The sequence below is a fragment of the Bacillus sp. T3 genome, assembly GCF_033449965.1.
In the GTDB taxonomy this organism is placed as follows: domain Bacteria; phylum Bacillota; class Bacilli; order Bacillales; family Cytobacillaceae; genus Bacillus_BU.
Map to the genome: position 1 here is coordinate 115,344 of NZ_CP137761.1, position 57,671 is coordinate 173,014.

The following is a 57,671-nucleotide window of genomic DNA, read 5'->3' on the forward strand; positions in this document are numbered from 1 at the left end:
TAAGGTAAATTGGCCACAACCATAATATCCTTAACATCAGTAAACTTTTCCTCAATCACCGTCTTCACATCAGCCTTTAAGACATCAGAATGGATAATCTCCACATTAGAATAGGGTGAAAGGGTTTCATTCAAAATTGGTAGCAGTCGTTGATCAATCTCAAATGCGACTACTTTTTTACTGCGGCGAGCTAAATGTTCCGTTAATGCTCCAATTCCTGGCCCAATTTCAATTGTTCCTGTATCTTCCGAAATATTAGCATGATCAACAATTCTTGTTAAGATATTAGGGTCAATCAAGAAGTTTTGGCCAAGACTTTTTTTAAATGAAAATCCGTACTTTTCAAGAATAGCTCTCGTTCGTATCGGTGTCGCGATATCTTTATTCATTTTTTTCCTCCTGTCTAATGGTGGCAAGCGCTGCACTAAATTCTGCACGACTTATCTGAAACATCATCAAGCGTTTATGTAGTTGTTTTCCATTTGTATAACCTATCTTTAGAATTTTGCCGAGCCTTTCTCTTCGTTCCTTTGCACCTAAGCCACCAATTAACCCTGCGTCAATTAAGTCCTCCTGCGGTATCTGTTCCCTAATCGTTTCACTCATTTCGTGTGCTTCATGGAGAGCATTTATGATAGCCTGCGGAGACGCGTGTTCAACACCAAGTCCTCTCCCCTTATTTTTGAGTGCATCTTCTTTAGCTAAAAAAGCATGCTTACAGCCTGGTACTCTCTGTGTTATTGTATTTCGAATCTTTTCCCTGGAAAATCAGGATCGGTTAATACTATGACACCTCGTGTTTTCTGGGCCAATTTTATTTTTTCAATTGTCTCCTCATTTATGGCAGATCCATTTGTTTCGATTGTATCTGCATCTACAGCACGTCTAATCGCAGTGGTATCATCTTTCCCTTCCACCACAATGACCTCTTTAATTTTCATATAGCCATATCCTCCATCACGTTAATTCCAAACACCCATCTTATTTAAGATCATTCCTTAATCATTATGTATAAATTAATGTCATTCATTTTTTGAGATACTTGTATCAAAATGTAATGTTATTGTCTCTAAATGTACCAATAGATTAATAAAAAAAGGAGTATCCTCTTTATTTTAATGAAAAAATGAGAAAAAGCAAAATGCAGAGGAATGTCTCCCTCTGCACTTAACCTACTATAAAATTCTGATTTTGACTTTACGAACACCCCAACGATAGGCTTCTGCTTGTGTCGGGATAAAGATATCTATCTTGTACCCCTTTATCGCTGAACCAGTATCAGCAGCAATCGCATAGCCATAGCCTTCAACATACACCTTAGTCCCTAGCGGAATAATACTAGGATCCACTGCAATGACCTTTGCATTTGGATTAGTTCTTAAATTTATTCCTATTTTTGTAGTACCTGGAACAACCATTACACGAAGCTGTGTAGGCGGTAGACGTCACATACATTTCACGACCAGAACCTGCACCACGCGAAATTTGTTGAGCCAGCGACATGGTCCCTACAGAAACTACCTTGTCTATTTTATTCTTAAGCATCGTTTCATTGATTAAATTTCGAACGATTTCCTTGCCATTCTCATAGACAATTTCATATGTCCGTTTAGCAAGGCCCTCTTGCCCTTCTTGTACAGTTTGCTCTTTTCCTTGTTCAAGGTTAGCATCCTGTTTCGTTACGACTGCGAATCCAACTGGTTCTTCCACTACATCGGTGACTTTTTCAACCCTAATGACGTTAATCACCCCATTGTTAGTAAGTGATTGTTCCGGCTTAGGCTCAACTCTGTCTAGTTGATTAAGTTTGATTCCTTGTTGTACTAAAAAGTCAGCGACCGTAGTCGAAGTGGACCAAAGCTTCTGCTCCTTTCCGCCATCAATAAATGTGACCGAAAGAGCCAATTTTACGTTTACCTTTAAGTTGTTTCTTAGCTTAGTCTTGGGCCTGGGAAGTACCTCATCATGTTCTTGTAATGCTATTTTCTGCTCTTTTAACAATTGTGCAACTGTTGTGGCTGTTGTCCAAACCGTTTTCTTCTCGCCATCTGTGACAAGTTGAACCTGTTTTGCTGGTTTATATACAACTCTTAAATTGTTTTTAACCTTTGTGTTTACCGAGGGAAACACAAAATCCTTTGAGTGAAGCGAGACATTTAGATCATTAAAAATTCCCTCAACGGTATTCGCATGGGTCTTAATGATTTTTTCTTGACCGTCGATTGTTAATGCTACAGTTTTCTTACTCGTTTCATACAGGATACCACCTGTTGCTGCAACAAAAACTATGAAACTTGCAATTAAAACGGTCCATCTCCTCTTCCTCGAAAGGTTTGAAAACAGGTTTTTCATGTTTTTGAGTACGATGAAAAACGCCTCCTTTTCTCGAGAGAATTATATAGACTATCTTGCCGACTGTCAACTGATGCACTTTTCCCTGACGTAAACCTATTATGCTAAAAGTCAAGAGGAAAAGTAAAGAGATTAATATCGACATGGTTATCCTATGAATAGTTGGAGGCGTGTAGAACTTGTAAGATTTATTAAAAATTAGGACAATCTTCTAGAATATTCGACAAGATTCACTATCATTTAATGTCGAATATTTTTTTTGCATTTTCTGTTGTAATCCTACAAATATCTTCAAAAGATTCGCCCTTAATGTCGGCAATTTGTTCTGCGACTAACTTCACATAGCTTGGTTCATTTCGTTTACCACGGTAAGGATGCGGAGTAAGATACGGACAATCTGTTTCAATTAATAGTCGATCTAACGGTACCACTTCTGCTACCTTTTTAGGCTGTTTCGCGTTTTTAAACGTGACAGGCCCACCTAAGGAAATGTAGAAGTTCATTTTAATACACTCAAGGGCTGTTTCCGGGCTGCCGCTAAAACAATGCATGATACCTCCAACCTCTTCTGCCCGTTCTTCTTTCAAGATTTCCATAATATCGGCTGTTGCATCACGATTATGAATAATAATCGGTAGCTTTACCTTTTTAGCAAGTTGAATTTGTTTCCTGAACACTTCCTTTTGAATATCCTTTGGAGATTTATCCCAATAATAATCAAGTCCCATTTCTCCTAGTGCAACGACTTTAGGATGACTAGATAACTGTTCAATCCATGCTAAATCGGCTTCTGTCATATCAATTGCATCAACAGGATGCCAGCCCACGCTTGCATAAAGGAATTCATACGTTTCCACGAGTTCAATCGCTTTTGTAATCGTAGGGGTGTCAAATCCGACGACGACCATCTTTTTGACACCCTCCTGCAAGGCGCGCTCGATTACCTCTGTTAAATCTTCTTTATATTGATCCGCATTTAAGTGCACATGTGTATCGAAAAGCATGTCTAATTACTCCCCTTATATTAAATTCATCTATAGTTTAACGTTTATGTCCGTAAAAGCAAAATCAGTCTAAGCTCGACAAAATGTTACACGTGAAACATTGTTAAAAAAGCTCCAGCTTTTGGCTGGAGCTTTTTGAGAGTTTATTTTACTTTTGAGCCATTTGGTAGACTTTGATCAACGGTTGCTAGCGATAGCTGCCCATCTTGGCTACCTGCTAATATCATCCCCTGTGAAAGCTGACCACGCAGTTTAACAGGCTTAAGATTTGTCACACAAATAACCTTGCGCCCCACTAACTCCTCAGGCTTATAGTATTGAGCAATTCCAGAAACAACTTGGCGCTTTTCATAGCCTAAATCCAATTGCAGCTTTAATAACTTATCTGCTTTTGGGATTGCCTCACACTCAATTACTTCTGCCACACGCAAATCAACCTTCATAAAATCTTCAATCGAAATTTCCTCGACCTCTGGTTTTTCTAAAACCTCTGCTTTCGGTTCCTCCTCTTCCTTTTTCGAAGCAGGTGGTGCCATTTGTGCTTTAATATAAGCTACTTCCTCTTCAATATCAAGACGTGGGAAAATCGGCTCGCCTTTTGTAACCTTTGTTCCTACTGGAATTTGCCCGAAACGTTCAATGCTTGCCCAGCTCGTTAATTCTTCAGCATTTACCCCTAATTGGGCAAAAATTTTATCCGGTGCCTGTGTTAAAAATGGTTTTAGTAAAATGGCTACACGACGTAATGATTCAGCAAGATGAGCCATTACATTCGCTAATTCAGGCTTTGTTGCTTCCTCTTTCGCTAACACCCATGGTTGCGTCTCATCAATGTATTTATTCGTACGACTTACAACTTGCCAAATAGAGGTTAAGGCTACTGAAAACTCCATCCGCTCCATCGCATCCTCATATTTGCGGACTGCTTCTTGATTTACCTGTAAAAGCTGTTGATCAAATTCTCCATTTGCTCCTACATAGGCTGGAATTTCACCATCAAAATATTTATTAATCATGGCAACTGTACGATTTAATAGGTTACCAAGATCATTGGCTAAATCAAAATTAATTCGGTCAACAAAACCTTCTGGTGTAAAGACTCCATCCGCTCCAAATGGGACTTCACGGAGTAAATAATAACGTAGTGAATCTAGCCCATAACGATCAATTAATGTGACAGGATCAACCACATTTCCTTTAGATTTTGACATTTTTCCATCCTTCATTAATAACCAACCATGAGCGAAAACTTTTTTCGGTAGTGGAAGTTCCAAGGCCATTAACATAATCGGCCAGTAAATTGTATGGAAACGAACAATTTCTTTTCCTACTAAATGAACATTTGCTGGCCAGTAGTTTAAATATTTCGCATCATTTTCTGCGCCATAACCTAATGCAGTAATGTAGTTAGATAAAGCGTCAATCCAAACATAAATTACATGTTTTGGATTCCCAGGTACCTTAATACCCCAGTCAAAAGTCGTCCTTGATACAGCTAAATCCTCCAACCCTGGTTTAATAAAATTATTAATCATTTCATTTTTTCGTGACTCTGGTTGGATAAATTCAGGATTTTCTTCATAATAAGCGAGTAAGCGATCAGCATACTTGCTTACTTTAAAGAAATAGGATTCTTCTTTCACCTTTTGAACTGGCCGTCCGCAATCCGGACAATTTCCTTCTACTAATTGAAGTTCAGTATAGTATGACTCACAAGGAGTACAATACCAGCCTTCATACTCACCTAAGTAAATATCGCCCTGCTCAAGAAGCTGCGCAAAAATCTTCTGAACAACTTGCTTATGCCGATCCTCAGTTGTCCTTATAAAATCATCATAAGAAATATCAAGCTTTTTCCACAAATCTTGAATTCCAGCCACAATTTCATCGACATAAGCCTGTGGAGTTACACCCTTTTCTTCGGCCTTTTCCTGAATTTTTTGGCCATGCTCATCCGTTCCTGTTAGATACATTACATCATAGCCACGCATCCGCTTATATCGGGCCATTGCATCACCTGCTACCGTTGTATATGCATGTCCTATATGTAGATTTCCGCTTGGATAATAAATCGGAGTTGTAAGGTAAAACGTATTTAATTTTTCCTCCATTTGAATATTCCTCCCATTAGAACCCCTCTTACTAATAAAAAGGGCTAATTTTATTTAAAAAAGCTTTATAAATAGAATGATTTCTTCAGTCAGCTTAACCTCTTATATCATCAAAATATACCTAAAAATGCAAATTTGTGCAACAACACGTTTTACTATAAAAAATAAGGCAGAGTTTAAGTGCTAAGTTGAATTTTAAGGGTCTATTATTTGGAGTGGAAATCAACAGATAAATTTTACAGAGACAAAAAGAAAAAAGAAAAATTTGAACGATGAGGACTTTTGGGGGATTTTGTCGAAAAATAATACGAAATATTATATTATACTAGGGGAATAATCAACTGCATTCCGAGTGAAATTTTATTAGTAAAACGAAACATTTTCACAATTTCATTGATATATCAACGTTTTAAACGGGAGGTAAAAATTACTATTAATTCGGAAATAAAAATAATTGACGTTTATGGGAATGGCTGGTATTATTAAACTATAATAGAAAAATGTCGAATAATGACGAATCAAAACTATAATAGAGAGAACTACAGGAGATTTGAGAGGAGATTAATTAAATGAAATCTACAGGTATTGTACGTAAGGTTGATGAGCTTGGTCGTGTTGTTATTCCAATCGAGCTAAGAAGAACACTTGGAATTGCAGAGAAAGATGCACTTGAGATTTACGTTGACGACGAAAGAATTATTTTAAAAAAATATAAACCAAATATGACTTGCCAAGTGACTGGTGAAGTATCAGATGATAACGTAACACTAGCTGACGGAAAATTAATCCTTAGCCGTGAAGGTGCAGAACAACTAGTTGACGAAATTAAATCTGCTTTTAATTTAAATAAATAAATCTTTTAATACCAAAAAGGCTGAATCAAATTCAGCCTTTTTTTATTTATTCTCAATATGATAGTTTTGATAAACTTCCCTTTTAGCAAGCTCTCTGTCCACCGCTGTTTGCTTAATTGCCTCTTTTGAACTTAAATTTTTTTCCGCAATATAATATTCAACATGCTGGGATATGGTCATTTCCGTCCACCACTGCTCTGTCTGAGATTCACTATCCTGGTTAGAGCCCTCTACGACAATGCAAAATTCCCCTCTAATCTCATCTTTGTAAGCCCAATCGATTACCTCTTCAATTGTTCCACGGATAAATTCCTCAAATTTTTTGGTTAACTCCCTACATAAAACAATTTCCCGATTTCCAAATGCCTCAAGCATTAAATTTAATGTTTCCTTTAACCGATGTGGTGATTCATATAATAAAAGCGTGGCCTTTTCAGTAGCTAATTTTTCAAGTTCCTTACGTTTCTCTTTTTTTTGACGATCTAAAAACCCATAAAAGTAGAAGGGTTGTGTTACTAGTCCAGAAGCAATTAAGGCAGTCAAAGCAGCATTAGCACCGGGAAGCGGAACTACCTTTAATTGCTCTGCTACTGCTTCACGTACTAGTTCATAGCCCAGGGTCAGAAATCGTCGGCATTCCGGCATCACTAACCAACGCAACGGTTTCCCCATCCCGCAAACGACCTAATAGCTTTTCACCACTCACCTTTTTATTATGTTCATGATAACTGATCACTTGAGTCTCAATTTCAAAATAATTACAGAGTTTCATCGTATTTCTTGTATCTTCGGCAGCAATGACATTTGCTTCTTTTAAAATACGAATTGCTCGAAAACTCATGTCCTCCAGATTTCCAATCGGTGTCGGTACTAGATATAAAATACCTCCGTGATGATCATGACTAAAGCTTTTTTGTTGCCACATAACACTCACCTGCCTCTTTCATTAAAAACTGTTCCTTTTTTTTCCGAGACCACTGCTTGAATTCATATTCTGCTTTCAACGCATCGCTCTTATTCTCAAATATCCTTTTGTATAAAAGGACAACGGGCCCTCTGCCTTTTGTATACTTTGCGCCCTTGCCATTATTATGCATGGCAATGCGCCGTTCGATATTATTTGTATATCCCCCATAAAAACTTCCATCCCGACATTGTAATACATAAAAATAATGCCTATTCTCCATATAAAATCTCTTTAACCTCTGATGTATATTGTTGATCATTCCCATAAACAAATAAAGGCGGCAAAATCTTCAAATCTGGCTGACCATCTTTTATTGCCTCTATTAATAGAGTATTTGCATCCTTTCCAATCTTGGGATGGACAAACTGAATTCTTTTTGGCTCTAAACGATATTTCCGCATTAACGTAATAATTTCTAATAATCGACCTGGTCGGTGGACAAAGGCTACCTTCCCACCCTGCCTGACAAGCTGACTGGATACACGCACTGTATCCTCTAAAGTGCAGAGAATTTCATGACGAGCAATCGCTAAATGCTCATTTTCATTGATTTCATCCTTATTCGGAGTAGCAAAGTAGGGAGGGTTACAAGTAATACTATCAAATTTCCCATGACCAAGAAGTTTCGGCATCTCCTTAATATCACCATGAATCATGTGTATGCGAGAATCAAGCTGATTGTATTCAATGCTACGGGTTGCCATATCATATAATCGTTCTTGAATCTCAACACCTGTGATTTGACCTTTTGTCCTCGTACTTAACAAAAGTGGAATAATACCATTACCACTACATAAATCAAGGATATTTCCCTTTTGAATCGGCACATAAACGAATTTTGCCAACAACACAGCATCAAGTGAAAATGCAAAAACAGATGGACTTTGAATAATCCGCAGGTCCTCTGCTAATAAATAATCTAATCGTTCATCGTCCTTTAACATAACCATGGAATTGTGTTCCTCCTGTGAAGTGATGTACACATTCTCTTACTTTTACCGAAAAAACAGCCTTCCTAGAAGAGTAGGAAGGCTACTGACTATTTCTTATTTAAAAAGGATAAGCAGAATAGACAATCCCCTTCTTTTCTCGGACTACCATAATGGATATTACAAATATGGAAACCTTCCTGATAAAGTCGAGCAAGATTATCATAGCCTTCTCCAATATCGAAACTTGTTCGGTCTGATGAATCAGGCTGAGATGCATTTTTCTTCGTAGGTCTCTTCTGCTGTACTTCTTTTTTTGCGGTTAACTCAAACCGCTTTCTTAATAGGTCATTTTCCAACTTTAGCGAATTATTTTCTTCCAAGATTTCCGCCAGGTGCTGCTTTAGTTCGCCAAGCTTGGTATACAATTGACCAATTTGTTCTTCCATATTAATGACTGAATCAAAGATTTCCTTTTTGTCCACGCATTCCACCTCATCAATCTGTGGATTGTATCGAAACGGCGCCCTCTTTCAAAATCTCATCCAGTGTATATTCAAGCACACGCCCTTGATCACTGTATTCTACTTGAAGTACGCGTTCTAATATATTTAAGCCGACAACCTTCCCAATTCCATGGGGTGTTTCAATCTTTTCTCCTAAATCAGGCAACTGCTCTTTCGCTGTTTCGTACTCATCATTTTCATATTTTAAGCAGCACATTAAGCGTCCACACAACCCTGAGATCTTCGTTGGATTTAATGATAGGTTTTGATCCTTTGCCATTTTAATTGAAACAGGATCAAAATCTCCTAGAAAAGTTGAGCAGCATAGCATTCTTCCGCATGGACCAATTCCACCGAGCATCTTGGCCTCATCCCGAACTCCAATTTGGCGTAGCTCAATTCTCGTTCGAAAAATAGCTGCTAAATCTTTAACCAGCTCCCGAAAATCGACTCTACCATCTGCAGTAAAATAGAAAATCACTTTATTGCGATCATAAGTGTATTCTACATCGACTAGCTTCATATCTAGCTGGTGTTCATTTACTTTCGCACCGCAAATTTCATACGCTTCCTTTGCTGCCTGTTTATTCTCTTCAACAATCAACTTATCCTTTTGATCTGCAAGTCTTAAAACTTTTTTAAGTGGTAGAACCACATCCTGTTCCTCAACTTGCTTACGGCCAGTTACAACTTTTCCGTACTCCACACCACGGACCGTTTCCACAATGACAAATTCATCCTTTTGAATTTGTAGTTCACCGGGATCAAAGTAATATATTTTCCCCGCTTTTTTAAAGCGAACTCCTACTACATCATACAAATGAAGATCCCTCCTGCAATTTTAACACAAGTTGTTCCATTAACAGCTGATGATTCATATTAGCATTCAGCATTCTTTTTGATTCTAAGATGGAAGTCATTTGTTCGGCCAAGCTTCGTCCTGATGAATGTAATGCGTATTGCTTTAATTGAACCAACTCTTTTTGAAAAACAACCTGGTCCTCTTTTCCGAGCTGTATATATAGTAAATCCTTATAAATAAGTAATAATAGATCAAGACCACGATCCAATTGTTCTTTATCTTTAAAGTGCTCAAACCATTTGTCTTGAAGATGGACTAACGCTTCAAGAGAATTCTTTTTAAGCACTTCATATAATTTTAACACTATCTTTTGTGCTTGTGCAAACCAATCATTCTGGTTTAGCTCTAAAGCTTCCTCAATATTATTGGTTAATTGCGCCAATAGTGGAGCCTCAGCTGGTTCAATCCCCTCTGCTATGAATGCTGCGATTAAATGTTTAGGAGATAATGGTGCGAACGTTAATATTTGGCATCTAGATAATATGGTCGGAAGGATCTTTTGAACCTGTTCTGTGATTAAAATGGCATAGGTCTGTTGATTAGGTTCCTCAAGAAATTTTAATAGACTATTAGCTGCATTTACTGTAATCCGATCAGCATGAACGATCATATAAATTTTTTTCTTTGATTCAACCCCAGTTTTTGAAAATTCCTCCTGTAGATCAAGGATTTGTTGTTTTTTAATTGATAGACCATCTGGCTCGATTAAATGGAAGTCCGGATGGTTACCTGTTTCAATTCGCTTACAGTTTACACATTGATTACACGGAAGGTAGCCTTCTAATGGCTCATGGCAAAAAAGGCTTTTTGCCAATATTAAACCAACTTCCTTCTTTCCAGTCCCTCTCATTCCTTCAAAAAGATAGGCGTGGGAGACTCGATTTCTTGTAATACTATTTTTCAACATTTTTAAAACAGTCTGTTGTACCTCTTCTAATTGAGTCCAATTTCTCGCCAACCCCATCACTCTCTATCCTTATTTATTAACGTGTAAGATTGCTTTAATTTGAGTTAGTGCTGCCGAGTATACCTCATCTACCGGCTTAGAAGCATCGACCACTTGAATTCTATCGGAAAACCTTTCAACTAACTGCAGATAGCCTTCCCGCACTCTCTGATGGAAATCGATTGTTTCTAAATCCAACCGATTCACTTCTCGTCCCTTATGTTGATTGATTCGACGCAAACCTAATTCTGGTTCGATATCAAAATAAAGCGTTAATACAGGCATCATATCCTCGATTGCAAACTGATTAATACTGAACACTTCATCCACTCCCAAACCACGTGCAAAGCCCTGATAAGCTAAAGAACTATCGATAAATCGATCACAAATGATGATTGCACCTTGTTCTAATGCCGGCTTCACTTTTTCAACTAAATGCTGCCTTCTTGCAGCAGCATATAACAAAGCTTCGGTTCGTGGGTCCATCGCTGTATTTTCCCTTGCCAATATAACATGACGAATTTGTTCAGCTATATCAATTCCACCTGGTTCCCTTGTTTGTACTACATTATAGCCGTACTGTTCCAGCTGAATAGCCAGCATTTGAATAATCGTTGTCTTACCAGCCCCTTCAGGACCTTCAATCGTAATAAATAAACCTTTATCTATCATTATGACGAAACCTCCAATATATGTAAAACCATTAAAAAGTAAAAAGATAGCCTTCTTTTAGCGACTCTCCGCCTTGAAACCTTGTCCCTTTTTCAAGTAACCAGTTAATATATTTAATATCTTCTTCTGTAATCTTTTCCCGGGATATAATAATGGAACACCTGGTGGATAGGGAACGATCATTTCCGCACTTATTTTTCCAATCGACTCTGAAAGGGAGCGTCTTGTTCGGCTCAGTTTTTCCATTTCTTTAAAACTCAATTCTAGTATCGATGTGCCCCGCTTTTGAATCAGAATGTTGTTATATTGAAAATTCTCTTGTACCAAATCATTTGGCATTTCAAGGGTTTTTATTAGCTCAATTACTTCATTAAAAGCGTAGGTTGCTTCTGCCTTTAGCAGGGGAACAACTAACAGGAGATTGGATGGATCGGCCATCTCAGCAAAAATACCGAGCTCCTCCATATGCAATTGTAACTCAAACCCGCTCCAGCCTCGAGTTGATTGAATCGTTATTTTTAATAAATCACCAAAATCATTTTTATATGGTAACACCTTTAGACCTGGTATTTCAGATAACTCTTTGCGAAATTTCTCTATTTGACTTTGAAGCTTATTTAAATCCCTTTGATTAAAAGTCCCTAGATAGCTTCGGGCAAGATCTAAAGAAGCCATAATTAGGTAGGATGGACTGCTAGACTGTAACATATGTAAGTATGTTTCTACTCTTTTTAATGAAATAATTGAGCTATTAAAGTGCAAATAAGAACCCATCGTCATAGCTGGCAATGTTTTATGTGCAGATTGTACTACTACATCTGCCCCCAATGTCAGTGCAGAGGCAGGGAAAGGCTCTCCTGCAATAAAATGGGCACCGTGTGCCTCGTCTACTAAAACAGGGATCTTCTTCTCATGTGCTATCTCAATAATCCTATCAAGTTGGAACACCATCCCATAGTAATTGGGGTAGGTAACAATCAGTGCTTTTGCCTGTGGATATTTTGTTATAGCAGTCTGTACAGCCTCAACCGACAATCCTGTAGCAACATGCCAATCATCATTATATTCAGGATTTATGAAAACTGGTTTGGCATGGGTTAATTGAAGTGCATGTAATATTGATTTATGACAGTTTCTTTGTACTAGAACTGTGTCTCCCTCTTTTATAGCGGCCATAACCATCGCTAAATTCCCAACCGTTGTCCCATTCACAAGGAAAAAGCTTTTCTTAACACGATAAAGTTCTGCCAAAAGTTGCTCAGACTCTAGAATAACACCTTCTGGTGAATGGAGATCATCCAAATCCGTTAATTCTGTTACATCAAGCTTTAACATATCAAGGTTAATTGAACGTGCAGCTTCAGGAATCACATGACCATTTTTATGGCCTGGTACATGAAATGAAATAGAGTTTTTATTTTTATGTGCTATAAGTTTATCAAATAATGGAGTTTTATATTGTTGGTTCATATCATCACCACTGCTTATCATTTGTTTATTTTCATATAATGTTTCTATTAATGGTCTCATTTATTTTAACAAAACCAACAGGATTAAACACTCCTTTCATGACTGAATGAAGTATTCATCCTTGTTCTTGTGAATACTCATCATTACTAAAATTTGTTCCAATAAAAAAAAGCGCTCTTATTGAGCACTTAAAAATTTTATGAGTAAATTTCTGGCTTTGTAGCCTTTTTTAATTGATGGATAAAATATTTATATTTAGGGTCATCCGTTTCTGTCTTAATTAAATCACTTTCACAATCTGTGCATATAAAGGATGTGTAAAGATGGATCCCTTTTAATTTTTTTTCCTCACAAACAACACAAGTTTCCTCTAAATGTTGTGAACTCATATTCCCACCTCCATACACCTATTCTGTCCGTGTTGATTTATTTGTATACAATATTATGAATATTCAACTCGCTAATGGCTGCATTTTATTGTATGATTTTTCTTCTGGTTGGGTGTATGTCTAGTCAATTCTTTTTTTAAAAAGCTGTTTTAAATATGTCTGTTGATTTCCGTTCTAGGTGCTCCCTTTCCGCGGGGAGTCCGGGAGCCTCCTCGGCGCCATAGCGCCTGCGGGGTCTCCCGTGACACCTTCTCCCGCAGGAGTCTCGCACCTTCCACTCCAATCAACAACTTATTCAAAAATCAACACCGTTTTTTAACACACTTTTAAAAAGTAAAAAAACAGCCTAAACGGCTGTTTTTTATCTTGTGCCCGGCAACGTCCTACTCTCACAGGGGGAGAGCCCCCAACTACCATTGGCGCTGAGAAGCTTAACTTCCGTGTTCGGTATGGGAACGGGTGTGACCTTCTCGCTATCGCCACCAGACTATTTAACTGAGAAAATTCATTCTCTCAAAACTAGATAATGTAGAAGAAGAAAAACTTTTTTTGGTTAAGTCCTCGATCGATTAGTATCAGTCAGCTCCACATGTCGCCACGCTTCCACCTCTGACCTATCAACCTGATCATCTTTCAGGGATCTTACTAGCTTGCGCTATGGGAAATCTCATCTTGAGGGGGGCTTCATGCTTAGATGCTTTCAGCACTTATCCCGTCCGCACATAGCTACCCAGCTATGCCTTTGGCAAGACAACTGGTACACCAGCGGTGCGTCCATCCCGGTCCTCTCGTACTAAGGACAGCTCCTCTCAAATTTCCTGCGCCCACGACGGATAGGGACCGAACTGTCTCACGACGTTCTGAACCCAGCTCGCGTACCGCTTTAATGGGCGAACAGCCCAACCCTTGGGACCGACTACAGCCCCAGGATGCGATGAGCCGACATCGAGGTGCCAAACCTCCCCGTCGATGTGGACTCTTGGGGGAGATAAGCCTGTTATCCCATGGGTAGCTTTTATCCGTTGAGCGATGGCCCTTCCATGCGGAACCACCGGATCACTAAGCCCGACTTTCGTCCCTGCTCGACTTGTAGGTCTCGCAGTCAAGCTCCCTTGTGCCTTTACACTCTACGAATGATTTCCAACCATTCTGAGGGAACCTTTGGGCGCCTCCGTTACTTTTTAGGAGGCGACCGCCCCAGTCAAACTGCCCACCTGACACTGTCTCCTACCCCGATCAGGGGTATGGGTTAGAATTTCAATACAGCCAGGGTAGTATCCCACCGATGCCTCCACCGAAGCTGGCGCTCCGGCTTCTACGGCTCCTACCTATCCTGTACAAGCTGTACCAAAATTCAATATCAGGCTACAGTAAAGCTCCACGGGGTCTTTCCGTCCTGTCGCGGGTAACCTGCATCTTCACAGGTACTATAATTTCACCGAGTCTCTCGTTGAGACAGTGCCCAGATCGTTACGCCTTTCGTGCGGGTCGGAACTTACCCGACAAGGAATTTCGCTACCTTAGGACCGTTATAGTTACGGCCGCCGTTTACTGGGGCTTCGGTTCAAAGCTTCGCTTGCGCTAACCTCTCCCCTTAACCTTCCAGCACCGGGCAGGCGTCAGCCCCTATACTTCGCCTTGCGGCTTTGCAGAGACCTGTGTTTTTGCTAAACAGTCGCCTGGGCCTATTCACTGCGGCTCTTCTAGGCTTTAACACCCAAAAGAGCACCCCTTCTCCCGAAGTTACGGGGTCATTTTGCCGAGTTCCTTAACGAGAGTTCTCTCGCTCACCTTAGGATTCTCTCCTCGACTACCTGTGTCGGTTTGCGGTACGGGCACCTTTTATCTCGCTAGAGGCTTTTCTTGGCAGTGTGGAATCAGGAACTTCGGTACTATATTTCCCTCGGCATCACAGCTCAGCCTTCTCGAAAATGGGATTTGCCTCATTTTCAGCCTAACTGCTTACACGCACATATCCAGCAGTGCGCTTACCCTATCCTCCTGCGTCCCCCCGTTGCTCAAACGATAATGAGGTGGTACAGGAATATCAACCTGTTATCCATCGCCTACGCCTTTCGGCCTCGGCTTAGGTCCCGACTAACCCTGAGCGGACGAGCCTTCCTCAGGAAACCTTAGTCATTCGGTGGATGGGATTCTCACCCATCTTTCGCTACTCATACCGGCATTCTCACTTCTAAGCGCTCCACCAGTCCTTACGGTCTAGCTTCAACGCCCTTAGAACGCTCTCCTACCACTGACATCGTAGATGTCAATCCACAGCTTCGGTGATACGTTTAGCCCCGGTACATTTTCGGCGCAGAGTCACTCGACCAGTGAGCTATTACGCACTCTTTAAATGGTGGCTGCTTCTAAGCCAACATCCTGGTTGTCTAAGCAACTCCACATCCTTTTCCACTTAACGTATACTTTGGGACCTTAGCTGGTGGTCTGGGCTGTTTCCCTTTTGACTACGGATCTTATCACTCGCAGTCTGACTCCCACGGATAAGTCTTTGGCATTCGGAGTTTGTCTGAATTCGGTAACCCGATGAGGGCCCCTAGTCCAAACAGTGCTCTACCTCCAAGACTCTTACTACGTGAGGCTAGCCCTAAAGCTATTTCGGAGAGAACCAGCTATCTCCAAGTTCGATTGGAATTTCTCCGCTACCCACACCTCATCCCCGCACTTTTCAACGTGCGTGGGTTCGGGCCTCCAGTTGGTGTTACCCAACCTTCACCCTGGACATGGGTAGATCACCTGGTTTCGGGTCTACGACCACATACTCATACGCCCTATTCAGACTCGCTTTCGCTGCGGCTCCGTCTTCTCAACTTAACCTTGCATGTAATCGTAACTCGCCGGTTCATTCTACAAAAGGCACGCCATCACCCATTAACGGGCTCTGACTACTTGTAGGCACACGGTTTCAGGATCTCTTTCACTCCCCTTCCAGGGTGCTTTTCACCTTTCCCTCACGGTACTGGTTCACTATCGGTCACTAGGGAGTATTTAGCCTTGGGAGATGGTCCTCCCTGCTTCCGACCGGATTTCACGTGTCTAGGCCGTACTCAGGATCCACTCAGGAGGGAACGAAGTTTCAACTACAGGGTTTTTACCTTCTTTGACGGACCTTTCCAGATCTCTTCATTTACCCCGTTCCTTTGTAACTCCATGTTGAGTGTCCTACAACCCCAAGAGGCAAGCCTCTTGGTTTGGGCTATGTCCCGTTTCGCTCGCCGCTACTCAGGGAATCGCGTTTGCTTTCTCTTCCTCCTGGGTACTTAGATGTTTCAGTTCCCCGGGTGTGCCTTCAATACCCTATGTATTCAGGTAAAGATACTACTCCATTACGAGTAGTGGGTTCCCCCATTCGGAAATCTCCGGATCAAAGCTTACTTACAGCTCCCCGAAGCATATCGGTGTTAGTACCGTCCTTCATCGGCTCCTAGTGCCAAGGCATCCACCGTGCGCCCTTTCTAACTTAACCTAAAGGTTAATTCTCTTATTATTAAGAGAGAAAAAACTAATGTGGTGTTTCTTGTTTTCTTCTTCTTACGATTATCTAGTTTTCAAGGAACAAAAAATAACGACATGGTGCAATCGTTATGATTGGTGGAGTCTAGGGGGATCGAACCCCTGACCTCCTGCGTGCAAGGCAGGCGCTCTCCCAGCTGAGCTAAGACCCCGTTATGGGTTATGGTGGGCCTAAATGGACTCGAACCATCGACCTCACGCTTATCAGGCGTGCGCTCTAACCAGCTGAGCTATAGGCCCATATATAACGGATAAATATTAAACTTTTGAGAAATTGCTCTCTCAAAACTAAACAAACCAAACAGTCAACAGTACAGACCAGAAGGTCTGCATTCCGATTGTCTTTACGACAATATCCTTAGAAAGGAGGTGATCCAGCCGCACCTTCCGATACGGCTACCTTGTTACGACTTCACCCCAATCATCTGTCCCACCTTAGGCGGCTGGCTCCTTACGGTTACCCCACCGACTTCGGGTGTTACAAACTCTCGTGGTGTGACGGGCGGTGTGTACAAGGCCCGGGAACGTATTCACCGCGGCATGCTGATCCGCGATTACTAGCGATTCCAGCTTCATGTAGGCGAGTTGCAGCCTACAATCCGAACTGAGAATGGTTTTATGGGATTGGCTCGACCTCGCGGTTTCGCGACCCTTTGTACCATCCATTGTAGCACGTGTGTAGCCCAGGTCATAAGGGGCATGATGATTTGACGTCATCCCCACCTTCCTCCGGTTTGTCACCGGCAGTCACCTTAGAGTGCCCAACTAAATGCTGGCAACTAAGATCAAGGGTTGCGCTCGTTGCGGGACTTAACCCAACATCTCACGACACGAGCTGACGACAACCATGCACCACCTGTCACTCTGTCCCCCGAAGGGGAACGTCCTATCTCTAGGAGTGTCAGAGGATGTCAAGACCTGGTAAGGTTCTTCGCGTTGCTTCGAATTAAACCACATGCTCCACCGCTTGTGCGGGCCCCCGTCAATTCCTTTGAGTTTCAGCCTTGCGGCCGTACTCCCCAGGCGGAGTGCTTAATGCGTTTGCTGCAGCACTAAAGGGCGGAAACCCTCTAACACTTAGCACTCATCGTTTACGGCGTGGACTACCAGGGTATCTAATCCTGTTCGCTCCCCACGCTTTCGCGCCTCAGCGTCAGTTACAGACCAAAGAGCCGCCTTCGCCACTGGTGTTCCTCCACATCTCTACGCATTTCACCGCTACACGTGGAATTCCGCTCTTCTCTTCTGCACTCAAGTTCCCCAGTTTCCAATGACCCTCCCCGGTCAGCCAGGGGCTTTCACATCAGACTTAAGGAACCGCCTGCGCGCGCTTTACGCCCAATAATTCCGGACAACGCTTGCCACCTACGTATTACCGCGGCTGCTGGCACGTAGTTAGCCGTGGCTTTCTGGTTAGGTACCGTCAAGGTACCGGCAGTTACTCCGGTACTTGTTCTTCCCTAACAACAGAGCTTTACGACCCGAAGGCCTTCTTCGCTCACGCGGCGTTGCTCCGTCAGACTTTCGTCCATTGCGGAAGATTCCCTACTGCTGCCTCCCGTAGGAGTCTGGGCCGTGTCTCAGTCCCAGTGTGGCCGATCACCCTCTCAGGTCGGCTACGCATCGTCGCCTTGGTGAGCCGTTACCTCACCAACTAGCTAATGCGCCGCGGGCCCATCTGTAAGTGACAGCCGAAACCGTCTTTCAGCTTTCCCTCATGAGAGGGAAAGGATTATCCGGTATTAGCTCCGGCTTCCCGAAGTTATCCCAGTCTTACAGGCAGGTTGCCCACGTGTTACTCACCCGTCCGCCGCTGATATCAGGGAGCAAGCTCCCATCAATCCGCTCGACTTGCATGTATTAGGCACGCCGCCAGCGTTCGTCCTGAGCCAGGATCAAACTCTCCAAGAAAGTTGATTTAGCTCAAAAATGTTACGTTGGCTAGTGTATTATAACCGAAGTTATAAGCACTAAAATTTATTATTGTTGACGTTTGTTTGTTTAGTTTTCAAAGAACAATATTTTCTTTATCGCTCAGAAGCGACTTTATTAATATAACATTTTCGCATCGAAGTGTCAAACACTTTTTTGAAAATATTATTTGTCGTTCATGACGACGTTTTTTATAATATCACGGGATTATTTATTCGTCAACAAATAAATAAAAAAATCCGCCATAACGTGACGGATAAATTATAACACTTATATAATCCATGTCTGAACCGCAACGAGTGCCATTAAGCCCGGAATCCCTAGAAACCCGGAAATGGCTGTAGTAATAAAATTAATCGGAACATTAATTCCATATTGGTTTCCAAAGGTGTTTAAAAAAAACAGAAACATCGCTCCAATTAAAAGCTTAATAACTCCTTGTCCAATATATCGAATTGGTTTAACGGGTGCACCAATAAATAGTAGTAACAGAACTAACCCTACAATGAGAGAGATAATAACAACTGGTTCCAAATAAAAATAACCCCCTACCATAATGTCTTTTACTAGAAGGATATGTACAAGTATCCTAAAAAAGACCATGGTAGAAGGTTTGAAAAATTTATTTCCTTATTGAAATATTTCTGTGTTTCGCTTCTCTTATTAAAAAGAAATATTTTATTTCAGCTAGCTTCGTTTCACTAATAATTTCTTCTGACGGGTCTAAGCATTTTTCAATAAGTGCTTTCTGATTGCTCCAATCGCTTCGAGCAGCAGAAAGCTGATCTAAAAGTTTTTCATCGAATTCTTTTCGAAGACGACCTTTTCTTTGGAAAAACATGAAAATTCCCCCGTGTTTCTAAACTTCTCTTCTTCCTTCTAATGCTTTTGAAAGGGTCACTTCATCCGCATACTCCAAATCACCGCCAACAGGTAAGCCATGTGCAATTCGAGTAATTCTAATACCTGATGGCTTTAATAAGCGAGAGATATACATTGCGGTTGCTTCTCCCTCGATATTAGGGTTCGTAGCAAGTATAACCTCCTCAACGGTTTCATCTTGGAGTCTTTTCAGTAATTCAGGTATTTTAATATCCTCTGGACCAATCCCATCCATTGGTGATATAGCACCATGTAAAACATGATACAAACCGGAAAACTCTCTCATTTTTTCCATTGCAATAACATCTTTTGGATCCTGAACAACACAAATGACCGAACGGTCTCTTCGCTGATCCTCACATATATAACATGGATCTTGATCTGTTATATGACCACAAACAGAACAATAGGTTAGATTTCTTTTAGCATTTACTAAAGCTTTTGCAAAATCTAATACAATATCTTCCTTCATACTTAATACAAAAAACGCCAGTCTTGAAGCCGTTTTGGGGCCAATCCCCGGCAATTTCATAAAGCTGTCAATCAGCTTAGAAATCGGTTCAGGATAATGCATATCTTCTCATTCCTTCTAGAACAATCCAGGAAGGTTCATTCCTTTTGTAAATTGTCCCATTGTGTTGTTTACTAAGTCTTCAGCCTTTTTTAATGCATCGTTTGTTGCAGCTAGCACTAAGTCCTGAAGCATTTCGATATCATCTGGATCCACTGCTTCTGGTTTAATATTAACTTCCACCACTTCTTTATGACCAGTCACAATTACAGTAACGACTCCACCTGCAGTACCTTCGATTCTTTTTCTCCAAGTTCTTCTTGAGCCTTGGCCATTTGTTTTTGCATTTTTTGCATTTGTTTCATCATTCCTTGCATGTTTCCACCGCGCATCATAAATAAAAAACCTCCAATTAATTTAATTTGCTTTATTCTTTAATTTCTACCAATTCCTCACCAAAAAGCCGTTTAGCCTCAGCAATTAATGGATCTTCCGTTTTTTCATTTGACCCATTTTCGGAATCATGGTTTTGACTTGATAAGAAGCTTTCTCGTATATTATGCCATTGATCCTCAGGTACGCCTAGAAATTGCATTCTTTTCCCAAGTAATTCTTCCATGATCTGAGACACTGTTTCGATAAAACGATTGTTATCCATCGCCATTTGACAATGAATTTCATATTTGAACTTAATTATAAACGTATGTTCAGAAGCTGCTACAGGTTCAGCATCGTTTAGTAGGGCAGCCTGTGAGCGCATTTGTCTTTGAGACAACTGGGCAAGCATTTCACCCCACTTACTTTTAATCAAATTTAAATTTGGTTTTGTAGCACTTTTAAGGATTTCATTTATTTTTCCAACTGGGGCTTGAAATCCTTTCCTTGAGCTCCGTTGAGCTGGTTGAGGTGTAGCTGTTGCTTGTTGCTCTATTTGAATACCGGTTGTACTTAAAGTCTTAATTTTTTCTTCTAACTGCTCAATTTTGGTTATCAGCTTATCAATCGTTGGGGATGAAGCAGCTTCTACTAAGTTAGGAGTTTGCTGCAAATGGCAAAGCTTTACGATTGCAACCTCTAAAAAAATTCGTGGATGGTTCGTCCAACGCATCTCCTGTTGAGTTTTATTCAACAATTCAATCAAATCGTAAATACGATTTTGATCAATTTCGTTAGCAATTTGTTTAAAATCCTCATCTGCCATTGCTTTTTCCATTGATTCTTCTAATAATGGAGCCGTTTTATACAATAGCATGTCACGATAATAAAATATAAAATCTTCAATGAATCGTGATGGATCCTTCCCATTTGCCAATAAACTGTCCAACGACTCTAAACCAGCTGCAGTGTCTTGATCTAACATCGCTCTAGCCAACCGATTTAAGAAATCTTGTGATACGGAGCCGGTGACAGTCAATGCATCTTCAAGCGTAAGTCTGTCCTGACTGAACGAAATTGCCTGGTCGAGCAAGCTTAAGGCATCTCTCATTCCACCTTCTGCAGCCTTGGCAATTACATGGAGCGCCTGTTCCTCATAATCAACACCCGTTTCATTGACGATTAGTTTCATTCTGCCGACGATAGACTTTGCTGTAATTCGCTTAAAATCAAAACGTTGACACCTTGAAATAATCGTTAATGGAATTTTATGCGGTTCGGTTGTAGCTAAAATGAAAATAACGTGCTTAGGTGGTTCTTCCAGTGTTTTTAATAATGCATTAAAAGCACCGATGGTTAACATATGTACTTCGTCGACAATATAGACTTTATACTTTACAGAGCTCGGGGCATACTTTACTTTATCACGAATATCGCGAATTTCTTCGACACCATTATTGGATGCAGCATCAATTTCGATCACATCAGGAATCGAGCCATCGGTAATTCCTTTGCAGGATGCGCATTCATTACATGGTTCACTAATCGGAGCTCTTTCGCAATTGACTGCCTTAGCTAAAATTTTTGCAGCACTTGTTTTCCCTGTTCCACGAGGTCCAGAAAAAAGATAAGCATGGGAAATTTTTTGCTGTAGCAGGGCGTTCTGTAAAGTTTTCGTTACATGCTCTTGTCCTACTACATCAATAAATGTTTGCGGACGCCAAACACGATATAAAGCTTGATAACTCACTGACATCGCCCCTTTCCATCAAGTTCAAGGCACAAAAAATAAGCACCCTGCCCAATCTTAATAAACATCTTCTCTATTATAACTTATCCATTTTGGATTTTACAAAACGAATAAGGACAAAAACAAAAAACTCATCTCAAATTTGAGATGAGTTTGGCGTTCGGTATGTATACCGTGCACCCTCCTTCGACTGACGACCATAAGCGTTACTTAAGCAGTTAGCTCGGCCCAGGCAACCCTGCGGCACATGGGAGCTTCCACTTAATGCTGCTTCCTTCCAGGACCTGACATGGTTCATGGATTCCCATTGCGCAGGACCCGGGCGTCAACGCCACTTACTTAAGGCAGACCCTACAGTCAGCCAGCCTCAGTGAGGGGATTCAGCCTCGCTAGAGCGGATTGCGAGTACAGGGCACCGCTACCTCCCCGCTTAGCACGGTAATTAGAAGTATACTAGGATTCGACGGAAAATGCAACGTGTATCAATTGTTAATTAATGTAAGCCCTCTGTTTCAACGGTTTTGAGCTTCTTCTCTGCCTTTTTCCGCTCCCGAATCCCTTTAAAAAAATCCGTCAACAGCTCACCACATTCTTTTTCTAGTACACCAGACACGACTTTACTACGATGATTAAAGCGTTCATCCTCAGGGAGATTCATAAATGTCCCCGCACATCCACCCTTTGGATCACTTGCACCATAAACAACTCGCTCAATCCGCGACAATATTACCGCTCCAGCACACATCGGGCATGGCTCTAAGGTTACATATAAGGTGGCGTGTTCCAGTCTCCATGTCCCAAGCTTCTTGCACGCCTGATCAATTGCCAGGAGCTCCGCATGAGCCAGGGCATTTTGATTGGTTTCACGCAAATTATGGGCTCGAGCGATGATTTCTCCATTTAGAACAACGATGGCACCAATAGGGACTTCGTTTTTTCCTTCCGCTTTTTTGGCTTCGTTAATGGCTTCAAGCATATAGGACTCATCTTGGTTTATGTGATTGTTCATAGCGACCTCTTTTTTACTCATCGTTTTTTCCCATTTTACACGAAGGGCAGTTTCAATGCACCTTTATGGTTAGCTCAAGTCCGAATAACAAACTTGTGAACGTTTAAATATTTACGAGGCATCATTTATTTATTTTTCCAATCATAAAATGATAATATTTATTGCCTTTTTAAGGAGGATTATCATGCAAATTCATGTGGTACAGCCTAATCAATCCTTGTTTGGAATCGCTCAAGCGTATAATACAACTGTTACCGATATCGTTGAGGCCAACGATATCCCTAACCCGAATCGTCTGGTTGGAGGCCAGGCTCTAGTCATACCGATTATCGGCAGCTTTTATTGGGTGCAAGCCGGGATAGTCTATGGTCAATTGGGCGAAAATTCAAGATTAACTATCAGCAATTAGCTACCCTAAACAGAATTCCTGCAAATTATCCGCTCTCTGTGGGAATGAGACTATATATTCCACCTCGTCCTAAGCGGAATGGTGAAATTAATGCTTATGTTGAACCACGAGGAACAACGGTTGCTCCTGCATTGGAGGCAAGCGCACGTGACGCTGCACCTTATTTAACCTATCTGGCTCCGTTTAGTTTTCAAGCCTTGCGCGATGGAAGTCTGAAAGAGCCACTCTTAAATAATTTCCCAGCTATTGCGAGAGCCAATAATAATACGTTAATGATGGTAGTCACGAATCAAGAAAATGACCAATTTAACGCTGAATTAGGGCATATTCTCCTTACTAATATCGAAATTCAAAATCGCTTTCTTAATAATATAGTCACAACAGCTAAAAAATATGGATTTAGGGATATCCATTTCGATTTTGAGTTCCTACTTCCAACAGATCGCGAAGCCTATAATCGCTTTTTACGGAAAGCGCGCGATCGCTTTAAACAGGAGGGCTGGCTTATTTCGACTGCCTTGGCACCTAAAACGAGTGCCACCCAAAAGGGAGAATGGTATGAAGCTCATGATTACCAGGCCCATGGTGAGATCGTTGACTTTGTTGTCATTATGACGTACGAGTGGGGCTATAGCGGTGGACCAGCAATGGCGGTTTCACCTATTGATCAGGTCAGACGAGTATTGACTTATGCTTTAACGGAAATGCCTGGACAAAAGATTATGATGGGTCAAAACTTATATGGCTATGATTGGACTTTACCATTTGTTCAAGGGAGTGTCGCTCGAGCGATTAGCCCCCAGCAAGGGATTGCGCTGGCCGCGGAACATAATGTGTCAATACAATACGATACGAAGGCGCAAGCCCCTCACTTTAATTATCGAGATAACCAAGGGCGGGAACATGAAGTCTGGTTTGAGGATGCCCGTTCAATACAGGCAAAGTTTGATTTGATTAAAGAGCTAAATCTGAGAGGTATTAGCTATTGGAAGCTCGGCCTTGCCTTCCCACAAAACTGGCTTCTCATCCTCGAAAACTTCAATGTGGTAAAACGGTAGAACATATTTCAGAGAAATAAGATAGCAATATATTGGCTTTATATAAGGATTTGTTTACTCTATTTCGATATTTTGCACAGTGTTGATTGGAGCGGAAGGTGCGAGACTCCTGCGGGAGAAGGTGGCACGGGAGACCCCGTAGGCGCTTTAGCGCCGAGGAGGCTCCCGGACTCCCCGCGGAAAGGGAGCACCTGGAGCGGAAATCAACACTCAAGTTAAACACTGCCTTTTATCAAAAAATACATATAATATCCTAGTTCGATTCCAGGTTGTTGTGTGGTACAATATCCTTTGCGTCATTTTCAATTAAGTTATATTGAAATAATTAATAAAGGTACCGATAGAGAGATAAAATGAGGAGGACAACGATGGAGGGAACGCCTTTTATCACTGTAGAAGGTCCGATTGGTGTAGGGAAAACCTCTCTTGCTAAAGCAATATCTGACCATTTTCAGTTTACCCTGTTAAAAGAAATAGTTGACGAAAACCCCTTCCTAGGGAAATTTTATGAAAACATCGAAGAATGGAGCTTTCAAACGGAGATGTTCTTCCTTTGTAATCGCTATAAGCAATTAGGAGACATCAATGGATATTATTTATCAAATAATCAACCGGTTGTAGCCGATTATCATATATTTAAAAACCTAATCTTTGCAGAGCGTACATTAAATAAGATTGAGTATCAGAAATACTATCAAATCTATCAAATTTTAACGGCAGATATGCCCAAACCAAATGTAATTATTTATTTGAACGCCAGCCTTGATACACTACTCGATCGGATTCAATTAAGAGGGCGTTCTGTTGAAAAGAATATTAGTCCACTTTACTTAGAGCAATTATCCATTGATTATGAAAATGCCATGCTTGCCTTTGAAAAGAACCATCCTGAGATCCCAGTATTGAGGTTTAATGGAGATAATCTTGATTTTGTTAAACACAAGCAGGACTTACACTTAATTCTCGAAACCCTCTCTTACCATGTTGACAAAAGGAGCCCACAACCATGAATCTTCGCATGAAATATCAAATTCCTACGAATGCTGTAATTACGATAGCCGGTACAGTCGGTGTAGGGAAATCTACGATGACCCATGCCTTAGCAGATGCATTAGAATTTAGAACATCATTAGAGAGTGTTGACTCTAACCCTTATTTAGATAAATTTTATGCTGATTTTAATCGATGGAGCTTCCATCTGCAGGTTTATTTTTTAGCTGAACGCTTTAAGGAGCAAAAAAGAATCTTTGAATATGGTGGTGGCTTTATTCAGGATCGTTCGATTTATGAAGATACAGGGATTTTTGCTAAGATGCATTTTGAAAAAGGAACAATGTCCAAAACGGATTATGAAACCTATACGAATTTATTCGACGCAATGGTGATGACACCTTATTTCCCACATCCTCATTTATTGATTTATTTAGAAGGCTCAATTGATGATATTCTGGAGCGGATTAAAAAACGCGGTCGACTGATGGAACAACAAACACCGGTGGATTATTGGTATGAAATGCATAAACGCTACGAGGATTGGATTAACTCGTTTAATTCTTGCCCAGTTCTCCGTTTAGATATTAAAGATTATGACCTTGCTGAAGATGCTGGCTCAATTGAGCCGATTATTGAGCGTATTTCTTATCATATGAAGCAAACACAATTGTTGATGAGATAGTTAATAGCTTTTAACCAGTATGCAAAAGCGCATACTGGTTTTTTGTATTTCTGGGAAACACGAGCTTTGTTCATAAATTTGTCGAATTTTCTTTATGCAAAGCCAAAAAAACCCGCTACTTAAAAAGTAGCGAGCTTCAATCTCCAATTTATGCACGTTAGCTATTAATTGTCAAAGATGTAAATGGCGGAGGAAGAGGGATTCGAACCCCCGCGCGGTTTAACCCGCCTGTCGGTTTTCAAGACCGATCCCTTCAGCCGGACTTGGGTATTCCTCCGTGACAAGAAATAATATATCATGTCGAAAAAACAAAGTCAACAACATTAATAAAAAAACCGGACGAAAATGTTCGTCCAGTTCTATAAATATAATGTACGCTTTTTATTCTGGCAATATAACCTTATGCTTGCCCATATATGGTTGAAGAGCCTCCGGAATAAGAATGCTGCCATCTTCTTGCTGGTAATTTTCTAAAATAGCCGCAACCGTTCTACCTATTGCAAGCCCAGATCCATTTAACGTATGTACATGCTCCGGCTTCGCCTTAAGATCACGGCGGAAGCGAATGTTTGCACGACGTGCCTGGAAGCCTTCAAAATTACTACAAGAAGAAATTTCACGATACGTATTGTAGCTAGGCAGCCATACTTCAATATCATATTTTTTCGCTGCTGTAAAGCCTAGGTCACCTGTACACATGCTCAAAACACGGTATGGAAGCCCAAGAAGTTGTAAAACCTTTTCAGCATGTCCTGTTAATTTTTCAAGCTCAGCATATGAATCTTCTGGCTTAACAAACTTAACGAGCTCGACTTTATTGAACTGATGCTGACGGATTAATCCACGTGTGTCACGTCCTGCTGAACCAGCCTCGGAGCGGAAGCAAGCACTAAATGCTGCGTAACTGATTGGAAGCTGATCGCCACTAAGAATCTCATCACGATGCAGATTTGTAACCGGAACTTCAGCGGTTGGAATAAGGAAATAATCCTCGCTTTCAATTCGGAATGCATCTTCTTCAAACTTCGGCAGCTGACCTGTTCCAGGTCATGCTTGCACGATTGACCATATATGGTGGTAAAACCTCTTTATAGCCATGCTCATCAACGTGAAGATCTAACATAAAGTTAAGCAAAGCACGCTCTAGTCTTGCTCCTAAGCCTTTATAAAAAACAAAGCGGCTTCCTGTTACCTTTCCAGCACGTTCAAAATCAAGAATGCCAAGATTGTCAGCAAGGTCCCAGTGTGGCTTTGCCTCAAATGGGAATTCACGGATATCTCCCCATGTGCGAATCGGAACGTTGTCATCCTCTGTATCACCAACTGGTACACTTTCATGAGGAATATTTGGAATGCTCATCATCAGTTGTTCCAGCTGTTCTTCCACGACACGAAGCTCTTCATCAAAGGCCTTGATGTTTTCTCCAACTTGCTTCATCTCAGCGATTAGGTGATCGGCATTTTGCTTTTCACGCTTTAGAACCGCAACCTGTTGAGAAACCTCATTCCGCTTGCTTTTTAGCTGCTCACTTTCAACGATCAGATCACGACGCTTTGTATCAAGTTCCTCAAATCTACCTAAATCGGTTAAATCCTCACCACGATGCTGTAGCTTTTGTTTTACACCTTCAAAATCTGCTCTTAATACTTTAATGTCTAACATCTTTTGACCCTCCTTCTTTTTTTAAAAAAGCTTTGTTAAATTAGTCTGTTGATTTCCACTCCAGGCAATCCCTTTCCGCGGGGTGGTCCGGGAGCCTCCTCGGCGCTTAGCGCCTGTGGGGTCTCCCGTGACACGCTACTCCCGCAGGAGTCTCGTACCTTCCGTTCCAATCAACATTTTGCAATAAGTTAGCAATAGCTTTAACATAGCCTTAAAAAAATACAAAAAACTCCCGTCCCTAATACAGGGACGAGAGTTAACTCGCGTTGCCACCCTAGTTGAAAGCAAGAAGCTTTCCACCTCGATAAGATAACGGCTTAGACCGAAAGTATTTACTGATCCCCATATAAGGATGTTCCACACTTTACTCAAGGATGGATTCACAAATATCATTCACTGGTTCTCACCAACCACCAGCTCTCTTTAGAATGAACAATCTGCTACTAGTTCCTCTCAATGCTTTCAATTATAAATTCAAACATAATGTACTATATTTATTTCTAGAACGCAACCAATTTATACAGTTTGTTTTTCTTTTGCCTCTTTTACCATACTAACAAAGTATGCTGTTAAGCGATGGTCATCGGTTAACTCTGGATGGAAGGAGCAGCCTAGAATATGTCCTTCACGTGCTGCCACAATTCGACCATTGTGCTTTGAAATCACTTCGACATTTTCTCCAGCCTCAACGATATGAGGAGCACGGATAAATACTGCAGGGAAGTCGAGTGCTACACCTGTAATATCCAGCTCAGCCTCAAAGCTTTCACGCTGACGACCAAATGAATTACGTTCAACCGTTACATCCATGATGCCAATATGTGGCTCGTCATAACCAATCACTCTTTTAGCTAAAAGAATAAGCCCTGCACAAGTGCCAAATACTGGCTTACCTGAGTGTGCAAACTCTTTTAATTTATCCATAAATTGATATTTATCAATAAGCTTTCGCATCGTCGTACTCTCACCGCCAGGTAAGATTAACCCGTCGATTTCATCCAACTGTTCGACCTTTTTGATTACGATTGCTTCCGCTCCGGATTCTTCCACGGACCGGAATATGCTCTCGTACCGCTCCTTGTAATCCAAGAACCCCTATTTTAACCATTGTTTTTACCCCTTACCAACCGCGATCCTGCATACGAGCACTTGGAGCAATAGTAGAGATTTCAATGCCCTTCATTGCAGTTCCAAGGCCTTTTGAAAGGTTCGCAATTAATTCATAGTCTTGATAGTGTGTAGTAGCTTCAACAATTGCTCTTGCAAATTTAGCTGGGTTTTCTGATTTAAAGATCCCTGAACCAACAAACACGCCATCTGCGCCAAGCTGCATCATTAATGCTGCATCAGCTGGTGTTGCCACGCCGCCTGCTGCAAAGTTAACAACTGGCAACTTACCTAATTTTTTAATTTCAAGTAATACTTCAAAAGGAGCACCTAAAAGCTTTGCTTCAGTCATAAGCTCGTCTTCGTTCATCCCTACAACTTTCTTAACTTGAGCATTTACCTTACGCATATGACGAACTGCTTCAACGATATTTCCTGTTCCAGGTTCACCTTTTGTACGAAGCATAGAAGCACCCTCAGCAATACGACGAGCTGCTTCGCCTAAATCACGGCATCCGCACACAAATGGAACGGTAAAGTCTCTTTTATATAAATGGTACTCTTCATCTGCTGGAGTTAATACTTCACTTTCATCGATGTAGTCAACACCCATTGCTTCAAGCACACGAGCTTCAACAATATGCCCAATACGTGCTTTAGCCATTACTGGAATGGAAACAGCATTTAATACTTCTTCAGTAATTGTTGGGTCTGCCATTCTAGCGACTCCACCAGCTGCACGAATATCAGAAGGTACACGCTCTAAAGCCATAACGGCAACAGCGCCAGCCTCCTCAGCAATTTTTGCCTGCTCTGCATTTACAACGTCCATAATGACGCCGCCTTTTTGCATTTCTGCCATACCACGTTTTACACGATCTGTTCCTGTTTTCACGGAAGTTTCCCCCTAGAAATAAATATTGATTGAATTTTAAGAACAATTAATTCTATCGGATTATTCTTTTTTCCTTAATTTTAAATAAAACAATAAAAAAGGGTTCCTGTCAAGACAAGAACCCTTAAATTTAGAACCAACCTGCTACAGCAGATGACACACTTCCCCATACATCGCCAAAAAAGCCGCCAATTCCACGCATCATTAAAACGAATCCATTTGCTTTTTCAACATTTTCTGCAGCAATGACATCAACTTTAATCGTCTTGTCTCCCTTACCGTATAGGAAACCTAAATCATCGTCAGTTTTAGATTCAATCGTTACATATCCAATTTTATCTCCTTTTTTAACAGGAGCTGTTAATTCACCGTCTTCTGTAAGTTTCTTTTTATCTAACACTAATACTGCTTTATAGTTTTCTTTTTCACCATTCTTTAAAACTAGATTAATAGCATCTTTAGTGTAAATTTTCACTTTGTCTCCCTTACCTTTTACAACAGGAAGAGTTTTTGTACCTTTAACTTGATAGTGCTTAGGAAGAACCTCTTCTTCAGCAAAGTTATTAAAAGCATAATCTAATACTTTTCTTGTTTCAGTGAAGCGAGAGTCCTTTGAGTCTGCTTTCATAACAACAGAGATAAAACGTTGGCCATTTCTTTCAGCTGTTGCTGTAAAACAGTAGCCAGCAAAATCAGTAGAGCCCGTTTTTAGTCCATCTACCCCTTTATATTCAAAAATTAATCCAGGGAGCATCCAGTTGAAGTTAGGATATTCTCTTCCATCTTTTTTGAAATTTAATTTTGGAGTACTAGCTGTTTCGATTACTTCTGGATATTCATTAATTAAGTGAAAAGCAAGCTTCGCTACTGCACGAGCTGACATTACATTTTCATCTTTTGGTCCACCTGCAGGAATATTCCCTAATAAGCTTTCGTTATTAAGTCCTGATGAATTGACAAAATTATAATCATTTAAACCTAATTCTTTTGCTTTTTTATTCATAAGAGCAACGAAGTTCTTTTCTGTTCCTGCAACTGTTTCCGCTAGCGCAACTGTAGCTGCATTCCCAGAAAAAATCGCCATTGCTTGATATAACTCTTTAACTGTATATTCTTCGCCTTGTGTTAAACCAACATTGGAAAGTCCTGGAGCTGCTGATAGCTTATGAACATACTCATTGATCATCACTTTTTGATCCCAAGAAATTTTCTTATCATGGATGGCTTCTAACACCATGTATTCTGTCATCATTTTTGACATACTTGCTACACCAAGAACTGCATCGGGATTTTTTTGGTATAAAACTTTACCAGTCTTTGCATCTAGTAAAATAGCGGCACCCGCGTTAATACCTAGCGGATCACTTGCCGCCTTTGCATTATTTGGAACCATAGTCGCAACAGACGTAAAACATACTACGAACAGGGCAACGAATAACAAAAACTTACGATAATAATTCAACCCGATTTCCTCCAACTCTAAAAAATTAAGTCTGATCTATATTGTGAGAGTGGTAGTCTCTTATTTTCACCTTGACTAGTGTAACACAAAAATAAACGAGAAAAAAGACAGAGAATGCTTGCTCTGTCTTCAAAAAATATTGGAAATTAATTTTATAGGACTTTGTTCATACACAATTTGATTGCAAGATACTTGCACCAATTTTTACTAGTATTTATATGGTTACGATAATGAATAGTTAGGAGCCTCTTTAGTTATTTGAACATCATGTGGATGGCTTTCTCTTAAACCTGCTCCAGTCATTCGAATAAATTGTGAATTCTCTCTTAATTCTTTTAAATCTCTTGTTCCGCAATAGCCCATTCCTGATCGAATACCGCCAACTAATTGGTAAATTGTATCAGATAGTGGTCCTTTATACGGCACTCTTCCTTCAATGCCTTCTGGAACAAATTTCTTATTGTCCTCTTGGAAATATCGGTCCTTAGAGCCTTTTTCCATTGCGCTTACAGAACCCATACCGCGATAGACTTTAAAGCGACGTCCTTGGTAGATTTCAGTTTCACCAGGGCTTTCAGAAGTACCTGCAAGCATACTGCCGAGCATTACTGCATGACCTCCTGAAGCTAGAGCTTTTACAATATCTCCAGAATATTTTATTCCACCATCTGCAATAATTGCTTTACCATGCTTTCTAGCTTCTGTTGCACAATCATATACCGCCGTAATTTGTGGCACACCTACACCAGCTACAACACGGGTAGTACAGATTGAGCCAGGTCCTATTCCAACCTTCACCACATCAACGCCTGCTTCAATCAGTTCTCTTGTAGCAGCACCTGTAGCCACATTACCAGCAATAATGGCTAACTCTGGGTATTGTTTTCTAATCTCTTTTACAGTATTGATTACCCCCGCAGAATGGCCATGAGCGGTATCAACAACGATTACATCGACATTCGCCTTAACAAGAGCTTCAACACGTTTTAACGTATCAGATGTAACTCCAACCGCTGCACCAGCCAATAGACGTCCTTGTTGATCCTTTGCTGAATGTGGGAACTCAATTACTTTTTCAATATCCTTTATCGTAATTAGGCCTTTTAATACTCCTGAATCATCGACAAGTGGAAGTTTTTCAATCTTATATTGCTGTAAGATTTTTTCAGCATCCTCTAAACTCGTACCCACAGGCGCTGTAACAAGGTTTTCCTTTGTCATCACATCAGAGATAAGAATTGAGTAGTCTTGAATAAACCGTAAATCTCTATTCGTTAAAATTCCGACTAACTTTTGCTCGTCCGCGTTGTTTACAATTGGCACACCAGAAATTCTATATTTGCCCATCAAATGTTCAGCATCATAAATTTGTTTTTCTGGAGTTAGGAAAAATGGGTCTGTAATAACACCACTTTCTGATCTTTTAACTTTAAGGACCTGATCTGCCTGTTGTTCAATCGACATATTTTTATGAATAATTCCCAGACCACCTTGACGTGCAATCGCAATTGCCATATCCGCTTCTGTTACTGTATCCATTCCTGCACTGATAATAGGGATATTCAACTTGATTTTTTCCGTTAATTCTACTTGAAGACTTACATCCCGAGGCAGCACTTCCGATTTCGCTGGCACCAGCAAAACATCATCGAACGTTAATCCTTGTTTACTAAATTTAGATTCCCACATTTTTTATATGACCTCCTGGATACGTAAAAATATTATTAGTAGGTTATCAATTGGATAAAATACTGTCAAGGAAGAACTATTATGTTAGATTTTTCAGAAAATTATGTTAGAGGGTGGAATCAATCAAATATCAAGATTTATCTAGCTATTCTTTATTCTTTTCAGCCTCCTTTTCACAGTCTTTTTTAAAGAAATCCTATCAACAGCAAAACATCGATGGAGCAGAACAAAAAAGCTATCAAAATTGTTATCCCTTTATTTATTATTTGGAGCATGGCAAAATCTATTACCAACAAGCTGAGCTTGCACCATTAGTAATTCAACCCATCTTACTGTTTTACGGTTTTGTCCATTTAATTAAAGCCTGTATCCTGACGAAGGATCCTCATTATCCTGAGACTACATCCGTCTTAGCCCATGGAGTTTCTTCACGAAAAAGGAAAAAACAACATTATCGATTTTTAGAGGATGATGTAAAGCTTCAAAAAACAGGATTATTCCCATTTATGTCTGAAAAACTGTTTCACATGAAACAATTGGAAGGCGATAAAGTAATCATGGAAGAACTCCTTGCTCATATTCCGGAGTTAAGTCCACTATTTTTAAAATTAGAAGGAAAGAAAACTTTTGCTAAGGTAAATTTTGAAAAGAATAGCTTTTATCTTTCCAATAAAATATTAGATACATACCATATGACAGAAAATCGGTTTCAGGATTTCTTAACCAGTAAGTTTCAGATTCCTTTTTTGATTTCAAGTGAAACTGATATGATCAAAGTCGATATGAATATTGAACATTCCATTGATAATGGAACGGTTGTTCCGTTCCAATTTAATATTGTAGAAAACCATTATTCGTTTCCGCTTTTAAAAGATAAGCTATTTCATCTGCCTGAAATACTAATTCATTACTTATTACTTTATAATCTTAGTATGATTGCCAGATATGAAACAGAGTGGTGGAGTGAGTTAATCAAAATGATGCCTAATAATGATTATCCTTTTGTTCAATCATTTTTAAATGTGACACAAAAAAAAGGGCCATTTTTAATTTTTGAGTTTTTGACTAACGAGGGGAGAGGTTTGTAAGTGTATTTGCAAACAAAAAAACAGCCAAATCGGCTGTTTTTTATCTTGTGCCCGGCAACGTCCTACTCTCACAGGGGGAGAGCCCCCAACTACCATCGGCGCTGAGAAGCTTAACTTCCGTGTTCGGTATGGGAACGGGTGTGACCTTCTCGCTATCGCCACCAGACAAGTATGAACTTGAGGAATTTCATTCCCTCAAAACTAGATAATGCAGAAGAAGAAAAACGTTTTTTGGTTAAGTCCTCGATCGATTAGTATCAGTCAGCTCCACATGTCGCCACGCTTCCACCTCTGACCTATCAACCTGATCATCTTTCAGGGATCTTACTAGCTTGCGCTATGGGAAATCTCATCTTGAGGGGGGCTTCATGCTTAGATGCTTTCAGCACTTATCCCGTCCGCACATAGCTACCCAGCTATGCCTTTGGCAAGACAACTGGTACACCAGCGGTGCGTCCATCCAGGTCCTCTCGTACTAAGGACAGCTCCTCTCAAATTTCCTGCGCCCACGACGGATAGGGACCGAACTGTCTCACGACGTTCTGAACCCAGCTCGCGTACCGCTTTAATGGGCGAACAGCCCAACCCTTGGGACCGACTACAGCCCCAGGATGCGATGAGCCGACATCGAGGTGCCAAACCTCCCCGTCGATGTGGACTCTTGGGGGAGATAAGCCTGTTATCCCAGGGGTAGCTTTTATCCGTTGAGCGATGGCCCTTCCATGCGGAACCACCGGATCACTAAGCCCGACTTTCGTCCCTGCTCGACTTGTAGGTCTCGCAGTCAAGCTCCCTTGTGCCTTTACACTCTACGAATGATTTCCAACCATTCTGAGGGAACCTTTGGGCGCCTCCGTTACTTTTTAGGAGGCGACCGCCCCAGTCAAACTGCCCACCTGACACTGTCTCCTACCCCGATCAGGGGTATGGGTTAGAATTTCAATACAGCCAGGGTAGTATCCCACCGATGCCTCCACCGAAGCTGGCGCTCCAGGTTTCTACGGCTCCTACCTATCCTGTACAAGCTGTACCAAAATTCAATATCAGGCTACAGTAAAGCTCCACGGGGTCTTTCCGTCCTGTCGCGGGTAACCTGCATCTTCACAGGTACTATAATTTCACCGAGTCTCTCGTTGAGACAGTGCCCAGATCGTTACGCCTTTCGTGCGGGTCGGAACTTACCCGACAAGGAATTTCGCTACCTTAGGACCGTTATAGTTACGGCCGCCGTTTACTGGGGCTTCGGTTCAAAGCTTCGCTTGCGCTAACCTCTCCCCTTAACCTTCCAGCACCGGGCAGGCGTCAGCCCCTATACTTCGCCTTGCGGCTTTGCAGAGACCTGTGTTTTTGCTAAACAGTCGCCTGGGCCTATTCACTGCGGCTCTTCTAGGCTTTAACACCCAAAAGAGCACCCCTTCTCCCGAAGTTACGGGGTCATTTTGCCGAGTTCCTTAACGAGAGTTCTCTCGCTCACCTTAGGATTCTCTCCTCGACTACCTGTGTCGGTTTGCGGTACGGGCACCTTTTATCTCGCTAGAGGCTTTTCTTGGCAGTGTGGAATCAGGAACTTCGGTACTATATTTCCCTCGGCATCACAGCTCAGCCTTCTCGAAAATGGGATTTGCCTCATTTTCAGCCTAACTGCTTACACGCACATATCCAGCAGTGCGCTTACCCTATCCTCCTGCGTCCCCCCGTTGCTCAAACGATAATGAGGTGGTACAGGAATATCAACCTGTTATCCATCGCCTACGCCTTTCGGCCTCGGCTTAGGTCCCGACTAACCCTGAGCGGACGAGCCTTCCTCAGGAAACCTTAGTCATTCGGTGGATGGGATTCTCACCCATCTTTCGCTACTCATACCGGCATTCTCACTTCTAAGCGCTCCACCAGTCCTTACGGTCTAGCTTCAACGCCCTTAGAACGCTCTCCTACCACTGACATCGTAGATGTCAATCCACAGCTTCGGTGATACGTTTAGCCCAGGTACATTTTCGGCGCAGAGTCACTCGACCAGTGAGCTATTACGCACTCTTTAAATGGTGGCTGCTTCTAAGCCAACATCCTGGTTGTCTAAGCAACTCCACATCCTTTTCCACTTAACGTATACTTTGGGACCTTAGCTGGTGGTCTGGGCTGTTTCCCTTTTGACTACGGATCTTATCACTCGCAGTCTGACTCCCACGGATAAGTCTTTGGCATTCGGAGTTTGTCTGAATTCGGTAACCCGATGAGGGCCCCTAGTCCAAACAGTGCTCTACCTCCAAGACTCTTACTACGTGAGGCTAGCCCTAAAGCTATTTCGGAGAGAACCAGCTATCTCCAAGTTCGATTGGAATTTCTCCGCTACCCACACCTCATCCCCGCACTTTTCAACGTGCGTGGGTTCGGGCCTCCAGTTGGTGTTACCCAACCTTCACCCTGGACATGGGTAGATCACCTGGTTTCGGGTCTACGACCACATACTCATACGCCCTATTCAGACTCGCTTTCGCTGCGGCTCCGTCTTCTCAACTTAACCTTGCATGTAATCGTAACTCGCAGGTTCATTCTACAAAAGGCACGCCATCACCCATTAACGGGCTCTGACTACTTGTAGGCACACGGTTTCAGGATCTCTTTCACTCCCCTTCCAGGGTGCTTTTCACCTTTCCCTCACGGTACTGGTTCACTATCGGTCACTAGGGAGTATTTAGCCTTGGGAGATGGTCCTCCCTGCTTCCGGCCGGATTTCACGTGTCCAGGCCGTACTCAGGATCCACTCAGGAGGGAACGAAGTTTCAACTACAGGGTTTTTACCTTCTTTGACGGACCTTTCCAGATCTCTTCATTTACCCCGTTCCTTTGTAACTCCATGTTGAGTGTCCTACAACCCCAAGAGGCAAGCCTCTTGGTTTGGGCTATGTCCCGTTTCGCTCGCCGCTACTCAGGGAATCGCGTTTGCTTTCTCTTCCTCCGGGTACTTAGATGTTTCAGTTCCCAGGGTGTGCCTTCAATACCCTATGTATTCAGGTAAAGATACTACTCCATTACGAGTAGTGGGTTCCCCCATTCGGAAATCTCCAGGATCAAAGCTTACTTACAGCTCCCCGAAGCATATCGGTGTTAGTACCGTCCTTCATCGGCTCCTAGTGCCAAGGCATCCACCGTGCGCCCTTTCTAACTTAACCTAAAGGTTAATTCTCTTATTATTAAGAGAGAAAAAACTAATGTGGTGTTTCTTGTTTTCTTCTTCTTACGATTATCTAGTTTTCAAGGAACAAAAAATAACGACATGGTGCAATCGTTATGATTGGTGGAGTCTAGGGGGATCGAACCCCTGACCTCCTGCGTGCAAGGCAGGCGCTCTCCCAGCTGAGCTAAGACCCCGTTATGGGTTATGGTGGGCCTAAATGGACTCGAACCATCGACCTCACGCTTATCAGGCGTGCGCTCTAACCAGCTGAGCTATAGGCCCATATATAACGGATAAATATTAAACTTTTGAGAAATTGCTCTCTCAAAACTAAACAAACCAAACAGTCAACAGTACAGACCAGAAGGTCTGCATTCCGATTGTCTTTACGACAATATCCTTAGAAAGGAGGTGATCCAGCCGCACCTTCCGATACGGCTACCTTGTTACGACTTCACCCCAATCATCTGTCCCACCTTAGGCGGCTGGCTCCTTACGGTTACCCCACCGACTTCGGGTGTTACAAACTCTCGTGGTGTGACGGGCGGTGTGTACAAGGCCCGGGAACGTATTCACCGCGGCATGCTGATCCGCGATTACTAGCGATTCCAGCTTCATGTAGGCGAGTTGCAGCCTACAATCCGAACTGAGAATGGTTTTATGGGATTGGCTCGACCTCGCGGTTTCGCGACCCTTTGTACCATCCATTGTAGCACGTGTGTAGCCCAGGTCATAAGGGGCATGATGATTTGACGTCATCCCCACCTTCCTCCAGGTTTGTCACCGGCAGTCACCTTAGAGTGCCCAACTAAATGCTGGCAACTAAGATCAAGGGTTGCGCTCGTTGCGGGACTTAACCCAACATCTCACGACACGAGCTGACGACAACCATGCACCACCTGTCACTCTGTCCCCCGAAGGGGAACGTCCTATCTCTAGGAGTGTCAGAGGATGTCAAGACCTGGTAAGGTTCTTCGCGTTGCTTCGAATTAAACCACATGCTCCACCGCTTGTGCGGGCCCCCGTCAATTCCTTTGAGTTTCAGCCTTGCGGCCGTACTCCCCAGGCGGAGTGCTTAATGCGTTTGCTGCAGCACTAAAGGGCGGAAACCCTCTAACACTTAGCACTCATCGTTTACGGCGTGGACTACCAGGGTATCTAATCCTGTTCGCTCCCCACGCTTTCGCGCCTCAGCGTCAGTTACAGACCAAAGAGCCGCCTTCGCCACTGGTGTTCCTCCACATCTCTACGCATTTCACCGCTACACGTGGAATTCCGCTCTTCTCTTCTGCACTCAAGTTCCCCAGTTTCCAATGACCCTCCCGGTTCAGCCGGGGGCTTTCACATCAGACTTAAGGAACCGCCTGCGCGCGCTTTACGCCCAATAATTCCGGACAACGCTTGCCACCTACGTATTACCGCGGCTGCTGGCACGTAGTTAGCCGTGGCTTTCTGGTTAGGTACCGTCAAGGTACCGGCAGTTACTCCGGTACTTGTTCTTCCCTAACAACAGAGCTTTACGACCCGAAGGCCTTCTTCGCTCACGCGGCGTTGCTCCGTCAGACTTTCGTCCATTGCGGAAGATTCCCTACTGCTGCCTCCCGTAGGAGTCTGGGCCGTGTCTCAGTCCCAGTGTGGCCGATCACCCTCTCAGGTCGGCTACGCATCGTCGCCTTGGTGAGCCGTTACCTCACCAACTAGCTAATGCGCCGCGGGCCCATCTGTAAGTGACAGCCGAAACCGTCTTTCAGCTTTCCCTCATGAGAGGGAAAGGATTATCCGGTATTAGCTCCGGTTTCCCGAAGTTATCCCAGTCTTACAGGCAGGTTGCCCACGTGTTACTCACCCGTCCGCCGCTGATATCAGGGAGCAAGCTCCCGTCAATCCGCTCGACTTGCATGTATTAGGCACGCCGCCAGCGTTCGTCCTGAGCCAGGATCAAACTCTCCAAGAAAGTTGATTTAGCTCAAAAATGTTACGTTGGCTAGTGTGTTATAACCGAAGTTATAATCACTAAAATTTATTATTGTTGACGTTTGTTTGTTTAGTTTTCAAAGAACAATATTTTCTTTATCGCTCAGAAGCGACTTTATTAATATATCATTCTCACAGTGATAAGTCAATGTATATTTTTCAATATTGGAAAACTCATTAACTTATTGCTGTGGCTGACTTGAATTAGTATATCAACTTTCCACTATCTATGCAAGTGTTTTTTGAGAATATCTCCACAGATGAAAAAAATAAAAAAGATGACTCATTATATCGAGCCATCTTTTTTATTTTCTTACTATTCTTGATCATCATCTATTTCAGTGTTTGAATCAATTTCATCAGAAGAATCGGTTTTTGTATCATCTTCAGCTGCTTCCAATAATCGAGTTAAACTAGTATCTGGAATTTCCTGTTCTGTTACTGTTTCTTCTATTGCTTCAGAATCCAATTCATCCTCTGGTTTATCTTCTTCTTTTTCAACCTTTGCTACAGTTGCTACTTGATCTTGATCTTCTTCACCTAAACGAATCAATCTTACACCTTGAGTATTTCTACCCATTGAAGATATATCATCGACATCCATTCTTATTAACACACCACCGGTCGTAATAAGCATAATGTCTTCCTCACCAGTAACAACCTTCATCGATACAAGAGCTCCGTTTTTATCGGTAATATTGCATGTTTTAATTCCTTTACCACCTCTACCTTGAATACGGTACTCAGAAGCAGGGGTACGTTTTCCGTAACCATTTTTCGTAACAATTAGAATTTCAGTATTTTCTTCTAGTACTTCCATTCCTATAACTTCATCATCAGAATCCAAGGTAATTCCTTTAACTCCTGTAGCGGTTCTACCCATTGATCTGACATCAGTCTCTGGGAATCTTATTAGCATTCCTTTTTTAGTACCAATGATAATTTCCTTGGAACCATCTGTTAGACGAACGGAAATTAGTTCATCTTCCTCACGAAGGTTAACTGCAATTAAACCGTTATTACGGATATGGGCGAAAGATGTTAATGGAGAGCGTTTGGAAACCCCTTCCTTAGTTGTAAAGAATAGGAACCAATCATCAACAAACTCTTCTACAGGAATAATTGCGTTTATCCATTCACCTTTATCGATTTCTAACAGATTGATGATTGGCAACCCTTTAGCTGTTCTGCTATATTCCGGAATTTCATAACCTTTTGAACGATATACTTTTCCTTTATTGGTAAAGAAGAGGATCGTATCATGCGTTGAGGTTGTAATTAGATGCTCAACAAAATCATCCTCATTCGTATTCATTCCTTGAATTCCCCGACCACCTCGTTTTTGTGAACGGTAAGTAGAGACAGGAAGACGTTTGATATACCCGTTATGAGTTAACGTTATCACGATACTCTCTCTTGGAATAAGATCTTCATCCTCAATCATTTCAATTCCGCTTGTGATGATCTCAGTACGACGTTTATCGTTAAAGCGTTCTTTAATCTCTGTTAATTCTTCGCGAATAATTTGGAGGATTTTTTCCTCATCTGCAAGGATCGCTTTTAATTCGGCAATTAAATTAAGTAGGTTTTGTAACTCTTCCTCAATTTTTTCACGTTCTAAGCCAGTTAAACGCTGCAGGCGCATATCAAGAATTGCTTGAGCTTGCTTTTCGGAAAGGTTAAATTGTGTCATTAATCCTTCACGGGCAATGTCAGTTGTTCTCGAACTACGAATTAAACTAATAACAGCATCAATATTGTCCAATGCTATTTTTAAACCTTCTACAATATGAGCTCGTGCTTCAGCTTTTCGAAGTTCGAATTCAGTTCGACGACGAATAACGACTTTTTGGTGGTCTAAATAATAAACTAAACATTGCTTTAAGCTTAATACTTTTGGTTGTCCATCAACCAAAGCAAGAGTGTTAATCCCAAAGCTCGTTTGCATCGCAGTATGCTTATAAAGGTTATTTAGGAGGACGTTAGCATTGGCATCCTTGCGTACCTCAATAACAATCCTCATTCCATTTCGGTCTGATTCATCACGGAGGTCCGTAATACCTTCGATTCTTTTTTCGCGCGCCAATTCCGCAATTTTTTCTATTAGCCGTGCTTTGTTTACTTGATAAGGTAATTCATTAACGATAATGACTTCTTTGCCGTTTGATTTTTGCTCAATTTCAACTTTAGAGCGAACTGTAATCGAGCCTCTGCCTGTTTCATATGCTTTGCGGATTCCACTTCGACCTAGAATTTGTCCACCTGTTGGAAAATCAGGACCTGGGATAATTTCCATTAATTCTTGAGTTGTAATTTCAGGATCATGACTGACAGCTAAAACGCCATCAATTACTTCGCCAAGCTGATGTGGCGGAATATTTGTTGCCATTCCAACGGCGATTCCAGTTGTTCCGTTGACTAACAGGTTAGGGAATCGTGCTGGCAAAACGACTGGTTCCTTTTCCTCACCATCATAGTTATCTTGATAATCGATAGTATCTTTGTTAATATCTCTTAAAAGCTCCATCGATATTTTCGACATTCTTGATTCGGTGTAACGCATTGCCGCAGCCGAATCACCATCAACAGAACCAAAGTTACCGTGTCCATCAACTAGCATATAGCGATAGTTAAAATCCTGTGCCATCCGAACCATAGTTTCGTAAACGGCAGAATCTCCGTGTGGATGGTATTTACCGATTACATCGCCAACGATACGTGCAGATTTTTTATAAGGTTTGTCCGCATGAATTCCAAGATCATGCATAGCATAAAGAATACGGCGATGGACCGGCTTTAAACCATCACGTACATCTGGAAGGGCACGAGATACAATAACACTCATTGCATAGTCAAGGAAGGATGTTTTCATTTCCTGACTAATATTAATCTCTTTTATTTGAGAATTTGGTGTTTCAGCCATGTTTGGTACCTCCTATTTAAGGCCAAGCGACCCCAATTTGATCGTCCTCTGATCTTCGTAAATGAAAAAGGAGGATAGTGGTCAAACCTCTACCCTTAGTCCTTTCTTATTTTCCAGCACCAGCGGCTAGCCCTTCGAGGTCATAAGCCAAATCAATACAGAGACTCACGTCTCTTGCGTGATTCGTCTTATGCTTGTCGGGGCTGTATGAGCCGCTTCCGCTTTTCGTTATTGTCTAGCTCCAGCGCCTCAGGGCTCGGGGTCATAAGTCAATCCAACCAGAAGGTCAAAAAGCGACCTTCCGTCTGGCTCGCCTTATGCCTGTCGCCCCTGGGCAAGGCGCTTCCGCTTTTCGTTATATATCTAAATTCTTAACGTATTGTGCATTCGTTTCGATGAAGACACGTCGCGGTTCTACTTTATCGCCCATTAACATCTCAAAGGTTTCATCTGCTTCGATGGCATCCTCTAAGCTTACCTGCAGCATCGTTCTTTGTGATGGGTCCATCGTCGTTTCCCATAACTGACCTGGATTCATCTCTCCTAAACCTTTATAGCGCTGAATATTTGGCTTAGGCGCATTAGGTAATTCAGCAAAAATACGTTCCAACTCTTTATCGTTATAGGCATATTCAATCCGTTTCCCTTGTTGAACCTTATAGAGTGGTGGTTGAGCAATATAAACATAACCAGCCTCTAATATTTGCCTCATGTAACGGTAAAAGAACGTTAATAATAGCGTTCGAATATGAGCTCCATCAACGTCTGCATCTGTCATAATGACGACTTTATGATAACGAGCTTTGGAAATATCGAAATCCTCACCGATACCAGTACCTATGGCCGTAATCATTGCACGAACCTCATTGTTTGAAAGGATTTTATCCAGACGGGCCTTTTCAACATTGAGGATTTTACCGCGTAAAGGCAGAATCGCTTGGAAATGACGATCACGACCTTGTTTAGCAGAACCACCAGCTGAATCACCCTCAACGATATAAAGCTCGCTGATTGAAGGGTCCTTCGATGAACAATCCGCTAATTTCCCGGGTAAACTTGAAACCTCTAGGGCACTTTTTCGGCGCGTTAGCTCACGGGCCTTTTTCGCTGCTAGTCTTGCTCGTGCAGCCATTAAACCTTTATCAACAATTTTCCTAGCCACACCAGGATTTTCCAACATAAACTTTTCAAAATGGTCAGAGAATACCATATCGGTAATTGTCCGAACTTCCGAATTTCCTAGTTTCGTTTTCGTTTGACCCTCAAATTGTGGATCAGGATGTTTAATTGAGATAATGGCGGTAATCCCTTCACGCACATCCTCACCAGATAGATTGGTGTCATTTTCTTTTATTAAATTATTTTTACGAGCATAATCATTTATTACTCGTGTTAAAGCGGTTTTGAAGCCAAATTCATGAGTTCCACCTTCATATGTGTGAATATTATTCGCAAATGAATAAATATTACTTGTGTAACTCTCGTTATATTGGAGCGATACTTCAACAGTAATTCCGTCCTTCTCGCCTTCAATAAAGATTGGTTCTTCATGAATGACTTCCTTCGAGCGGTTTAGATGCTCTACATACGATTTAATTCCGCCTTCATAAAGGTATTCGTTTTTCTTATTTTCTACTCGTTTATCTTCAATCGTAATCATGATGTTACGATTTAAGAAAGCTAACTCACGTAAACGATTAGCTAGTGTATCAAAGTCATATTCAAGTGTTTCAGTGAAAATCTCTCCATCTGGAACAAAGTGAATCGTTGTACCGGTTCGATCCGTATCACCGATTACTTGTAAGTCAGCTAGAGGAACACCACGTTCATATTTTTGATAGTGAATTTGACCATCACGATGAACATATACTTCAAGATTGGTTGATAAGGCATTTACGACAGATGCACCAACACCATGTAGTCCACCCGATACTTTATATCCTCCACCGCCAAATTTACCACCGGCATGAAGGACCGTTAGAATAACCTCTACGGCTGGTCGGCCCATTTTCTCTTGAATACCAACAGGAATCCCACGTCCGTTATCTATAACAGTGATACTGTTATCTGCTTCAATAACGACATTAATTTCTGAGCAATGTCCCGCAAGTGCCTCATCTATACTATTATCAACTATCTCCCATACAAGATGATGTAAACCTTTTGCACTTGTGGAGCCAATGTACATACCTGGGCGTTTTCTTACCGCTTCTAAGCCTTCTAAAACCTGTATCTGGCTTGCATCATAGGTTTCTTCTTGCATCGCCTTTTGCTCCATTGCCATTTCGATCACCTACTCTTTCTGCATACACACTCGTCTTTATCAATTATCAAAAAGCGATACTTGCTTTTATTCTTGGTTGAAAAGTCCTTGTGAGCGTTTTTTAATGTTCCAGGAAGAAAAAGGGGAAAAATATATTTTATCTAGCGTAATAACAACCGATTTATATGGTCCTTTCGCTAGGTTAAATACTTGCTCTTGTTGGTTTTGAATGAATATATCCATAAATGGTGAAGAGTTCATACTTTCTTTATCAATGATTGCAATAATATCTTTTGTTCTAATTGATACATCTTCGCCAACATGAAGATACATTTTAACACCTCATTGAAGTCGGTTCATTATACCAGTTTCTACACGGTAGGTTGCAGCCTCTTTCAGTGTTTGATGGTCAATTCCATCGACACTTGTGGTAGTAACAAACGTTTGAACCTTCCCTTGAATCGTATTAAGCAGATGGGATTGACGATAATCATCAAGCTCACTCAAAACATCGTCTAATAATAAAATAGGGTACTCGCCTATCTCAGAGCGAATTAATTCGATCTCAGCGAGTTTAACGGAGAGGGCTGTTGTTCTTTGTTGTCCTTGTGAACCGAATGTTTGAACATCCCGTTCGTTAACAATAAACAGTAGATCATCTCGATGGGGACCGAACAAAGTAATACCCCGCTCAATTTCTTTTTGTTTAACTTTTGCATATTTTTGTTCGTATACTTCTAACATTTTCGACAAACTAAAGTCTTCTGATACATCAACTGAAGGTTTATAATCCATTTTTAATGTTTCTAAGCCTCTAGAAATACCTTGATGAATCGGGATAGCCCATTTTTCCAGCAATTGAATAAACTCGAACCGTTTATGAACAATTTTTGCAGCAAGTACCATGAACTGTTCAGTCAAAATATCTAGCATGGTTAAATCTGACTGTTTCTTTGATTGCAAAAGCTTTAAATAGTGATTCCTCTGCTGTAATACTTTTTGAAACTGCCCCATATCATGTAAATACACTGGTGAAACCTGGCCAATCTCCATATCAATAAACCGCCGTCTTACTTGAGGGCTTCCTTTAACAAGGTTAAGGTCCTCTGGCGCAAACATGACAACATTCATATTTCCAATATATTGGCTTAGCTTTTGCTGCTCAATATGATTGCATTTTGCCTTTTTTCCCTTTTTTGAAATAATTAATTGGAGTGGCAAAGATCCGTGCTGTTTTTTGATCCTACCTTCTATTTTAGCATATTCTTTGTCCCATGATATAAGTTCTTTATCATTTGATGTGCGATGTGATTTTGCTAAAGCCAGCACATAGATGGACTCCATGACATTGGTTTTTCCCTGGGCATTTTCGCCTAGGATAACATTTACTTTATTTTCAAATTGAGCTTCAAGATCCGTATAATTACGATAATTTTTTAGTAGCAATTGCTCGATATACATAGAAGCCACCTTTGTTTATTACATCACAATATACGATCCAAAATCAGGAATTTCGATTTTATCCCAGGGATATAGCTTTCTACCTCTTCGTTGATCCTGTTCTCCATTAATGAAAACAGCATATTCCGCAAGAAACCATTTAGCCATGCCACCCGATTGAATCACTTCAGCTAATTTTAAGAACTGACCTAATGTAATATAATCTTTATCAATTTTGATATCTTTCATTATCTCACTCTTTTCGTTTGGAAAGTAAGTGATCTTAAAAATATTGTTTTTTTGACCCAATTCTTTAATTTTACTAAAAAACAACTCGTGTTACAAATGATAAAAAATTATGGGATTATATCCCTTTTCAACAGAAAAGAGTTCGACTAAAAGCTAGAAGCCGAACTCTTTGAAAACTTTAATAGGTTCTTACAGGTAAGATTAGTTGAAGGATGGAATCATCACCGGTTGGACGAATCACAAATGGGCGCATTGCACCAGTAAAGCTAATTTTGATTTCTGTCCCTTCCAGAGCCTTTAAAGCATCCATCATATATTTTGCACTAAAGGAGATTTTCAATTCTTCTCCCTCTATTTCCTGTGATTGAACTTGCTCTACAACATTACCGATTTCCAGTGTATTGGAGGAAATTTCAATTACTCCTCCATCCATTATCGCAAATTTTACAACATTGTTTTTCCCTTCACGCGCTAATAAGGATGCACGATCGATTGCCTGTAAAAATTCCTTTGTAATAACAGATACTGTTGTTTTACTTTCAGCCGGAATTAAACGAGATGTGTCTGGGTAGTTCCCTTCCAACAATCTTGAGAAAAATAATAGATGCTTTGCTTTAAATAAAACCTGATTCTCTGTGATAACAATATCAATGGGTTCATTGGTATCATCAAGAATTTTGCTTAATTCATTAAGACTTTTTCCAGGAATGACAACGTTATACGTTTCATTATTCTCGGATTCAATTCTTGCTTTTCTAAGTGCTAATCTGTGGCTATCTGTTGCAATACAGGCTAATTCATTGTTTTCAATTGCCCAGTTGACACCTGTCAAGATCGGGCGTGTTTCTGAGGTGGACACTGCAAAAACGGTTTGGCGAATCATCATTTTTAACAGATCAGTCGGAATACGAAAGACATTTTCTTCAGCAATTTGTGGTAGATGAGGGTATTCCTCTGCATCTAATCCATTTAAGTTGAATTCTGATTTACCTGAGCGAATAACGGTTTGTAGGTGATTTTCTACATGTATTTCTACCGTATCTGTTGGTAACTTTTTTACGATTTCACTGAAGAATTTAGCTTGTAAAACAATAGCACCTGTTTGTTTTATCTCAACAATTTCATCTCCAGCTTCTTCTTTTGGAATAAATGATTCAATCGAAATATCAGAATCACTTCCAGTTAATGTTACTCCTTCATTTGTCGCTACGATTTTAATACCTGTCAAAATAGGAATCGTTGTTCTGGATGTAACAGCCTTCATGACATCCTGAACACTTTGAACTAATCGATCTCGTTGGATTATAAATCTCATTTAAATTAATCCTCCGTTTAGGAATATTTTTTTGGTTAAAAACATATAATTATAAGATTTAAAAATAGTAGAAGTACTAGTAGGGGCTGTTAACATGTGGATAACCCATTTCAACGTAAGGAAAGACAGTCTATCCACATGTGGATAGACTGTGTGTAAGTGAATGCTAGTTATTCACAATTTCCAAGGTTAACGGTTCTCTATTAGTAATAACCTACTATTAAAATTTTAGCATTTCATTTATTTCCTTTAGCTGTTTTTGAAGCTGAGGGTCCGTTTGCACGAGCTTTGAAATTTTTTCGTGTGCATGAATAACCGTTGTATGGTCTCTACCACCAAATTCCTCACCTATTTTCGGCAAAGAAAAGTCTGTAAGCTCACGTGATAAATACATTGCAATTTGACGCGGAAAAGCAACAGACTTTGTCCGTTTTTTTGCTTTAAAGTCCTCTAGCTTAATATTGTATTGTTCGCCAACAACCCTTTGTATTTCCTGGATTGTAATAACTTTCGGTTTAGAGGTTGGAATAATATCTTTTAAAGCCTCAGCAGCCAAATCAGCGTTAATATCTTTATTTATTAATGATGAATAAGCGACAACTCGAATTAGAGCACCTTCTAATTCTCGAATATTGGAATCAATTTGATTTGCAATATAAAGCATGACTTCATTTGGAATGTCTAATCCCTCTGCCTTTGCTTTCTTTCGTAAAATGGCAATTCTCGTTTCTAAATCTGGCGGAGTAATATCTGTGATTAAGCCCCATTCAAACCGTGACCGTAAACGGTCCTCCAGAGTAGGAATCTCTCTTGGTGGACGATCACTAGAGATGATGATTTGTTTGCTTTCTTCATGAAGTGTATTAAATGTATGGAAAAATTCCTCTTGAGTTGATTCTTTCCCAGCTAAAAATTGAATATCATCAATTAGCAGAACATCTACATTGCGATATTTATTGCGAAATTCAACAGCCTTATTGTCACGAATCGAATTAATAAATTCATTTGTAAACTTTTCAGATGATAAATAAACAACCTTTGCCTGAGGGTTATGATCTAATACATAATGACCAATTGCATGCATTAAATGTGTTTTTCCTAAACCAACCCCTCCATAAATAAAAAGGGGATTATAGGCCTTGGCTGGTGCTTCAGCTACTGCTAAGGAAGCTGCATGGGCAAAGCGGTTTCCAGATCCAATAACAAATGTATCAAATAAGTACTTAGGATTTAATAAGCTTTGTGGAAGCTCCGTTACATCCTCTTCCTTTTTTGCTTTTATTGAAGGTGTTGGAAGGTTAATTTCTTCCTCCCTTTGATTTTGCGGAATGATGAAGCGAACACTAAGCTCTTCACCGGTTATTTCATAAAGAATTCCTGCAATTAGTTGGGAGTAACGTTCCTCCAGCCAATCACGAGCAAATTCATTTGGTGCGGTAATCGTTAATGTATCACCTTGCAGGCTGTGTGCTTTTGTTGATTTTAACCAGGTTTCAAAGCTAGGTTTGCTAATTTTAGTTTCTATCGTTGATAGTGCTTTATTCCACAGATCCGCAATATTTTCCAATTAAATATCCCTCCTTTTCACAAAAATTTTTTAAGCGAGCCATTCGTTTTCGTCATTTTTTAGCACGACAAATGCACAGGAAAAATCGAATATTAATAAATATTCAACCCTATACATTCGAATAAACTATTAAATTATAAATATACAAATAGGTTTATGTGGAAAAATATATAATAAGGAAAGAAAGAGGTGTTTCGACAATATCCACGACTTGTGGACAACCTTTTCCCTAACTCCTGAATAACCTGTCCACAGCTTATCCACATTCTGTGGATAAGTGATTTATTCACATCTATTTATTCAGAGTGAAAACACAAATATAATATCAAATAATTTGTTGAGGTGCAATGCTTTTTCATACATTATCCACAAGCGTCACCTCTTGTTAATAAAATTTGTCCACAGCTTCTTGAACTGTGAAAAAGCTGTCAATATGTGCTGTGGATAGAAAAGAAAGCTGTCGAAAACTATCCACAAGCAGAAAAATCAATCCGATGGATTATATTTTGAATAATGGACTGCTTATAGTGTTGGGTTACATTAAGTTTGGCTAAAGTGGTTTCCAAAACATAAAATATGGGTGTAATTTTTATTATGGGAAAAAGATGGCTATTTTATTTTTAACAAAAAGGAGTTACAATAGGATTTTAGAGAAAGATAATAATTGTTATTTTGGAAATACTAAAGTCGGCAGTTTTCAAAAATGAAAGGATCGACAATAGATTAAGTCTGACAAACAGTTGACAATTTTCATGTTTGGTCTTTATAATTAGAAAGACTGTCTTTAGCAGTAAATCCTCAGGGAGGTGTTATATATGAAAAGAACTTACCAACCAAGCAAACGTAAACACAGTAAAGTTCACGGTTTCCGTAGCCGTATGAGCTCTGCTAACGGACGTAACGTGCTAGCACGTCGCCGCCGTAAAGGAAGAAAAGTATTATCTGCTTAGGCCACTGAAACGTCAGTGGTCTTTTTTCTCATATTTTGTCTTCTAGTGAATCTGATGGTGCCAGTCCCCAGGTTTTCACCGTATATTGCTCCGGCGCTATCTGCAATTGTCTGAGTCTACCTTTCGCACTTCCTTATACATAGATCCTTCCAGGTTTGAGGGTGAATTGATTTGAAAAAAGAATTCCGTATAAAAAAGAATAAAGAGTTTCAAATTGCTTTTAAAAAAGGGAAATCCTTTGCTAATCGGCAGTTTATTATTTATGTACTTGGAAAACCTGAGCAAGAAAAGTTCCGAATTGGTCTTTCTGTCAGCAAAAAAATTGGGAATAGCGTGATGCGAAATCGGATCAAACGCTGTATTCGCCAAGCAATTTTTGAATTACAGGATCAAGTGAAGGATGGACAAGATTATGTCATAATTGCTCGTAAGCCAGCTGCTGAAATGGATTTCCATGAGATAAAAAGCAGCCTAACACATGTATTAAAGGTTTCAAAAGTATTGCGAAAAAATAGTGAAAGTAAATAAGAGAAGTAAATAGTGAAAGCGATTTTAAGAAAAAGATGATAAAATAAGAATGGTGTGTTTAACAAAAAAATAAAAGAGGGGAACAAACCCTTCTCCTTTATTATTATGAATACTATTTTGAGGTCAGGAGGATAAACGTTTGAAGAAACGAATATTTCTTGTTGTTGGTCTAGTTCTATTAGTGACACTATTAACTGGTTGTTCAGACTATAAACAGCCAATAACAGCTGAGAGTCAAGGATTTTGGAACGAATACATTGTTTACCCGTTATCATTATTAATTGTGAAGGCAGCAGAATTTTTGGGAGGTAGCTTTGGGTTTTCGATTATCATTGTTACCCTTATTATTCGTCTAGCTATTCTTCCGCTAATGATTAAACAAACAAAAAGTTCTAAAGCAATGCAAGCATTACAGCCAGAAATGGCGGCATTAAAAGAAAAATATAGCTCCAAGGATCAACAAACACAGCAAAAGCTTCAACAAGAAACGATGGCATTATTCTCAAAGCATGGGGTTAATCCTTTAGCAGGCTGCTTCCCGTTATTGATTCAAATGCCAATCTTAATTGGTTTCTACCATGCAATTTCCAGAACACGTGAAATTGCTGAGCATAATTTCTTGTGGTTTGATTTAGGTGCTCCAGATCCATATTATATTTTACCAATCGTTGCAGGGATCACGACATTTATTCAACAAAAGATGATGATGGCAGGTGGTGCTGCAAATCAAAATCCGCAAATGGCAATGATGCTTTGGATGATGCCGATTATGATTGTCGTATTTGCGATTAGCTTCCCGGCAGCTCTTTCTTTATACTGGGTAGTCGGAAACATTTTCATGATTGCGCAAACTTATTTTATTAAAGGTCCTGAGCTTAAAAAGGCAGCGGATACTGGTAAATCGGGAGGAGCAAAAAAGTGAAACAGGTAACTGCTACAGGCCAAACAGTCGCGGAAGCAGTAGAGAGTGCTTTAGCTCAATTAAACACCACAAAAGATCGTACAGAGATTTCAGTTATTGACGAAGGTAAAAAAGGTATTTTCGGTATTTTTGGATCACGGCCTGCTGTCGTGAAGGTAACGGTTAAAATTGATCCAATTGAAGAAGCAAAGAAATTTATCATTGGTGTAAGTAAAGAAATGGGTGTTTCTGTTGAAATCGAGTCCCGTCGTGAAGGGAAGCAGGTACATTTTATTTTAACAGGTGAAAAAATCGCCTTATTAATAGGAAAAAGAGGACAAACTCTAAATTCCCTACAATATCTTACACAATTAGTGTTGAATCGCTATTCTGATCAATATTTAACTGTAATGCTGGATGCTGAAGATTATCGCAAAAGAAGAATTGAAACGTTAATTCAGCTAGCAGAACGATTGGCACAAAAAGCCGTAAAAACAGGTAAAAATGTAGCGCTTGAACCGATGCCTTCTTATGAGCGTAAAGTAATCCATACAGCTTTAGTTGAAAATAGAAAAATAAAAACGTATTCTGACGGTACCGAACCGTACCGACATATTGTAATAGCACCAAAATAGAAAAGCGTAAGGCGGTTCGCCAGCCTCAAACAGAAAAATACAATTGCAATCCACTCCAGCACACTGGAGTGGATTTTTTGTTGTTCGAAAAATTTAAAAAGTTTAAGCTAGGTTGTGGATAAGTTTTTGGGACGAAAAGAACAATGAAAAATCGAGTTTTATTGTTATTCACATGTGGATAAGTTAAAATAAAGCGTATCAATACTTGATGTGGATAAGTGACCAATAATGCTTTTTTCTATAAGACTGTTGTGGTATTCTAATAAATTAGGGAAATAAACCTAAAATAACGGAAATAATGGAGATAGAAATATAGAGCAAAAGGCTGATCATGATGGAGGTGAGCTTGATGGATTTTGATACAATTGCAGCCATTTCAACTCCGATGGGAGAGGGAGCAATTGCAATCGTCAGGTTGAGTGGTGATGAATCATTTGTAATTGTCGATAAGCTTTTTCGTGGCGTAAACGGGAAAAGGATTTCGACGGTTGCAAGCCATACAATTCACTATGGACATTTAATTGATCCGAAAACGGACCAGATTGCAGAGGAAGTAATGGTATCTGTAATGAAGGGACCACGGACGTTTACAAAAGAGGATGTAGTTGAAATTAATTGTCACGGTGGTATTGTATCAGTCAATCGCGTATTGCAATTAGTTTTAAATAATGGAGCACGACTCGCCGAACCAGGTGAATTTACGAAGCGGGCATTTTTAAATGGTAGAATCGATTTGTCGCAGGCAGAAGCGGTAATGGATTTAATCCGTGCGAAGACGGATCGAGCAATGAATGTTGCACTTGGACAGATGGAAGGGCGACTATCTAAACTAATCCAAAAGCTTCGACAAGAAATATTAGAGACATTGGCACATATTGAGGTTAATATCGATTATCCGGAATATGATGATGTCGAGGAAATGACCCATAAAATGCTAATTGAAAAGGCTACCTATGTCCGAGACCAAATCGATATGCTGTTAAAAACATCTCAGCAAGGGAAGATTTTACGTGAAGGACTTTCGACTGTCATTATTGGTCGGCCGAATGTCGGGAAGTCCTCGCTTTTAAATAGCTTAGTTCAGGAAAATAAAGCAATTGTAACGGATATACCTGGAACGACAAGGGATGTCATTGAAGAATATGTCAATGTTCGTGGAGTTCCATTGCGGCTTTTAGATACAGCAGGAATTCGTGAAACCGAGGATATTGTTGAAAGAATCGGTGTTGAACGGTCCCGCCAGGTACTAAAGGAAGCTGATTTAATTTTACTTGTGCTAAATTATTCCGATGAATTATCAGAAGAAGATTTAAATTTGTTTAATGCCGTAGAAGGCATGGATGTTATTGTCATTGTCAATAAAACAGATTTACCGCAGAAAATTGGGATGGACAAGGTGACAGAGGTCGCAAAGAATCATAAGATTGTTACGACTTCTCTCCTCGAAGATCGTGGAGTTGATGAGCTTGAGGAAGCAATCTCTTCATTATTTTTCTCTGGCTCGCTTGAAGCTGGTGATTTAACATATGTGTCTAATACACGCCATATTGCTCTTCTAAATCAAGCTGCTGGTTCGATTGGTGAAGCAATCAGTGGTGTTGGAATGGATGTACCAATAGATATCATACAAATTGACTTAACTAGAACATGGGAATTGCTAGGTGAAATCATAGGCGAAAGTGTCCACGAAAGCCTAATCGACCAGCTATTCTCCCAATTTTGTTTAGGGAAATAAGAAAAGCGGAAGCGACCGTTCAGCGGCGTATGGACTGGACAAATAGTAGAAATTTTTATGAAAGTAAGGAGGCATCATAAATGCCATATGAGGCCGGAAATTTTGACGTCATCGTCATAGGTGCAGGGCATGCTGGTTGTGAAGCAGGGCTTGCAGCAGCACGCCAAGGTGCAAATACATTAGTTATTACCATTAATCTAGATATGGTCGCATTTATGCCATGTAACCCATCGGTTGGTGGGCCAGCAAAAGGAATCGTCGTTCGCGAAATTGATGCGCTTGGCGGAGAAATGGGCAAAAATATTGATAAAACCCATATCCAGATGAGAATGCTGAATACTGGTAAAGGTCCTGCCGTTAGAGCATTACGTGCACAGGCCGATAAATTTGCTTACCAGCATGAAATGAAAAAAACGCTCGAAACTACCCCTAATTTAACCTTAATTCAAGGTATGGCCGAGGAATTGATCGTTGAAGACGGAGTTTGTAGTGGGATCATTACGAAAACAGGCGCGATTTATCGCTCAAAAACGGTCGTCATTACATCAGGTACGTTCCTAAGAGGGGAAATCATCATTGGTGACCTGAAATATTCGAGTGGTCCAAACAACCAACAGCCTTCAATTAAGCTCTCAGAGCATTTAAAACAATTAGGCTTAGATTTGGTACGGTTTAAAACAGGAACACCTCCACGGGTTAATAGCAAAACGATCGATTACAGCAAGACTGAAATTCAGCCAGGAGACGATGTTCCACGGGCTTTTTCATATGAAACAACAAAATATATTACAGATCAGCTACCGTGCTGGCTCACTTATACAAATGAAACAACACATACAATCATTGACAATAACTTACATCGCTCACCGATGTTTTCAGGAATGATTAAAGGTACAGGACCACGTTATTGTCCATCTATTGAAGATAAAGTCGTACGCTTTAATGATAAGCCGCGCCACCAAATTTTCTTAGAGCCAGAAGGTCGCCATACAGAAGAAGTATACGTTCAAGGATTATCAACCAGTCTTCCAGAGGATGTACAACGTGACATCATTAAGTCGATTCCAGGACTAGAAAATGCCCAAATCATGCGTTCAGGCTATGCAATTGAGTACGATGCAGTTGTACCGACCCAGCTTTGGCCAACACTAGAAACAAAAGTAGTCAAAAACCTTTATACAGGTGGTCAAATTAACGGAACATCCGGATATGAAGAAGCGGCAGGCCAAGGCTTAATCGCTGGAATAAACGCTGGTCGAAGAGCTTTAGGGAAAGAAGAATTGATTTTAAGACGGTCTGACGCGTATATCGGTGTATTAATTGATGATCTCGTAACGAAAGGGACAGCTGAGCCATACCGCTTGCTTACTTCAAGAGCAGAATATCGGCTACTACTACGACATGACAATGCAGATTTGCGCTTAACGGAAATTGGGAAAAGGCTTGGTCTTATTTCAGATGAGCGCTATCAAAAATTTGCACAGAAAAAAGAAATGATTGAAGTAGAGAAGGAACGTCTGCGTTCGATCATTATTAAACCAACTGAACAAGCCCAACAGCTTATCCGCGCCCAAGGTGGAAGTGACCTTAAGGATGGGATCCGAGCTTCCGATTTATTAAAACGTCCTGAAATGACTTATGAACATATTCATATACTTGTTCCAAGTGAAATTCCACTTGATTTCGAAGTGCAGGAACAGGTTGAAATCCAAATCAAATATGAGGGATATATTGAAAAATCTTTGCAGCAGGTAGAGCGCCTGAAAAAAATGGAAGATAAGAAAATCCCGGAACAGATTGATTACGATAAAATTAATGGTCTAGCCACAGAGGCACGCCAAAAATTAAAACAAGTTCAGCCATTATCTATTGCCCAAGCATCAAGAATTTCTGGGGTCAATCCTGCTGATATTTCGATTTTACTTGTATACATTGAGCAAGGGAAAATTGCGAAAGTATCTAATAACAGTTAATTCAAAGGGTTTAGCTTGCCTAAGCCCTCTAGATACTGAAATTTTTTATAAGTGAGGCCTTCCGATGAATGTTGATCAATTCCAGTCGATGTTGGCAGAGAAAGGGATTACTCTTTCTCCAAGCCAGCTTGAGCAATACAATCAATATTATGAAACATTAGTGGAATGGAATGAAAAAATGAATTTGACAGCAATAACCGAGCGGGAAGCTGTCTATTTAAAGCATTTTTTTGATTCGATTTCTGCTGCCTTTTATTTTGATTTTACCGAACCACTCAATATTTGTGATGTTGGTGCAGGAGCAGGGTTTCCAAGCATTCCAATAAAAATTGCTTTTCCTAATATCAATATTACAATAGTGGATTCCTTAAATAAGCGGATTCATTTTTTAGAGCATCTGGCAAAAGAATTAAAGCTGGAAAATGTTCGCTTTATCCATGACAGGGCTGAAACCTTTGGGAAAAATCCACAGCATCGTGAGCAGTATGATGTGGTCATGGCACGAGCTGTGGCAAGAATGTCGGTGCTTACGGAGCTTTGCTTACCACTGGTGAAGATTGGTGGAACTTTTATTGCAATGAAGGCGCAAAGTGCAGATGAGGAATTGCAAGCAGGGAAAAAAGCGATTACGGTTATGGGTGGAAAAGTGGAACAGACTCATTCCTTTTTACTCCCGATTGAAGAAAGTGAACGGAAAATTTTACTTGTAAAAAAAGTAAAATCTACACCGAAGCAATATCCTAGAAAACCAGGTACGCCAAATAAAACTCCAGTTGAATAGAGGATACCTTTTTTCTTCATATTGTGGCATAATTTGTTTTAGGGATTGAATTCGTAAGGATCATTGTTTGGACTAACGAGAATCTATTTAGGGAGTTTCGTAAAGGTGGTGCAGGGTGATGAAGAATTCTTTTTCACGCTTTTTTGGCCTGGGCGAAAAGGGGGAACAGGTTCAAATTGAAGAAGAACATTCGATTGTGCTTGAGGAATCGAATGAGCGTGAAGAAATTAGGAAAATTGCAATTGATCAAATCGTTCCAAATCGTTTTCAACCAAGAACGGTTTTTGACGAAGATAAAATTGAAGAATTAGCACGTACCATACATACACATGGCATTATTCAACCGATTGTTGTGAGGGAATTCGAAGATGGTCGATTTGAAATCATTGCTGGTGAACGTCGATGGCGTGCGATGAAAAAACTTGGCTGGGATGAAGCACCAACGATTGTAAAAAATTTAAGTGATACGGAAACAGCTTCTGTTGCTTTGATTGAAAATCTTCAACGGGAAGAATTATCTCCGATTGAAGAAGCAATTGCATACGAAAAATTACTTGAACTTCATAATTTAACGCAAGAGGCATTAGCTCAACGACTAGGTAAAGGTCAATCTACGGTTGCGAATAAGCTCCGTTTATTAAAGCTGCCTCAAGAAGTACAGGATGCGCTCTTGAATAAATCAATAACAGAGCGTCACGCTCGTTCGCTCATTCCGTTAAAGGATCAAGAGAAGCAGATCCAATTATTAGCGGAAATCATAGAAAGAAACTTGAATGTAAAGCAAACAGAAGATCGTGTTGTAAAAATGCTAGAACAAACGGAAGAAAAGCCAAAACCAAAACGAAAAGCGTTTAGTAAGGATATGCGGATTGCTGTCAATACAATTCGTCAATCGTTAACAATGGTTTCTGATAGCGGAATTAATTTAAATTCTGAGGAAGAAGAGTTTGAGGATTATTATCAATTTACAATAAAAATTCCTAAAAAGAAATAATACAAGTTTAATAGTAATAGATTGAAAAGCAGGATGTGGACAAATTTATTGGGCCTCTATCCTGTTTTTTTGCATTTTTTAGTTTACCTAACTGCATCTTTTTTCCCCATCCTACTAAAGCATTATTTTACATCCATTAAAGTGCTTTTTTTCCATTATTTCCTTCA

38 protein-coding genes, 5 tRNA genes, 6 rRNA genes, 1 other RNA gene, 7 pseudogenes and 1 other annotated feature (1 of these 58 only partly in view) are annotated in these 57,671 nt (G+C 40.6%); of the genes and pseudogenes, 13 read left to right on the plus strand and 44 right to left on the minus strand.

Annotated elements, in window-relative coordinates; translation table 11 throughout:
* The 5 genes and pseudogenes from rsmA to metG form a co-directional block, all read right to left on the minus strand.
* Positions 1–389 carry the start of a 16S rRNA (adenine(1518)-N(6)/adenine(1519)-N(6))-dimethyltransferase RsmA gene (gene rsmA / locus RGF10_RS00680; protein WP_318506400.1) on the minus strand. The gene continues 499 nt to the left of window position 1, outside the view, so the window shows 389 of its 888 coding nt (coding positions 1–389); the start codon lies at positions 387–389; its stop codon lies off the left edge, out of view.
* A pseudogene (rnmV, locus tag RGF10_RS00685) lies at positions 382–941 on the minus strand (ribonuclease M5). The gene rsmA and the pseudogene rnmV overlap by 8 nt, the downstream one beginning before the upstream one ends.
* 234 nt (positions 942–1,175) lie before the next feature.
* Positions 1,176–2,352 (minus strand): annotated as a pseudogene (locus tag RGF10_RS00695) (ubiquitin-like domain-containing protein).
* Between the two features lie 236 nt (positions 2,353–2,588).
* Positions 2,589–3,356, minus strand: coding sequence for a TatD family hydrolase (locus RGF10_RS00700; RefSeq protein WP_318506407.1), 768 nt, complete (start codon positions 3,354–3,356; stop codon positions 2,589–2,591).
* A gap of 143 nt (positions 3,357–3,499) precedes the next feature.
* Positions 3,500–5,467: a methionine--tRNA ligase gene (gene metG / locus RGF10_RS00705; protein WP_318506410.1), complete on the minus strand. Its 1,968-nt coding sequence runs from the start codon at positions 5,465–5,467 to the stop codon at positions 3,500–3,502.
* Between the two features lie 569 nt (positions 5,468–6,036).
* On the opposite strand from metG, the gene RGF10_RS00710 reads away from it, so the two are divergent.
* Positions 6,037–6,321, plus strand: a complete 285-nt coding sequence (locus tag RGF10_RS00710; RefSeq protein WP_318506413.1) for a transition state genes transcriptional regulator AbrB — start codon at positions 6,037–6,039, stop codon at positions 6,319–6,321.
* Positions 6,322–6,363: 42 nt separating this feature from the next.
* On the opposite strand, the pseudogene rsmI reads toward RGF10_RS00710, so the two are convergent.
* The 21 genes and pseudogenes from rsmI to tadA form a co-directional block, all read right to left on the minus strand.
* Positions 6,364–7,246 (minus strand): annotated as a pseudogene (rsmI, locus tag RGF10_RS00715) (16S rRNA (cytidine(1402)-2'-O)-methyltransferase).
* Positions 7,224–7,508, minus strand: a complete 285-nt coding sequence (locus tag RGF10_RS00720) for a GIY-YIG nuclease family protein (RefSeq protein WP_318506415.1) — start codon at positions 7,506–7,508, stop codon at positions 7,224–7,226. The pseudogene rsmI and the gene RGF10_RS00720 overlap by 23 nt, the downstream one beginning before the upstream one ends.
* Positions 7,498–8,238, minus strand: a complete 741-nt coding sequence (locus RGF10_RS00725; protein ID WP_318506417.1) for a tRNA1(Val) (adenine(37)-N6)-methyltransferase — start codon at positions 8,236–8,238, stop codon at positions 7,498–7,500. Before RGF10_RS00725 ends, RGF10_RS00720 begins: the two co-directional genes overlap by 11 nt.
* Before the next feature lie 89 nt (positions 8,239–8,327).
* Positions 8,328–8,702 (minus strand): DNA replication initiation control protein YabA, encoded by a 375-nt coding sequence (gene yabA / locus RGF10_RS00730; RefSeq protein WP_318506419.1) that lies wholly within the window; start codon positions 8,700–8,702, stop codon positions 8,328–8,330.
* 13 nt (positions 8,703–8,715) lie between these two features.
* Positions 8,716–9,543, minus strand: coding sequence for a PSP1 domain-containing protein (locus tag RGF10_RS00735; RefSeq protein ID WP_318506421.1), 828 nt, complete (start codon positions 9,541–9,543; stop codon positions 8,716–8,718).
* Positions 9,536–10,543, minus strand: a complete 1,008-nt coding sequence (gene holB / locus RGF10_RS00740) for a DNA polymerase III subunit delta' (RefSeq protein WP_318509277.1) — start codon at positions 10,541–10,543, stop codon at positions 9,536–9,538. Before holB ends, RGF10_RS00735 begins: the two co-directional genes overlap by 8 nt.
* Positions 10,544–10,561: 18 nt before the next feature.
* Positions 10,562–11,200 (minus strand): dTMP kinase, encoded by a 639-nt coding sequence (gene tmk, locus RGF10_RS00745; protein WP_318509279.1) that lies wholly within the window; start codon positions 11,198–11,200, stop codon positions 10,562–10,564.
* A 60-nt stretch (positions 11,201–11,260) separates the two neighbouring features.
* Positions 11,261–12,733 carry an aminotransferase class I/II-fold pyridoxal phosphate-dependent enzyme gene (locus RGF10_RS00750; protein WP_318506423.1) on the minus strand — a complete coding sequence of 491 codons (1,473 nt, stop codon included), beginning with the start codon at positions 12,731–12,733 and terminating at the stop codon, positions 11,261–11,263.
* A 137-nt stretch (positions 12,734–12,870) separates the two neighbouring features.
* Complete coding sequence (locus RGF10_RS00755; protein ID WP_318506425.1) at positions 12,871–13,062, minus strand: sigma factor G inhibitor Gin; 192 nt, start codon at positions 13,060–13,062, stop codon at positions 12,871–12,873.
* 370 nt (positions 13,063–13,432) lie between these two features.
* Positions 13,433–13,549: ribosomal RNA gene (gene rrf / locus RGF10_RS00760) — 5S ribosomal RNA — on the minus strand.
* A gap of 62 nt (positions 13,550–13,611) precedes the next feature.
* Positions 13,612–16,549 (minus strand): 23S ribosomal RNA (locus RGF10_RS00765).
* 123 nt (positions 16,550–16,672) lie between these two features.
* Positions 16,673–16,748: transfer RNA gene (locus RGF10_RS00770), tRNA-Ala, on the minus strand.
* Positions 16,749–16,759: 11 nt separating this feature from the next.
* Positions 16,760–16,836 (minus strand) — tRNA-Ile (locus RGF10_RS00775).
* 122 nt (positions 16,837–16,958) lie between these two features.
* Positions 16,959–18,507 (minus strand): 16S ribosomal RNA (locus RGF10_RS00780).
* Together the 16S, 23S and 5S rRNA genes with 2 tRNA genes alongside form the textbook arrangement of a ribosomal RNA operon.
* A gap of 291 nt (positions 18,508–18,798) precedes the next feature.
* Complete coding sequence (locus RGF10_RS00785; protein ID WP_318506427.1) at positions 18,799–19,062, minus strand: pro-sigmaK processing inhibitor BofA family protein; 264 nt, start codon at positions 19,060–19,062, stop codon at positions 18,799–18,801.
* Positions 19,063–19,150: 88 nt separating this feature from the next.
* Positions 19,151–19,369: a YaaL family protein gene (locus RGF10_RS00790; RefSeq protein WP_318506429.1), complete on the minus strand. Its 219-nt coding sequence runs from the start codon at positions 19,367–19,369 to the stop codon at positions 19,151–19,153.
* 18 nt (positions 19,370–19,387) lie between these two features.
* Positions 19,388–19,984: a recombination mediator RecR gene (gene recR / locus RGF10_RS00795; RefSeq protein WP_318506431.1), complete on the minus strand. Its 597-nt coding sequence runs from the start codon at positions 19,982–19,984 to the stop codon at positions 19,388–19,390.
* Between the two features lie 15 nt (positions 19,985–19,999).
* Positions 20,000–20,316: pseudogene (locus RGF10_RS00800) on the minus strand (YbaB/EbfC family nucleoid-associated protein).
* Between the two features lie 32 nt (positions 20,317–20,348).
* Entirely contained in the window at positions 20,349–22,046 is a 1,698-nt protein-coding gene (gene dnaX, locus RGF10_RS00805) for a DNA polymerase III subunit gamma/tau (RefSeq protein WP_318506433.1), read from the minus strand.
* 172 nt (positions 22,047–22,218) lie between these two features.
* Positions 22,219–22,485, minus strand: an RNA gene (gene ffs / locus RGF10_RS00810) — signal recognition particle sRNA large type.
* 54 nt (positions 22,486–22,539) lie between these two features.
* Positions 22,540–23,076, minus strand: coding sequence for a tRNA adenosine(34) deaminase TadA (tadA, locus tag RGF10_RS00815; protein WP_318506434.1), 537 nt, complete (start codon positions 23,074–23,076; stop codon positions 22,540–22,542).
* Positions 23,077–23,239: 163 nt separating this feature from the next.
* On the opposite strand from tadA, the pseudogene RGF10_RS00820 reads away from it, so the two are divergent.
* From RGF10_RS00820 to RGF10_RS00830, 3 genes and pseudogenes are all read left to right on the plus strand, one after another.
* A pseudogene (locus tag RGF10_RS00820) lies at positions 23,240–24,522 on the plus strand (glycosyl hydrolase family 18 protein).
* A gap of 368 nt (positions 24,523–24,890) precedes the next feature.
* Complete coding sequence (locus RGF10_RS00825; protein ID WP_318506436.1) at positions 24,891–25,532, plus strand: deoxynucleoside kinase; 642 nt, start codon at positions 24,891–24,893, stop codon at positions 25,530–25,532.
* Positions 25,529–26,197 (plus strand): deoxynucleoside kinase, encoded by a 669-nt coding sequence (locus RGF10_RS00830; RefSeq protein WP_318506438.1) that lies wholly within the window; start codon positions 25,529–25,531, stop codon positions 26,195–26,197. The genes RGF10_RS00825 and RGF10_RS00830 overlap by 4 nt, the downstream gene beginning before the upstream one ends.
* A gap of 184 nt (positions 26,198–26,381) precedes the next feature.
* Here RGF10_RS00830 and RGF10_RS00835 read toward each other — a convergent pair.
* From RGF10_RS00835 to guaB, 6 genes and pseudogenes are all read right to left on the minus strand, one after another.
* Positions 26,382–26,474, minus strand: a tRNA-Ser gene (locus RGF10_RS00835).
* Positions 26,475–26,578: 104 nt separating this feature from the next.
* A pseudogene (serS, locus tag RGF10_RS00840) lies at positions 26,579–27,860 on the minus strand (serine--tRNA ligase).
* A gap of 242 nt (positions 27,861–28,102) precedes the next feature.
* Positions 28,103–28,326: a binding site (T-box leader), on the minus strand.
* 50 nt (positions 28,327–28,376) lie between these two features.
* Positions 28,377–28,968, minus strand: a pseudogene (gene pdxT, locus RGF10_RS00845) (pyridoxal 5'-phosphate synthase glutaminase subunit PdxT).
* Between the two features lie 12 nt (positions 28,969–28,980).
* A complete protein-coding gene (pdxS, locus tag RGF10_RS00850) occupies positions 28,981–29,862 on the minus strand; it encodes a pyridoxal 5'-phosphate synthase lyase subunit PdxS (RefSeq protein ID WP_318506440.1) in 882 nt (293 codons plus the stop codon).
* A gap of 130 nt (positions 29,863–29,992) precedes the next feature.
* The gene (locus tag RGF10_RS00855) at positions 29,993–31,324 is read right to left on the minus strand and encodes a D-alanyl-D-alanine carboxypeptidase family protein (protein WP_318506442.1); all 1,332 of its coding nucleotides are present in this window, start codon (positions 31,322–31,324) and stop codon (positions 29,993–29,995) included.
* 222 nt (positions 31,325–31,546) lie between these two features.
* Positions 31,547–33,013, minus strand: a complete 1,467-nt coding sequence (guaB, locus tag RGF10_RS00860) for an IMP dehydrogenase (RefSeq protein WP_318506444.1) — start codon at positions 33,011–33,013, stop codon at positions 31,547–31,549.
* A 113-nt stretch (positions 33,014–33,126) separates the two neighbouring features.
* Between guaB and RGF10_RS00865 the strand changes: the two genes are divergently transcribed.
* Entirely contained in the window at positions 33,127–34,101 is a 975-nt protein-coding gene (locus tag RGF10_RS00865; protein ID WP_412176662.1) for a YaaC family protein, read from the plus strand.
* A gap of 49 nt (positions 34,102–34,150) precedes the next feature.
* Here RGF10_RS00865 and rrf (RGF10_RS00870) read toward each other — a convergent pair.
* From rrf (RGF10_RS00870) to dnaA, 12 genes are all read right to left on the minus strand, one after another.
* Positions 34,151–34,267: ribosomal RNA gene (rrf, locus tag RGF10_RS00870) — 5S ribosomal RNA — on the minus strand.
* Between the two features lie 65 nt (positions 34,268–34,332).
* Positions 34,333–37,271: ribosomal RNA gene (locus RGF10_RS00875) — 23S ribosomal RNA — on the minus strand.
* A gap of 123 nt (positions 37,272–37,394) precedes the next feature.
* Positions 37,395–37,470, minus strand: a tRNA-Ala gene (locus tag RGF10_RS00880).
* An 11-nt stretch (positions 37,471–37,481) separates the two neighbouring features.
* Positions 37,482–37,558 (minus strand) — tRNA-Ile (locus RGF10_RS00885).
* Between the two features lie 122 nt (positions 37,559–37,680).
* Positions 37,681–39,230 (minus strand): 16S ribosomal RNA (locus tag RGF10_RS00890).
* A gap of 336 nt (positions 39,231–39,566) precedes the next feature.
* Positions 39,567–42,173: a DNA gyrase subunit A gene (gene gyrA, locus RGF10_RS00895; RefSeq protein ID WP_318506446.1), complete on the minus strand. Its 2,607-nt coding sequence runs from the start codon at positions 42,171–42,173 to the stop codon at positions 39,567–39,569.
* Positions 42,174–42,528: 355 nt separating this feature from the next.
* Complete coding sequence (gyrB, locus tag RGF10_RS00900) at positions 42,529–44,451, minus strand: DNA topoisomerase (ATP-hydrolyzing) subunit B (RefSeq protein WP_318509283.1); 1,923 nt, start codon at positions 44,449–44,451, stop codon at positions 42,529–42,531.
* 72 nt (positions 44,452–44,523) lie between these two features.
* Positions 44,524–44,769, minus strand: coding sequence for an extracellular matrix regulator RemB (gene remB / locus RGF10_RS00905; protein ID WP_318506448.1), 246 nt, complete (start codon positions 44,767–44,769; stop codon positions 44,524–44,526).
* 9 nt (positions 44,770–44,778) lie between these two features.
* Positions 44,779–45,897, minus strand: coding sequence for a DNA replication/repair protein RecF (recF, locus tag RGF10_RS00910; protein ID WP_318506449.1), 1,119 nt, complete (start codon positions 45,895–45,897; stop codon positions 44,779–44,781).
* A gap of 18 nt (positions 45,898–45,915) precedes the next feature.
* Positions 45,916–46,125 (minus strand): S4 domain-containing protein YaaA, encoded by a 210-nt coding sequence (yaaA, locus tag RGF10_RS00915; protein WP_318506451.1) that lies wholly within the window; start codon positions 46,123–46,125, stop codon positions 45,916–45,918.
* 178 nt (positions 46,126–46,303) lie between these two features.
* Positions 46,304–47,440 carry a DNA polymerase III subunit beta gene (gene dnaN, locus RGF10_RS00920; protein ID WP_318506454.1) on the minus strand — a complete coding sequence of 379 codons (1,137 nt, stop codon included), beginning with the start codon at positions 47,438–47,440 and terminating at the stop codon, positions 46,304–46,306.
* Positions 47,441–47,660: 220 nt separating this feature from the next.
* Entirely contained in the window at positions 47,661–49,007 is a 1,347-nt protein-coding gene (dnaA, locus tag RGF10_RS00925; protein WP_318506455.1) for a chromosomal replication initiator protein DnaA, read from the minus strand.
* 815 nt (positions 49,008–49,822) lie between these two features.
* Here dnaA and rpmH point away from each other — a divergent pair.
* The 8 genes from rpmH (at position 49,823) to noc (ending at position 57,504) form a co-directional block, all read left to right on the plus strand.
* Complete coding sequence (gene rpmH, locus RGF10_RS00930) at positions 49,823–49,957, plus strand: 50S ribosomal protein L34 (protein ID WP_318506456.1); 135 nt, start codon at positions 49,823–49,825, stop codon at positions 49,955–49,957.
* 171 nt (positions 49,958–50,128) lie between these two features.
* A complete protein-coding gene (rnpA, locus tag RGF10_RS00935) occupies positions 50,129–50,485 on the plus strand; it encodes a ribonuclease P protein component (protein WP_318506458.1) in 357 nt (118 codons plus the stop codon).
* 139 nt (positions 50,486–50,624) lie between these two features.
* Positions 50,625–51,407: a YidC family membrane integrase SpoIIIJ gene (gene spoIIIJ, locus RGF10_RS00940; protein WP_318506461.1), complete on the plus strand. Its 783-nt coding sequence runs from the start codon at positions 50,625–50,627 to the stop codon at positions 51,405–51,407.
* Entirely contained in the window at positions 51,404–52,021 is a 618-nt protein-coding gene (jag, locus tag RGF10_RS00945; protein WP_318506464.1) for an RNA-binding cell elongation regulator Jag/EloR, read from the plus strand. Before spoIIIJ ends, jag begins: the two co-directional genes overlap by 4 nt.
* Before the next feature lie 349 nt (positions 52,022–52,370).
* Entirely contained in the window at positions 52,371–53,756 is a 1,386-nt protein-coding gene (mnmE, locus tag RGF10_RS00950) for a tRNA uridine-5-carboxymethylaminomethyl(34) synthesis GTPase MnmE (protein WP_318506466.1), read from the plus strand.
* An 80-nt stretch (positions 53,757–53,836) separates the two neighbouring features.
* On the plus strand, positions 53,837–55,729 hold the full coding sequence (mnmG, locus tag RGF10_RS00955; protein WP_318506469.1) for a tRNA uridine-5-carboxymethylaminomethyl(34) synthesis enzyme MnmG: 1,893 nt from the start codon (positions 53,837–53,839) through the stop codon (positions 55,727–55,729).
* A gap of 64 nt (positions 55,730–55,793) precedes the next feature.
* Positions 55,794–56,510: a 16S rRNA (guanine(527)-N(7))-methyltransferase RsmG gene (rsmG, locus tag RGF10_RS00960; RefSeq protein WP_318506471.1), complete on the plus strand. Its 717-nt coding sequence runs from the start codon at positions 55,794–55,796 to the stop codon at positions 56,508–56,510.
* Positions 56,511–56,628: 118 nt separating this feature from the next.
* Entirely contained in the window at positions 56,629–57,504 is an 876-nt protein-coding gene (noc, locus tag RGF10_RS00965; RefSeq protein ID WP_318506472.1) for a nucleoid occlusion protein, read from the plus strand.
* Positions 57,505–57,671 lie beyond the last annotated feature (167 nt).

Excerpts from the sequence above, each read along its gene's own strand:
- RGF10_RS00700 (WP_318506407.1), bottom strand. The coding sequence starts at position 3,356 with ATGCTTTTCGATACACATGTGCACTTAAATGCGGATCAATATAAAGAA.
- metG (WP_318506410.1), bottom strand. The coding sequence starts at position 5,467 with ATGGAGGAAAAATTAAATACGTTTTACCTTACAACTCCGATTTATTAT.
- RGF10_RS00710 (WP_318506413.1), top strand. The coding sequence starts at position 6,037 with ATGAAATCTACAGGTATTGTACGTAAGGTTGATGAGCTTGGTCGTGTT.
- RGF10_RS00720 (WP_318506415.1), bottom strand. The coding sequence starts at position 7,508 with ATGGAGAATAGGCATTATTTTTATGTATTACAATGTCGGGATGGAAGT.
- RGF10_RS00725 (WP_318506417.1), bottom strand. The coding sequence starts at position 8,238 with ATGGTTATGTTAAAGGACGATGAACGATTAGATTATTTATTAGCAGAG.
- RGF10_RS00750 (WP_318506423.1), bottom strand. The coding sequence starts at position 12,733 with ATGAGACCATTAATAGAAACATTATATGAAAATAAACAAATGATAAGC.
- RGF10_RS00755 (WP_318506425.1), bottom strand. The coding sequence starts at position 13,062 with ATGAGTTCACAACATTTAGAGGAAACTTGTGTTGTTTGTGAGGAAAAA.
- RGF10_RS00790 (WP_318506429.1), bottom strand. The coding sequence starts at position 19,369 with ATGTTTTTCCAAAGAAAAGGTCGTCTTCGAAAAGAATTCGATGAAAAA.
- recR (WP_318506431.1), bottom strand. The coding sequence starts at position 19,984 with ATGCATTATCCTGAACCGATTTCTAAGCTGATTGACAGCTTTATGAAA.
- tadA (WP_318506434.1), bottom strand. The coding sequence starts at position 23,076 with ATGAGTAAAAAAGAGGTCGCTATGAACAATCACATAAACCAAGATGAG.
- RGF10_RS00825 (WP_318506436.1), top strand. The coding sequence starts at position 24,891 with ATGGAGGGAACGCCTTTTATCACTGTAGAAGGTCCGATTGGTGTAGGG.
- RGF10_RS00830 (WP_318506438.1), top strand. The coding sequence starts at position 25,529 with ATGAATCTTCGCATGAAATATCAAATTCCTACGAATGCTGTAATTACG.
- guaB (WP_318506444.1), bottom strand. The coding sequence starts at position 33,013 with ATGTGGGAATCTAAATTTAGTAAACAAGGATTAACGTTCGATGATGTT.
- gyrA (WP_318506446.1), bottom strand. The coding sequence starts at position 42,173 with ATGGCTGAAACACCAAATTCTCAAATAAAAGAGATTAATATTAGTCAG.
- gyrB (WP_318509283.1), bottom strand. The coding sequence starts at position 44,451 with ATGGAGCAAAAGGCGATGCAAGAAGAAACCTATGATGCAAGCCAGATA.
- remB (WP_318506448.1), bottom strand. The coding sequence starts at position 44,769 with ATGTATCTTCATGTTGGCGAAGATGTATCAATTAGAACAAAAGATATT.
- recF (WP_318506449.1), bottom strand. The coding sequence starts at position 45,897 with ATGTATATCGAGCAATTGCTACTAAAAAATTATCGTAATTATACGGAT.
- yaaA (WP_318506451.1), bottom strand. The coding sequence starts at position 46,125 with ATGAAAGATATCAAAATTGATAAAGATTATATTACATTAGGTCAGTTC.
- dnaN (WP_318506454.1), bottom strand. The coding sequence starts at position 47,440 with ATGAGATTTATAATCCAACGAGATCGATTAGTTCAAAGTGTTCAGGAT.
- rpmH (WP_318506456.1), top strand. The coding sequence starts at position 49,823 with ATGAAAAGAACTTACCAACCAAGCAAACGTAAACACAGTAAAGTTCAC.
- mnmE (WP_318506466.1), top strand. The coding sequence starts at position 52,371 with ATGGATTTTGATACAATTGCAGCCATTTCAACTCCGATGGGAGAGGGA.
- mnmG (WP_318506469.1), top strand. The coding sequence starts at position 53,837 with ATGCCATATGAGGCCGGAAATTTTGACGTCATCGTCATAGGTGCAGGG.
- rsmG (WP_318506471.1), top strand. The coding sequence starts at position 55,794 with ATGAATGTTGATCAATTCCAGTCGATGTTGGCAGAGAAAGGGATTACT.
- noc (WP_318506472.1), top strand. The coding sequence starts at position 56,629 with ATGAAGAATTCTTTTTCACGCTTTTTTGGCCTGGGCGAAAAGGGGGAA.